This is a genomic window from Myxococcus sp. XM-1-1-1 (assembly GCF_020037095.1).
GTDB classification, from domain to species: Bacteria; Myxococcota; Myxococcia; order Myxococcales; family Myxococcaceae; genus Myxococcus; species Myxococcus fulvus.
On record NZ_JAIQDH010000004.1, the window covers coordinates 57,672 to 115,037 of the forward strand.

The 57,366-nt window shown below is 70.8% G+C and carries 47 protein-coding genes (1 of these 47 cut by a window edge); 17 read left to right on the forward strand and 30 right to left on the reverse strand.

Features of this window, described 5'->3' with window-relative positions:
• Positions 1–32 precede the first annotated feature (32 nt).
• From K8640_RS10730 to K8640_RS10785, 12 genes are all read right to left on the reverse strand, one after another.
• Positions 33–677, reverse strand: a complete 645-nt coding sequence (locus K8640_RS10730; RefSeq protein WP_223746962.1) for a putative glycoside hydrolase — start codon at positions 675–677, stop codon at positions 33–35.
• On the reverse strand, positions 674–1,228 hold the full coding sequence (locus tag K8640_RS10735) for a hypothetical protein (RefSeq protein WP_194869357.1): 555 nt from the start codon (positions 1,226–1,228) through the stop codon (positions 674–676). The genes K8640_RS10730 and K8640_RS10735 overlap by 4 nt, the downstream gene beginning before the upstream one ends.
• Before the next feature lie 10 nt (positions 1,229–1,238).
• Positions 1,239–4,568 carry a hypothetical protein gene (locus K8640_RS10740; RefSeq protein WP_223746963.1) on the reverse strand — a complete coding sequence of 1,110 codons (3,330 nt, stop codon included), beginning with the start codon at positions 4,566–4,568 and terminating at the stop codon, positions 1,239–1,241.
• Complete coding sequence (locus K8640_RS10745) at positions 4,565–5,935, reverse strand: GH1 family beta-glucosidase (protein WP_141328648.1); 1,371 nt, start codon at positions 5,933–5,935, stop codon at positions 4,565–4,567. Before K8640_RS10745 ends, K8640_RS10740 begins: the two co-directional genes overlap by 4 nt.
• A complete protein-coding gene (locus K8640_RS10750; RefSeq protein WP_223746964.1) occupies positions 5,916–6,911 on the reverse strand; it encodes an ABC transporter ATP-binding protein in 996 nt (331 codons plus the stop codon). Before K8640_RS10750 ends, K8640_RS10745 begins: the two co-directional genes overlap by 20 nt.
• Positions 6,908–8,662 (reverse strand): dipeptide/oligopeptide/nickel ABC transporter permease/ATP-binding protein, encoded by a 1,755-nt coding sequence (locus K8640_RS10755; RefSeq protein ID WP_223746965.1) that lies wholly within the window; start codon positions 8,660–8,662, stop codon positions 6,908–6,910. Before K8640_RS10755 ends, K8640_RS10750 begins: the two co-directional genes overlap by 4 nt.
• A complete protein-coding gene (locus K8640_RS10760) occupies positions 8,655–9,635 on the reverse strand; it encodes an ABC transporter permease (protein ID WP_141328654.1) in 981 nt (326 codons plus the stop codon). Before K8640_RS10760 ends, K8640_RS10755 begins: the two co-directional genes overlap by 8 nt.
• Before the next feature lie 2 nt (positions 9,636–9,637).
• Positions 9,638–11,287, reverse strand: coding sequence for an ABC transporter substrate-binding protein (locus tag K8640_RS10765; protein WP_223746966.1), 1,650 nt, complete (start codon positions 11,285–11,287; stop codon positions 9,638–9,640).
• Positions 11,284–12,129 (reverse strand): family 16 glycosylhydrolase, encoded by an 846-nt coding sequence (locus K8640_RS10770; RefSeq protein WP_141328658.1) that lies wholly within the window; start codon positions 12,127–12,129, stop codon positions 11,284–11,286. The genes K8640_RS10765 and K8640_RS10770 overlap by 4 nt, the downstream gene beginning before the upstream one ends.
• Positions 12,126–13,352 (reverse strand): ROK family transcriptional regulator, encoded by a 1,227-nt coding sequence (locus K8640_RS10775; RefSeq protein WP_223746967.1) that lies wholly within the window; start codon positions 13,350–13,352, stop codon positions 12,126–12,128. The genes K8640_RS10770 and K8640_RS10775 overlap by 4 nt, the downstream gene beginning before the upstream one ends.
• A 43-nt stretch (positions 13,353–13,395) precedes the next feature.
• Positions 13,396–14,142, reverse strand: a complete 747-nt coding sequence (locus tag K8640_RS10780; RefSeq protein WP_223747253.1) for a hypothetical protein — start codon at positions 14,140–14,142, stop codon at positions 13,396–13,398.
• A gap of 512 nt (positions 14,143–14,654) precedes the next feature.
• Positions 14,655–16,724 (reverse strand): hypothetical protein, encoded by a 2,070-nt coding sequence (locus K8640_RS10785; protein WP_223746968.1) that lies wholly within the window; start codon positions 16,722–16,724, stop codon positions 14,655–14,657.
• Positions 16,725–16,890: 166 nt separating this feature from the next.
• On the opposite strand from K8640_RS10785, the gene K8640_RS10790 reads away from it, so the two are divergent.
• A complete protein-coding gene (locus K8640_RS10790; protein WP_223746969.1) occupies positions 16,891–17,526 on the forward strand; it encodes a hypothetical protein in 636 nt (211 codons plus the stop codon).
• On the opposite strand, the gene K8640_RS10795 is transcribed toward K8640_RS10790, so the two are convergent.
• The 5 genes from K8640_RS10795 to K8640_RS10815 form a co-directional block, all read right to left on the reverse strand.
• Entirely contained in the window at positions 17,527–19,575 is a 2,049-nt protein-coding gene (locus K8640_RS10795) for a TonB-dependent siderophore receptor (RefSeq protein WP_223746970.1), read from the reverse strand.
• A gap of 86 nt (positions 19,576–19,661) precedes the next feature.
• On the reverse strand, positions 19,662–20,675 hold the full coding sequence (locus K8640_RS10800; RefSeq protein ID WP_223746971.1) for a PEGA domain-containing protein: 1,014 nt from the start codon (positions 20,673–20,675) through the stop codon (positions 19,662–19,664).
• Positions 20,676–20,732: 57 nt separating this feature from the next.
• On the reverse strand, positions 20,733–21,947 hold the full coding sequence (locus K8640_RS10805; RefSeq protein ID WP_223746972.1) for a serine/threonine-protein kinase: 1,215 nt from the start codon (positions 21,945–21,947) through the stop codon (positions 20,733–20,735).
• A 119-nt stretch (positions 21,948–22,066) separates the two neighbouring features.
• Entirely contained in the window at positions 22,067–22,864 is a 798-nt protein-coding gene (locus tag K8640_RS10810) for an imm11 family protein (RefSeq protein ID WP_223746973.1), read from the reverse strand.
• An 83-nt stretch (positions 22,865–22,947) separates the two neighbouring features.
• Positions 22,948–23,655: a metallophosphoesterase family protein gene (locus K8640_RS10815; RefSeq protein ID WP_223746974.1), complete on the reverse strand. Its 708-nt coding sequence runs from the start codon at positions 23,653–23,655 to the stop codon at positions 22,948–22,950.
• 214 nt (positions 23,656–23,869) lie between these two features.
• Between K8640_RS10815 and K8640_RS10820 the strand changes: the two genes are divergently transcribed.
• Complete coding sequence (locus K8640_RS10820) at positions 23,870–24,883, forward strand: SPFH domain-containing protein (protein WP_370640336.1); 1,014 nt, start codon at positions 23,870–23,872, stop codon at positions 24,881–24,883.
• A gap of 24 nt (positions 24,884–24,907) precedes the next feature.
• The gene (locus K8640_RS10825; protein WP_223746976.1) at positions 24,908–25,828 is read left to right on the forward strand and encodes an NAD+ kinase; all 921 of its coding nucleotides are present in this window, start codon (positions 24,908–24,910) and stop codon (positions 25,826–25,828) included.
• 24 nt (positions 25,829–25,852) lie between these two features.
• On the opposite strand, the gene K8640_RS10830 is transcribed toward K8640_RS10825, so the two are convergent.
• From K8640_RS10830 to K8640_RS10840, 3 genes are all read right to left on the reverse strand, one after another.
• Complete coding sequence (locus K8640_RS10830) at positions 25,853–26,422, reverse strand: protease (RefSeq protein ID WP_223746977.1); 570 nt, start codon at positions 26,420–26,422, stop codon at positions 25,853–25,855.
• 120 nt (positions 26,423–26,542) lie between these two features.
• Positions 26,543–27,649, reverse strand: a complete 1,107-nt coding sequence (locus tag K8640_RS10835) for a M35 family metallo-endopeptidase (RefSeq protein WP_223746978.1) — start codon at positions 27,647–27,649, stop codon at positions 26,543–26,545.
• A gap of 489 nt (positions 27,650–28,138) precedes the next feature.
• Positions 28,139–28,630: a peroxiredoxin gene (locus K8640_RS10840; protein ID WP_223746979.1), complete on the reverse strand. Its 492-nt coding sequence runs from the start codon at positions 28,628–28,630 to the stop codon at positions 28,139–28,141.
• Positions 28,631–29,059: 429 nt separating this feature from the next.
• On the opposite strand from K8640_RS10840, the gene K8640_RS10845 reads away from it, so the two are divergent.
• The 7 genes from K8640_RS10845 to K8640_RS10875 all read left to right on the forward strand — a co-directional run bounded on the left by K8640_RS10845 (position 29,060) and on the right by K8640_RS10875 (position 34,102).
• Positions 29,060–29,482 (forward strand): PTS sugar transporter subunit IIA, encoded by a 423-nt coding sequence (locus K8640_RS10845; protein ID WP_223746980.1) that lies wholly within the window; start codon positions 29,060–29,062, stop codon positions 29,480–29,482.
• A gap of 33 nt (positions 29,483–29,515) precedes the next feature.
• Positions 29,516–30,001, forward strand: coding sequence for a PTS sugar transporter subunit IIB (locus K8640_RS10850; protein WP_046716356.1), 486 nt, complete (start codon positions 29,516–29,518; stop codon positions 29,999–30,001).
• 4 nt (positions 30,002–30,005) lie between these two features.
• Positions 30,006–30,725: a PTS sugar transporter subunit IIC gene (locus K8640_RS10855; RefSeq protein WP_223746981.1), complete on the forward strand. Its 720-nt coding sequence runs from the start codon at positions 30,006–30,008 to the stop codon at positions 30,723–30,725.
• Positions 30,722–31,489, forward strand: a complete 768-nt coding sequence (locus K8640_RS10860; RefSeq protein ID WP_141327233.1) for a PTS system mannose/fructose/sorbose family transporter subunit IID — start codon at positions 30,722–30,724, stop codon at positions 31,487–31,489. Before K8640_RS10855 ends, K8640_RS10860 begins: the two co-directional genes overlap by 4 nt.
• A 21-nt stretch (positions 31,490–31,510) precedes the next feature.
• Positions 31,511–31,789 (forward strand): HPr family phosphocarrier protein, encoded by a 279-nt coding sequence (locus tag K8640_RS10865; protein ID WP_141327235.1) that lies wholly within the window; start codon positions 31,511–31,513, stop codon positions 31,787–31,789.
• A 46-nt stretch (positions 31,790–31,835) separates the two neighbouring features.
• Entirely contained in the window at positions 31,836–33,656 is a 1,821-nt protein-coding gene (ptsP, locus tag K8640_RS10870; RefSeq protein WP_074953505.1) for a phosphoenolpyruvate--protein phosphotransferase, read from the forward strand.
• An 86-nt stretch (positions 33,657–33,742) separates the two neighbouring features.
• On the forward strand, positions 33,743–34,102 hold the full coding sequence (locus tag K8640_RS10875) for a hypothetical protein (protein ID WP_223746982.1): 360 nt from the start codon (positions 33,743–33,745) through the stop codon (positions 34,100–34,102).
• Positions 34,103–34,114: 12 nt separating this feature from the next.
• Here K8640_RS10875 and K8640_RS10880 read toward each other — a convergent pair whose 3' ends face one another.
• The 5 genes from K8640_RS10880 to K8640_RS10900 all read right to left on the reverse strand — a co-directional run bounded on the left by K8640_RS10880 (position 34,115) and on the right by K8640_RS10900 (position 40,930).
• Positions 34,115–34,621 carry an MgtC/SapB family protein gene (locus K8640_RS10880; protein WP_223746983.1) on the reverse strand — a complete coding sequence of 169 codons (507 nt, stop codon included), beginning with the start codon at positions 34,619–34,621 and terminating at the stop codon, positions 34,115–34,117.
• Between the two features lie 12 nt (positions 34,622–34,633).
• On the reverse strand, positions 34,634–35,236 hold the full coding sequence (locus K8640_RS10885) for an MXAN_6521/LA_1396 family lipoprotein (RefSeq protein WP_223746984.1): 603 nt from the start codon (positions 35,234–35,236) through the stop codon (positions 34,634–34,636).
• Positions 35,237–35,323: 87 nt separating this feature from the next.
• Positions 35,324–37,999 (reverse strand): RND family transporter, encoded by a 2,676-nt coding sequence (locus K8640_RS10890; protein ID WP_223746985.1) that lies wholly within the window; start codon positions 37,997–37,999, stop codon positions 35,324–35,326.
• Between the two features lie 111 nt (positions 38,000–38,110).
• Positions 38,111–40,246 carry a site-specific recombinase gene (locus K8640_RS10895; protein ID WP_223746986.1) on the reverse strand — a complete coding sequence of 712 codons (2,136 nt, stop codon included), beginning with the start codon at positions 40,244–40,246 and terminating at the stop codon, positions 38,111–38,113.
• Positions 40,247–40,354: 108 nt separating this feature from the next.
• A complete protein-coding gene (locus tag K8640_RS10900) occupies positions 40,355–40,930 on the reverse strand; it encodes an ABC transporter substrate-binding protein (protein ID WP_141327244.1) in 576 nt (191 codons plus the stop codon).
• Between the two features lie 231 nt (positions 40,931–41,161).
• Here K8640_RS10900 and metK point away from each other — a divergent pair, with 231 nt between their 5' ends.
• A complete protein-coding gene (gene metK, locus K8640_RS10905) occupies positions 41,162–42,340 on the forward strand; it encodes a methionine adenosyltransferase (protein WP_223746987.1) in 1,179 nt (392 codons plus the stop codon).
• Between the two features lie 92 nt (positions 42,341–42,432).
• Here the strand turns inward: metK and K8640_RS10910 are convergent, their stop codons facing one another.
• Complete coding sequence (locus K8640_RS10910; protein ID WP_223746988.1) at positions 42,433–43,257, reverse strand: penicillin-binding transpeptidase domain-containing protein; 825 nt, start codon at positions 43,255–43,257, stop codon at positions 42,433–42,435.
• Between the two features lie 320 nt (positions 43,258–43,577).
• On the opposite strand from K8640_RS10910, the gene K8640_RS10915 reads away from it, so the two are divergent.
• Together K8640_RS10915 and K8640_RS10920 are read left to right on the forward strand one after the other, a co-directional pair.
• Positions 43,578–46,238, forward strand: a complete 2,661-nt coding sequence (locus K8640_RS10915) for a CHAT domain-containing protein (protein ID WP_223746989.1) — start codon at positions 43,578–43,580, stop codon at positions 46,236–46,238.
• A gap of 45 nt (positions 46,239–46,283) precedes the next feature.
• The gene (locus tag K8640_RS10920; protein ID WP_223746990.1) at positions 46,284–46,940 is read left to right on the forward strand and encodes a hypothetical protein; all 657 of its coding nucleotides are present in this window, start codon (positions 46,284–46,286) and stop codon (positions 46,938–46,940) included.
• A gap of 76 nt (positions 46,941–47,016) precedes the next feature.
• Here the strand turns inward: K8640_RS10920 and K8640_RS42845 are convergent, their stop codons facing one another.
• Both K8640_RS42845 and K8640_RS10930 read right to left on the reverse strand, forming a co-directional pair.
• Positions 47,017–48,723: a TIGR02996 domain-containing protein gene (locus tag K8640_RS42845; RefSeq protein ID WP_305070651.1), complete on the reverse strand. Its 1,707-nt coding sequence runs from the start codon at positions 48,721–48,723 to the stop codon at positions 47,017–47,019.
• A gap of 12 nt (positions 48,724–48,735) precedes the next feature.
• The gene (locus K8640_RS10930) at positions 48,736–49,206 is read right to left on the reverse strand and encodes a YchJ family protein (protein ID WP_223746991.1); all 471 of its coding nucleotides are present in this window, start codon (positions 49,204–49,206) and stop codon (positions 48,736–48,738) included.
• Between the two features lie 126 nt (positions 49,207–49,332).
• Here K8640_RS10930 and K8640_RS10935 point away from each other — a divergent pair, with 126 nt between their 5' ends.
• Together K8640_RS10935 and K8640_RS10940 are read left to right on the forward strand one after the other, a co-directional pair.
• A complete protein-coding gene (locus tag K8640_RS10935; RefSeq protein WP_223746992.1) occupies positions 49,333–50,226 on the forward strand; it encodes an undecaprenyl-diphosphate phosphatase in 894 nt (297 codons plus the stop codon).
• A gap of 19 nt (positions 50,227–50,245) precedes the next feature.
• Positions 50,246–50,857 carry a CoA pyrophosphatase gene (locus K8640_RS10940; protein WP_223746993.1) on the forward strand — a complete coding sequence of 204 codons (612 nt, stop codon included), beginning with the start codon at positions 50,246–50,248 and terminating at the stop codon, positions 50,855–50,857.
• Here K8640_RS10940 and K8640_RS10945 read toward each other — a convergent pair.
• Together K8640_RS10945 and K8640_RS10950 are read right to left on the reverse strand one after the other, a co-directional pair.
• Positions 50,854–52,272, reverse strand: coding sequence for an MBOAT family O-acyltransferase (locus K8640_RS10945; RefSeq protein WP_223746994.1), 1,419 nt, complete (start codon positions 52,270–52,272; stop codon positions 50,854–50,856). The genes K8640_RS10940 and K8640_RS10945 overlap by 4 nt on opposite strands.
• A gap of 1 nt (position 52,273) precedes the next feature.
• On the reverse strand, positions 52,274–55,210 hold the full coding sequence (locus tag K8640_RS10950) for a GDSL-type esterase/lipase family protein (protein WP_370640337.1): 2,937 nt from the start codon (positions 55,208–55,210) through the stop codon (positions 52,274–52,276).
• Between the two features lie 70 nt (positions 55,211–55,280).
• On the opposite strand from K8640_RS10950, the gene K8640_RS10955 reads away from it, so the two are divergent.
• Complete coding sequence (locus K8640_RS10955; protein WP_223746996.1) at positions 55,281–56,345, forward strand: mannose-1-phosphate guanylyltransferase; 1,065 nt, start codon at positions 55,281–55,283, stop codon at positions 56,343–56,345.
• Positions 56,346–56,546: 201 nt separating this feature from the next.
• Positions 56,547–57,366: the start of a protein kinase domain-containing protein gene (locus K8640_RS10960; RefSeq protein WP_223746997.1), read on the forward strand. 1,124 nt of this gene lie beyond the right edge of the window; the window shows 820 of its 1,944 coding nt (coding positions 1–820); its start codon is at positions 56,547–56,549; the stop codon falls past the right edge of the window.

Below are 57,366 nucleotides of genomic sequence, written 5' to 3' on the forward strand. Positions count from 1 at the left end.
CCATGCCAGGGAAGCGGGCCCAATCCCAATCGCTAGTTCGTGAAGTACAGATTGTCGAGCAAGAGCGTGTTGCCCGAAGGGCCCGCGCCGGACAGCAGCACGAACGGCGCCTGCACCGCCGCCAGGTTCACGCCCCCCGCCGAGAAGTCCGCCAGGGGGATGGCCAGGTGGTGCCACTGTCCATCATTCGCATACCCATACTTCGTCGCGTCGACCTGGAAGCCCTCCGTGTCGTTCATCCCAATCTTCACCGCGGCGAACCCCGGGTCCGACGACTGCAAGCTCACGTGCAGCGTCTTCCATCCATCCAGGCTGTGCGGCGTGTCCCAGTGGATGCCGAAGCCGAGCCACGCCTTGCCCGCGTGGACCACCCGGTCCGACAGCTTCCCCTCCACGCGCGTCGTCGACGAAGCAATCGAGACCGTGCCCTCGTACAGGTAGATGTGCGAGTCCACGTCGTTGATGATGATCTCCTCCGAGCGTCCTCCCTCGTAGAAGCCCACGAACAGCCGCCGCTGGCCCTGCTGGTAGGGGAACGGACCCGGCAGGAACTCCTCCTCCGGATTCGGTCCCGCGTCCCCCTGCACCGACGGCTGATGGTTCTCGTAGTCGGACTCGCCCGGGTCCGGCCGGCAGGCCCCCAGCATCAGCAGCACCACGCCCAAGGTCCGCTTCATGGCCGCACCGCCTTGTCCGCGCCGCTCGAGGTCCGCACCAGCACCCACCCGCCCGTCACCGTCCCACCCATCTCCACGATGGCCTTGTATGCCGGCGTCACCAGCTCGTACTGAATCGTCCCCGTGGCGTCGTACGTCACCGCGTCCGGGAAGTTGTCGAGCACCGACTGGTACGCCTTGATGGCCAGCTCGCGCACCACCGGCAGGTCCTGCTGCGACGCGAGCCCGTTCTGGTACACGCCCAGCAGGTTCAACCCCACGTAGTACTGCGCCTCGCCATACGGTCCGCGCGCCAGCAACGTGGCCCACGCGTAGAACGAGGCCACCGGCCCCGCGTTGGCCTGGATGAGCCACTTCGTCTCCGTCCCCGGCGTCGAGTCCACGAAGGGGTTGTTCGGGTCGTCCAGGACCGTCGTGCTCGGGTGCACGCCCATCGTCGCGTCGTGGACCTGGAGCGTCAGGTCCTCCATCGACTCCCCATAGACATAGCTCGCGCGGTCGTAGCACCCGGAGGCCGCCAGCGCCGCGAGGAGCACAAGACACGTCTTCATCCGTCGTCCCTCAGAGCGAAAGGATTGCATACGCACCCACCTCGTATTCGCGGCCCTCGAGCCCCTCGGCGATGGCCGTCGTGCTCAGGCCCTCCGAGTACTCGTTCAGCATGCGCACCAGCCCTCGCAGACCGAAGCGCGTGGACACCGCCCCCAGCACCGGACGCTTCAAGCCGTAGGACAAGTCGCCTCCGACCTGCAGCGGATAGGTGAGGTTGAAGATGCGGTGATAGTCGTACGGCCCCCAGTCGTTGAAGCGCACCTGCGCCGCCAAGAGCAGCGTGTCGTACAGCGCGTTGGCGTCCAGTCCGAAGCGGCGCACCTGCCGCGCGTCCTCGCCACCCGACTGGTTGCTGCCCACGAACGCCGTGCCGTACAGCTTCAGCCGCTGCGACGGGTTGCCCACCATGCGCAGCGACGCCTCCCACTCGTCCCGGGCGGGCGGAGCGCCGGCGAACGGCACCGCGCTGCCATCCGCGAGGATGGCGATGCTCGCGTCACGCGACGTCGGCTGGTGGCGGTACACCAGGTCCAGGCCCGCGGCGAATGGCGCGTCCTCGCGCATCTCCCGGTCCCACTGCCAGAACCACGTCCCGGGCGTCGGGTCGAAGGTGATGAGCAGCTCCGCGCCCAGCGTCTCGCGGTTGTCGAGCACCGTGAACGCATCCTGCAACACGTTGCGCGCGCGCACCGCCGGGAAGTACGTGCCCGTCTCCCGGTCGAACGTGTCGGGGATGTTCGGGTTCGGTCCGATGAGCGGCTTCTGGTACAACAGATTGGGCGCCACCTCGATGGTGCCCAGCTGGAACGCCGCGCCCGCCTGCGCGCCGAAGTGATTGCCGCGCCCGCTCTCCCGCAGGCTCCAGCCCGTGAGCACGATGCTCGGCTCCGGACCGCCGTCCGCCACGAGTCCCCGGAACGAGCCCTGCGCGAACACGCGCGCCCCGCCGAAGTCATACGTGGCCCGCGCCTTGGCGCCGAGCGTGTCCAGGAACTGCACCTTGTCGCGCAGCACCTCCTGGCCCGTACCCTGGTAGCCGGGGCCGTTCGTCTCGCGCGTCCAGGTGAACTCCTCGCCGATGCGCTGCGGCGCCGCGAGGATACCGCCCACGTCCACGGACAGCGGACCCTGGTTCCACTCGAACGTCAGCGCCGTGCGGCGCGCCACGCGCTCACGGATGACGGAGGCCGTCTGCTGCGTGCCTCCGCGCGCGATGTCCTCCTGGTGCACCAGCGTCAGCGCCGCGTTGCCGAAGCCCTTGCGGTACTTGGCGACGATGGAGGGGTTGGCGCCCCAGTACAGCTCCGGGCCGATGGCGAGCTTGAAGCCCTCGTACGCGCGCTTGCCGCTGAGCACCACGCCGAAGGGCGCGTTGCCGTGGTAGATGTCGATGTTCGGCCCGTAGTTGGCCTCGCGGTACAGGCCGAAGAAGTCGCCCTCCTCGCCCCAGTGGTAGTGGCCGACGCGGTAGAAGCCCTCGAGCGCGAAGTCCGTGCGGTCCAGCTTGAACTCCGCCTGGTACAGCGCGAACCGGTCGAACCCCGACACACCCGGCTGCGCCACGCCCGGCGTCGGAGAGACACCCGGCGTGGGCGTCGTCGGCGCGGGCGTGTTGCCCCGGTTCTCGTAGAACAGGTTGTTGAGGCGGTTGGTGGCCACGTTGCCCACCACGTTGAACGACGCGCGCCCGTACACGCCGGTGGCGGGCTGGAGCGCCAGGTCGAAGAAGATGGACTCCGTGTGGTCGGAGGCCGTCTGGTTCGGCCGCGTCGTCGCGATGCTCCCGCGCGACAGCGAGCTGTCCATCACCAGCCGCAGGTTGGACACGCGCACCGCGCTGAGCTCATCCGCCTTCGCCAGGGCGATGGAGGACTCGTACCCCTTCGACAGCTCCGAGGGCCGCAGCGCCCCGAAGTGCGCGTGGATGCGGTCCAGGTCCGTCTCCTCCGCGTACGGGTCCAGCCGGAAGGCCGCCTGCAAGAGGTAGTAGGCCGTGCGCGGCTGGATGCGGGAGATGCCCGCGTCATCCGGCGTGCCGAGCGCGCAGATGCCGAACCACTCCTCGTTCATGTTGTTCTGGCCCGGCACGAAGTCCGCCGCGTAGCCGCCGTTGGGCCACGACGCCGTGGTGTCGTGCAGGGAGAGGTTGGTCTCCTGGCCCATCTTCCACCAGCCATCCACCCACTGGAACACGAAGCCGCCCAGCGCGTTGCCCACGCGGCCCTGGCCGTACGTCTGGGTGTAGATCTCCTCCCACTGCTGGCGCAGGTACTCGGCCTGCGCCAGGTGGTCCTCGCGGCCCTCCTTCGCGTTGTACGCGTCCGCGCCGAACTCGGAGAAGAGCACCGGCTTGTCCACCTTGCGCAGCACCTCCTCGTACAAGTCACGGACGCTCGGGCCGCGGTAGACGTTGGCGCCGAAGATGTCGATGTCCGCGGCGTGCTGCGCCACCAGGTCGATGTACTGGAGGTCGCCGTTGGCCAGGGCCACCGGGTGGTTCACGTCGCGCGCCTTGATGGTCCGCGCCGCTTCCCCCATCAGCGTGTAGAGGTGCACCGCGCGCGCGGCGTCCTCCTGGCCGGGCAGCGCCTCGATTTCATACGAGGTCCAGTGCAGGCCGTAGTTGTTCTCGTTGCCGAGCAGCCACAGCAGCACGCCGGGGACGCCCCGGTAGACCTCCACCTTCTTCGCCAGCTCCGCGAGCAGCGCCTCGCGGTGCGTCTTGTTGGAGTAGTCGATGTTCGGCACGAAGGCGCCGTTGACGGTGGCGCCGTAGCGGCCCATCAGCGGGTTCACCACGGTGGTGATGCCGTAGTTCTTGTAGATGAACTCCACCCAGCGCGGCGGGATGTCGTCGAACTGGCGGATGGAGTTGACGCCCATGTCGCGCAGCAGCGTCATCTCGCGCGCCAGCACCGCGCGCACGAAGTCATCGGGCTGGTTCCAGAGCGAGTAGCGGTAGTTCTCGCCGATGGGCGTGTAGCCCCAGTTCATGCCGCGCATCAGGAAGTCGCGGCCGTCCACCTTCAGCTTGAAGCCCCGCTCGTCGCGGTACACCTTGACGACGGTGGCCTTCTCCGCGCCCGCCGTGACGTCCACGGTGGGCAGGGCGATGGGCTGCGGTGACGGCGCGGGACTCGGAGGTCCCTCGGGCAGCGTGGACGTGGTGGGCGGAGGCGCGCCGCCGGGCTGCGCGGCGGCGGGCGGCGCGTTCTCCACGGGCGCCGCGGGGGGCTGCGCGGCGCCGGGCTGGACGGGAGGCGCCTGGACGTCCTGGGCGAGGCCCGAGGGCGCGTGCAGGGCGAGGGTCAGCAGGGGGGCGAGGAACAGGGCTCTCATGCGGCCAGCTCCACATCCAGCCCGTTCTGGGCCACCACGGCGCGGTACAGGTGCGCGCTGTCCTTGGGGATGCGCTTCTGGGTGGCGTAGTCGACGTAGACCATGCCGAAGCGCTTCTGGTAGCCGTAGGCCCACTCGAAGTTGTCCAGCAGGGACCAGGCGAAGTAGCCCTGGAGGGGCACGCCCTGGCGGATGGCCTCGAGCGAGGCCTCCAGGTGCAGCCGCAGGTACTGCACGCGCTTGGTGTCGCGCACGCGGCCGTCCGCGTCGGGGCCCGTGCCGTACGCGGCGCCGTTCTCCGTCACGTAGAGGCGGCCCGGGTTGTAGTCCTGGTGCAGCCGCACGAGCAGCTGGGTGAGGCCGTGGGGGCTCACCTCCCAGTCCATCTCCGTCTTCTCGCTGCTGACGTGGACGGTGCGCGGCGCGTTCTGCGACTCGGGGATGCGGTCGCTGCGCAGGACGGCGCGGTTGTAGTAGTTGACCCCGAGGAAATCGATGGGCGTGGAGATGTCCTCCAGGTCTCCGGCGCGCAGGAAGGGCAGGGTGTCCGACTTCAGATGGCCCGCGGCGACATGGTCCTGGATGACGTCACGCGGGTAGCCGCGTCCGTAGAGTGGGTCCAGGTACCAGCGGTTGAAGCCACCGTCGAAGGAGCGGCAGGCCTCCAGGTCCTCGGCGCTGGGCGACGCGGGCTCGGCGGGCACCAGGTTGAGGGTGATGCCCACGTCCGCCTGGGACACGTTGGAGCGCAGCACGGGCACCGCCTGTCCGTGGGACAGGAGCACGTGGTGGGCCGTGGCCAGGGCCTGGCCCCAGTCCTTGATGCCGGGCGCGTGCTCACCGTTGGCGTAGCCCAGCACGCTGATGCACCAGGGCTCGTTGTGCGTAATCCAGCGCTTCGCGCGGTCGCCGAGCTTCTGGCTCACGACGTCCGCGTACTCGACGAAGGCGCTCACCGTGTCGCGCGAGGCCCAGCCGCCCTGGTCCTGGAGCGCCTGGGGGAGGTCCCAGTGGTACAGGGTGACGCAGGGCTCGATGCCGGCCTCCAGCAGCCCGTCGACCAGCCGTGAGTAGAAGTCCAGGCCGGCCTGGCTCACCTTGCCGCGGCCGGTGGGGAGGATGCGGGGCCACGCGATGGAGAAGCGGTAGGACTTCAGTCCCATCCAGCGCATCAGCTCCACGTCCTCGCGCCACCGATGGTAGTGGTCGCAGGCGACGTTGCCGTTGGTGCCGTCCTGAATCTTCCCAGGCGTGGCGGAGAAACGGTCCCAGATGGATTCACCGCGCCCGTCAACATCGGTGGCGCCTTCAATCTGGTACGAGGAGGTGGCGACACCCCACACGAAGTCACGAGGAAACTGCCGCATCGTCAGGGACTCCTTTCGAGGACTCGAGGTGGCAGCGGACGTGGTGCTCCGCCGCGGAATGGTGGAAGGGGGGAATCGATTCGTGACAGCGCACGTCCGCGTGCGGACAGCGCGGGGCGAAGGCGCAGCCCAATGGCGGCGCGGGCCCGGCGGGAGTGCGAGCGGGCAGCGGCGTGCGCAGGAAGTCCACGCCGTCCGGCACCGCGGAGAGCAGCAGGCGCGTGTACGGGTGGCGAGGTGCCTGGAGCACCTCGCGGGTGTGGCCTGTCTCCACGACGCTGCCCGCGTAGAGCACCAGCACGCGGTCCGCGAGGTGTCGCGCGCTCGCCAGGTCGTGGGTGATGAAGAGGATGCCGATGCCGCGCTCGCGCGTCAGGCCCTTGAGGAGCTGGAGCACGCCTCGGCGCGTGGAGACGTCGAGCATCGACGTGGGCTCGTCCGCGATGATGACGTCGGGTTCGACGGCCAGCGCTCGGGCCACCGCGACGCGCTGCCGCTGGCCTCCGGACAGCTCGTGCGGATAGCGCTGGGCGAACTGCTCCACGGGCGTCAGGCCCACGGACTCCAGCAGCGCGTGCACGCGGCGCTTGAGTTCCACGCCCTGGGCCTTGCCGTGGCGCAGGAGCGAGCGCTCCAGGTGATAGGCCACGGTGTGCACGGGGTTGAGCGAGGCGAACGGGTCCTGGAACACCATCTGCACGCGGGCGCGGTAGGACAGCGACGCGGCGCGGCCGTCGTGCGCGAGGACGTTCTCTCCGTGCAGACGCAGCTCGCCGCCGTCCGGGGTGTCCAGCCGCGCGAGCAGGCGCGCCAGGGTGCTCTTGCCGCTGCCGGACTCACCGACGAGCGCGAGGATTTCGCCGCGCTCCAGTGAGAAGGAGACGTCCTGCAACACCTTGCGCCGGGAGCGCGAGAGGAAGCCGCCCAGCGGGAAGCTCTTCGACAAGCGCGTGGCCTCCAGGAGCGGCGGGCTCATCGGCGACCTCCGGGCAGCGCGGCCTGTGCGGTTTTGAGTGAGGCGTGCTCCAGGACATCCGGTGGCGGCGGCGCCACATCGGACGCGCCGAGGTGCGGGAAGGACGAGAGCAAGAGCCGCGTGTACGGATGCTTCGCGTCCGTGCGCAGCCGCTCCGCCGTGTCCACCTCCACCAGCTTGCCGGCCTGGAGGATGCCCACCCGGTCCGCGAGCGCCAGCAACAGCGGCAGGTCATGCGTGATGAACAGGACGGCGAAGCCCAGCCGGTCCTTCAGCTCCACCACCCGCTGGAGCAGCTCCTTCTGCACCACCACATCGAGCGCCGTCGTGGGCTCGTCCATCACCACCAGCTTCGGCTCCAGCGCCAGCGCCAGCGCGATGCCCACCCGCTGCCGCATGCCGCCCGACAGCTGGTGCGGCCACGCGTGCACCAGCTCCGGCTTCAGCCCCACCATCGCGAGCATCTCGCGCGCCCGCGCATGGGACGACGCGCGGGAGCTCCCCCCGTGCGCCGCCAGCGTGTCGTGGAACTGCTCTCCCAGCGAGAGCACCGGATTGAGCGCGCTCATCGCGCTCTGGAACACCATCGACACCCGGCTCCAGCGGAACTCGCGCATCGCCTCGGGCGACAGCGCGGTGACGTCCGTGCCGTCGAACAGGATGCGGCCCTGGGTAATCGCCGCCGACGGAGGCAGCAGTCTCAACAGCGCGTAGCCCAGCGTCGACTTGCCGCTCCCCGACTCACCCGCGAGCCCGAACACCTCGCCCGGCGCGATGTCGAGCGACACCTGGTCCACCACCCGCGAAGGCCCCGAGGCCGTCATGTACTCGATGGACACCCCACGCACGCTCAAGAGCACACCGGGCGTGGGCACCTCGGAGGACGCCTCGACCGCCTTCGCGGGCACCGGCGCCGAAGGGGGCGCCCGCAGCGCGGGGTTCGTCACCTCGTCGATGGCGGAGCTCAGCAGCGTGAGCGAGAAGCCCACCAGCGCGATGCACAGGCCCGTGGGAACGAAGATCCACCACGAGCGCGTCAGGAGCGCCGCGTCGTTGCCGGCCCAGTACAGGTTGGTGCCCCACGTCACCGCGCCCACGTCGCCCAGGCCCAGGAACTCCAGCCCCACCTGCGCGCCCACCGCGTACAGCGTGTTCCCGATGAACGACGACGCCACCAGCGACGCCATGTTGGGCAAGAGCTCCCGGGTGATGATGCGCGCGTGGCTCTCCCCGGCCACCACCGCCGCCGCCACGAAGTCCCGACCGCGCAAGGCCAGCGCCTCCGCCCGGAACACCCGCGCGTTCCACGCCCAGCCGGCGAAGGTGAGCACCACCACCATGCGCATCGGCCCCGAGGGCAGGTACGCCCCCAGCACGATGGCCAACGGCAGCCCGGGGATGACCAGGAACACGTTGGTGGTCAGCGTCAGCGCGTCATCCACACGCCGGCCCAGGTAGCCCGCCGTGATTCCCACCAGCGCGCCCACCAGCGTCACCAGCGCGCCCACCGCGAAGCCGATGGCCAGGGTCTCCCGCGCGCCCACCACCGTCTGCGCGAGCACGTCCTGTCCCTGCCCCGTCGTGCCGAACAGGTGCGCGCGCGAGGGCGGCTGGTGCGGCTGGCCCACCAGCTCCGTGGGGTCCATCACCAGCCACGGGCCCACCAGCGCGAGCAAGAGGAAGCCCAGCAGGATGCTGCCTCCCACCGCCGCCTTGCGCTGGCGGAGCAGGCGTCGAAGGGTCTCACGCATGGGCGCGGGTCCTCGGGTCCAGCCAGAGGCAGAGCAGGTCCACCGCGAAGTTCGCGGCGAGCACCGCCAGCGTGATGACCAGGAAGAGCCCCTGCATCAGCGGGTAGTCCTGGTTGCGCACCGCGAGGATGAGCAGGTAGCCCGTCCCCGGATACGAGAAGACAATCTCCGTCAGCAGCGAGCCGCTGAGCACGAACCCCAGCGCCATCCCGAAGCCCGTCACGTTGGGCAGCAGCGCGTTGCGCGCCGCGTACCGCAGCATCACCTGCCGGGGCGGCAGCCCCTTCGCGTGCGCCAGCCGCAGCGTGTCCGTGCCCAGCACGGCCACCATGGTGTTGCGCATGCTCAGCATCCACCCGCCCAGCGTGGCCACCACGATGGACGTCGCCGGCAGCACCGCGTGCCGCCCCACGTCCGCGATGAACGAGAGCGTCAGCCCCGGCTCCACGTCGTGCGAGTACGCGTGCCGCAGCGGGAACCACCCCAGCCCGAAGCCGAAGAGGTACAGCGCCAGCATGGCCAGCCAGAAGTAGGGGAAGGCCCCCAGGAACGCGAGCGCCGGCGCCAGCGCGGAGTCCATCCATCCGCCCCGGTTCCACGCCGCCAGCACGCCCAGCATCGTCCCCACCGCGAAGCTGATGACCACCGCGCACCCGGCCAGCCCCACCGTCCACAAGAGCCCCGTGCCGATGACCTCCGACACGCGCGACGGGTAGTACGCGTAGGACAGCCCCAGGTCGCCCGAGAGCAGGTGCTTCAGGTACGTGACGTACTGCACGTGCCACGGTGCGTCCGTGAAGCCGAAGGCCGTCTTCAGCGCCACCAGCGCCTCCGGCGAGATGCGCCCCTCGAAGCGCGCGAACATCGCCGTGGCCGGATCTCCAGGCGCGAGCCTCGGGATGACGAAGTTCATCGTCAGCGAGGCCCACGCCGCGAGCAGATAGAAGCCGAGCCTGCGAAGCACGTAGGACATGGTCAGGGCTCCCTCGGCGTGAGGGTCGTCAGCACCAGCAGGCTGTCCGGCTCGGCGTGCGGGGACAGCCGCGCGTACGGGTTCGCCTCGGAGGGAAAGCCCGTGAAGCGCTTGGAGTTGGCCTCACCCCAGGACGGGTTCGGGAACAGCGGAATCGCGGGCGCCGTCTCCGAGAAGCGCCGCTGCACCTGCGCCATCAGCGCCTGCTGCTCGTCGCGCGAGTCGGTGCCCTCGAAGCGCTCCAGCAGCGCGTCCGTCTGCGCGTCGCCGTAGCGCTGCCAGTTCGCCGCGGCCACCTCGCCCACCGGCCGCACCGTCGCCGACGACAGCATCCACTTGTAGAAGGTGTACGGCGTGGGCCCGTCCAGTGACCACGAGATGGCCAGCTGGAACTCGCCCTTCTGCAGCCGCGCCTGCCACGCGCCGAACTCGTACGTGCGCAGCTGCGCCTGCAGCCCCAGCTTGCGCAAGTCGCGCGCGACCACCTGGCCCGCGCGCACCCAGTCGGACCAGCCGCCCACCACCTCGATGTCCAGCGTCAGCGGCAGGCCGTCCTTGCCACGCCGCAGTCCGTCCTCGCCCGCGATGAGGCCCGCCTCGTCCAAGAGCCGCGCGGCCTCCTTCGCGTCGTGGCGCACCCACGCGTCGTCCGCGACGTCCGCGTCCCGCCAGCCCGCGTACGCGTCATTGAGGCCCGTGGCGTCCGCCGGCCGCGTGTAGCCGTACATCGCGATCTCGACCAGCCGCTCGCGGTCCAGCGCCATGCTCAGCGCCTTGCGCACGCGCACGTCGTCCAGCGGCGGCCGCGTGGTGTTCGGGTAGAGGAAGACGGTGCTGCCGTAGAGCGGGAACCAGCGCGCGTGGTGCTTCGGGTCCTTGGACACGAAGGTGCGGTCCACGGCGGGGACGAAGTTGCCCGCCCAGTCCACCTCGCCCTCCACCAGCGCCAGGTTCGCCTGGTCATTGGTGGGGAACGCCAGGAAGCGCAGCGCGCGCACCGCGGGCTTGCCGGGCTGCCAGTAGTACGGGTTGCGGCCCAGCTCGTACACCTGGTTGCGGAACAGGCTCACCTGCGTGAAGGGGCCGGTGGCCACCGGGCTCGGGTTGGTGAACGTCACCGGGTCCGCCACCCGCTCCCAGATGTGCTTGGGGACGATGGGCTGCGCGGCCAGGTCTCCGAAGCCCGGGATGAACAGGCGCGAGAACTGGAACGCCACCGTGTGCGGCCCCTCGGCGCGCACGTCCGACAGGAAGCGCCACACGCCGCCCGCGTCCAGCGCCGCGTGCTTGCGCAACAGCTGGAACGTGTACGCCACGTCCTCCGCGCTGAAGGCCCTGCCGTCGGACCAGCGCACGCCCTCGCGCAACGTGAAGCGCAGCGTGCGGCGGTCCTCGGACCACGCATGCCCGGTGGCGAGCCACGGCGTGAAGCCGCCGGTGGACGGCGTGTAGAGCTCCAGGCACTCGTAGATGCCCGCGCGCGTGGGCCACCTGGAGCCCGCGCCCGGGAACAGCGGGTTGAAGTTGCGCACCCACGCGCTCTGCTGCTCCACGGAGACGAACAACGTCCCGGGCGGACGGGGCCTGGGCTCGTTCGAGCACGCGGCCAACGTCAGCAGGAGGAGGGGGAGCAGTGAGGCCGCGGGCCTCATTCCGCCCTCGCGTAGACGCGCACGTAGTCCACGCGCATCGTCTGGGGGAACTGGGTGGTCCCGTCGATGGGCCCCACGTAGTTGCCGCCCACCGCGATATTCAGGATGAGGAAGTGGGGATGGTCGAACACCCAGCGCCGGTTGGCCGGCAAGTCCTTGGGCGTCACCTCGAGGAACGCGACGTCGTCGACGAACCAGCGGATGCGGTCGGGGTCCCACTCCACCGCGTAGAGGTGGAAGTCCTCGTACAGCTTGCCCCCGCTGACCACGTGCTCGCCGCCGACGTTCTCCCCGCCCGAGTAGCCCGGGCCGTGCAGCGAACCCCGGACGATGGCGGGCAGCTGGCCCCGGTGCTCCATGATGTCGATTTCGCCGCACTCGGGCCAACCGACCTGCGGGAAGTTGGCGCCCAGCATCCAGAACGCCGGCCAGATGCCCTTGCCGGTGGGCAGCTGGATGCGCGCCTCGAAGCGGCCGTACGCGCGCTCGAACTTGCCGCGCGTGTTCAGGCGCGCGGAGGTGTAGTCGTTGCCCTGGTAGCGCTCCTTGCGCGCGGTGATGACCAGGTGGCCCTCGCCATCCAGTGACGCGTTCTCCGTGCGCGCGGTGTTGTGCTCGTACTGGGCGTTGCCCCAGCCGTCTCCTCCGACGTCCGCGTTCCACCGCTCAGGGGAGGGCGGGGTGCCCGGTGCGCCGTCGAACTCGTCCTGCCAGACCAGCCGCCAATCCTGATGCGAGGGCTGGTGGATGGTGGGAGGGGGCTCGATGCTCTTGGAGCGGGCCGGGTCACAGGCCACGCTCCCCAGGAGCAGGCACCACGCGAGGAGTCGGCTGGAGGTCATGCGATTCTTCCGACGTGTTGGAGTGGGAACAGCGTGCGGTCCCGGAGGGCCGCCTGGAGCACGAGCGTCGCCGCGCCCACCGCGATGGACTTGTCGCCCAGCGCGGAGGTGACGATGCGCGTCTCCGCCATGGACGTGGACAGCGCGCGCTTGCGCACCGAGGTCCGCAAGGGGTCCAGCAGCAGGTCCCCCACGGAGGAGATTTCTCCGCCGAGCACGACGATGGCGGGGTTGAGCAGGTTGAGCAGGCCCGCCACCGCGATGCCCAGGTACTGGCCCAGCCCGTCGATGATCTGCCGCGCCGCCGCGTCTCCGGCGCGCGCGCCCTCGACGATTTCGCGGATGGTCGGCGCCTTGCGGCCCTTGGTGCCCATCAGCTCCCGCGCGCGCTCCACCAACGCGCCGGACCCGATGAGGGTGACCAGGCAGCCGCGCAGTCCGCACAGGCACGGCGGCCCCGCGGAGTCCACGGCGATGTGGCCAATCTCTCCGGCCGTCCCTCCGGCGCCGCGGTACACGTCGCCGTGGATGATGTGGCCCGAGCCGATGCCCGTGGCCAGCTTGATGTACGTCAGGTCCTCCCCGTTGATGCCCGCGCCCCAGTAGCACTCCGCCAGCGCGCCCAGGTTCGCGTCGTTGTCCACCAGCACCGGCAGATCGAACGTGTTGCCCAGCGCCTCGCGCACGTCGTAGCCGCGCCAGGCCGGCAGGATGAGCGGCGAGAGCTTCCCCGGCGCGGACGGGTGCACCGGGCTGGGCGCGGCCACGCCCAGGCCCACCACGGACTTGCGGGGCACGCGCTCGGCGTCCAGGCACTCCTGCACCAGCGCCCGGATGGACTTGAGCGTGCCTTCGGGGTCGTTGCGCACCTGCTGCGCGCTGTTGCGGTGCGTGCGCACGCGGCCTCGCAGGTCCGTGAGCACGACGGTGACGTGGGTGGCGCCCATCTCCACGCCGAGGATGCTGAAGGCGTCATCCCGGAAGCCGATGAGCGTGGGCCGGCGGCCACCCCGGGACACGCCGGCGCCGATGCTGCGCACCAGCCCGGAGTGCTCCAGGTCCGCGACGATGGCCGACACGGTGGACGGGCTGAGCTCCGTCCTCCGGGCAATCTCCGCCCGGGAAATCTGGCGCTCGCGCCAGATCATGTTCAGCAGCAGGCTGCTGTTCTGCGCCCGCATGCCCGCCGCGTCGACCGTCCGTGCCGCCGTTCCCACTTTCATCGTCCCCTTACGCTCCGTTCCACCGCGTGGAGGATGGTGGGGGTCACCGCCACTGGATGTCGTCGATGAAGAAGACGACCGGAGAGGGCTTGCCTCCCGCGACCCAGCCAAAACCACCCACCACCTTCCGGTATCGGACGCGGCTGACGTCGATTGTGTACTCAGTTGGCGTCGTCGTGAGCGTCACGTCGCCGGTATCCAGCGTGAATCCGTCCGCCTTGGTGCTCAGGCCGGCCAGGAACTTGACGACCTCGCCGCCCGAGGCTCCCCAGGCGTAGAAGGAGAGCACGGAGGCGCCGTCCGGGATTTCGAAGCCGGGCAGGTCGCCCCAGTTGCTCTCCGGGTACTGCCACCACACGCCGCCCCAGTTGTTGCCGCCCACCGTATATGTGAACTTGTGGCAGGTGCCCTTGCCCGTGCCGGGCCGAGGCGAGGCGCACTCGGACGCATAGGTGATGGTGCCCTGCTCGCCGTCGCCCATGTAGCCGCTGGCCGCCCAGTGGCTGTCCACCGCCAGGGGCAGCGTCACCGTGGGGCCCGCGTCCGGCGTGCCCGCGTCCGGAGGAGGTTCGCCCGCGTCCGGCGTCCCTGAATCAGGAGTCCCCGAGTCGGGCGCACCGGCGTCCGGCGTGCCCGAGTCCTGCGGCGTCCCGGAGTCGGGCTTCGTCCCCGCGTCGGCCTGCGGGTCCGGCGTCTTGTCGTCCTCTTCCGGGTCACACGCGCCGAGCAGACTCATGGCGGCGAGCATCCCCGCCGCGGCACACGTCCAGGCGAAACGCTTGTGCTGCATGGGCTTCCCCTCCCTGCTGGAAAACTTCGTTCTTGCTGCGAAGAAACCAGTCGACGCACACAGGTGGCGCTCGCACGGTGCGATGCGTCATGAAAAGCGCTCTGCTTCAGAGGAGCGTGCGGTGAATCACGCCGTGCCCATCGCCCACACCCCCGGGGCCCACCGTCACTCCGTGACGAACCGGCGCCGCATTCGTTCGAGTGGCGAAGAAAGTACCAGTGACGTCTGGCGGATTGCAAGTTCGCGCACGTCTGCGTTTGCGGCGCGCGCAGGGCACAATGCCTGACGCGACGCGGCGGTGGCGCTGGTGAGAGTCATTGTCCACGCGGGCGCGAAGTCGTGAAGGCTGGCGCGCGGCGGGGGCGGATAACTTCATTCGTCGAGCGAATGAAGTGGGGGCGGGACGGGGTGCTGCTCACGTCCGGTGTCGGGAGGAACGACGAGGCCGGCGGACACGATAGCGGGTGTCCGCCGGCCAGGACAAATCGAGGCGGTGTGCGAATGCAGCGCGGTTACGGGCTGGCGGTGAGCAGGTTCGTCATGGAGACGACGAAGGTGTAGTAGCCGCCGCCGTGGGTGGGCGGGGGCGGGTTCTGGCGCATCCACGCGGCGAGCTGCTCGGGGGTGCCGTTGGGGAGGGCGGTCCGGGCCTCTTCGAAGTAGTTGAGGAAGGTGCGCACGCCGGAGTTCGCGGGGGTCGTCTGTCCCTCGGGCGCGATGAGCCCCATCATCTGGTCGATTTCGGAGGGCGCCAGGTCGAAGGCCTGGGCCACCTCCCGCAGGCCGGCGGTGTCGGTGAGGCGGCGCGTCACCAAATCCCTCATGCGTGGGAAGTCGAGGCCGAGCGCCGCCAGGTCGCGGGCCTGGCTGGGGTAGGTGGACACGAACTCCACGCGGGCCGCGGCGTCGGGGATGCCGAACGCGGTGGCGCGCTCGGTGACGGCGCGGCGCACCTCCTCGTCGCGCAGGTAGCTCTCCCGGGCCTGGCCAATCTGGTTGAGGACGAAGAGGGTGGCGGCCACGGCGAAGCCCGGGGCGCCGGTGAGGATGCCCGCGAAGGACAGGGCGCCCGTGACGACGCTCGCGGCCTGCACGGCCACCTGGATGTGGGTGCCCTGGTTCTGCTCCTGGCGCGAGAGCAGCTCCACCACGTTGAGGCTCGCGGCCACCATGCCCAGGATGTTGCTGGCCTTGCCCACCAGCTTCGCCAGGGCGGGGGCATTCGCCGCCAGGTTCGCCGTGTGCTGGGCCGCTCCCTCGAGGACGGGGAACCTGCCGGCGGCGGAGGAGGTGACGCGGTGGAGCACCGACGCCACGGTGCCCAGGCTGAGGCTGACGGCCGCGGCGCCCATGCCCACCTTGCTCAAGGGGCCGGTGATTCCCAGCAGGACGTTGGGCTCGGAGAACACCTCGGGCCGCGTGAACATGGCCACCGAGAGCGCGGAGGTGACCAGCGACATGGCGCCGGCGCCGCCCTGCGTGGCCGCGTGGGTGGACAGCGCGGTGAGGGCGGCCACGTCGCCAGTGACGGCGCGCGACAGCGTGTCCAGCGTCGCCTGGGGGTTGGGGCCCAGGATGCTGGCCTGGACGCTCGCGGGCATCGCGTCGATGAGCGCGCGGCTGGCGGCCACGGCCTGCTCGGGCGTCTGTCCCTTCGCGAGCGCGTCCGCCATGGTGGCGTTGAGCGCGGGGCCGTAGACCTGGGCCTCCAGGTTGACGCCCGCGCCGCTGGCGAGGGTGGTCATCAGCGGGGCGTTGTTGGCCAGGAAGTCCACCGCGGCGCCCGCCTGGGGCGAGTCGGCGACCAGGGCCAGGCCCTCGAACAGCGCGGCCGCGGCGGTGGGCGTGGTGTAGGGCGAGCCCGCGTGGTGCTCGGCGAGGTAGCTCGTGAGCGCGTCGCCGTTGGCTTCGAGGTGGGCGGCGAAGTCGGCCACGGCCGCGTCGCGCGCCGCGTAGACGCCGGCGTTCTGCTCGCGGTAGCCGGCGATGTACGCGTCGCGCTCCTCGGTGGTCAGCGTGGGGCCGAGCAGCGCCAGGTCGTTGGCGAGCTGCACCTCCGTCGCGTCGACCGCCTGCTGCGCCGCGGTGGCGGAGGCGGACAGCGTCTGCATCCGCGCGTACGCCTCCGCGCCCGTCAGGCCCGGCGCGACCTGGGCGCGAGAGGTCGCCGTCGTGCCCTCGGGCCCACCCCCGCGCGAGACGAGGCCGCCGTTGCCCGTGCCTCCGAGCAGGTTGCCTCGTCCTCCGTTCAGGAGGCTCGCGCTGGCCCCGGAGCCATTGAGCAGGGCCATGCCGCCGTTCATCAACATCCCCGCGGTGACTGTGCCGCCGCTGCCCTGGCCCCCGTGCTGCGTCGGCACATGAGGCCCGGGCTTGCCCGCGCCGGCCGTGTCGCCGTTCTTCGCGGCCCACTTGCGGAGGTCCGACTTGCGCGTGTCCTCGGCCTCGAAGCCGCTGTCCTGCTTCTGGTAGCGCGGCGTGGGCGGAGGAGGCGGCGGTGGCGGAGCCGGCCGGGCGGCCTCGGCCTCGGGCGGCGGCGTGGGAACGAACGACGGGGATGGGCTGGACGGAATCCGGGACATGTCGCGCGACCTCGCGTTGAAAACTTTCAACGGAAGTGTCGCGGCCCGCGCGTCGTCGGATGAATTAAACCGAGTTAAATCCGCGCCGCCTCGAGTGTCTTCGGCACGGGGCCCGGCGGCTGGGAATCGAGGCCCCGCTCCTCCGTTGTGGAGGTCCATGCGAGCGATGAAGCGACGAGAGGTCCTGGTGGGGTTGGGCGCCTGCGCGGCCGGCGTGGTGGTGGGAGCCTGCGCGGAGGCGGGTGGGGCGGTGCCCCGGGCGCGGCCGGACCTCTACGCGTGCGAGGGCTGTGAAGCGGTGGCCGAGCGCGCGCCGGACTCGATGACGTCCCGCGTCCAGCTCGCCTCGTCGACGGAGCCGGGCGAGCGGATGGTGCTGACGGGGCGGGTGCTGAGCCCTGGCACGCGAGCCCCCGTGGCGGGTGTCATCGTCTATGCCCATCACACCAACGCGCAGGGGCTGTATGCGAACGGGGGCAAGGAGACGACGTGGAGCCGGCGTCACGGCCGGCTGCGAGGGTGGGCACGGACAGGGAAGGACGGTGTCTACACGTTCGACACCATCAAGCCCGCGCCCTATCCGGACGGTTCGATGCCCGCCCACGTGCACCTGTTCCTCGGCGAGCCCGGCCGCGCTCCGTACCACGTCGATGACGCCGTGTTCGACGGCGAGTACGGCGTGACGGCGGAGTACCGCGCGAAGCAGGAGCTGCGCGGCGGCAGCGGCATCCTCAAGCTGTCACGCTCGCCCGCAGGCGTGTGGCTGGCGACGCGGGACATCGTGCTGGAGCCGCATCCCTAGTCACGGCTCGCTCAGCGCCGGGTCGAACAGGTAGCTCAAGCGGACGAGGAACTCGCGCGAGAACACGGGCAAGGGCGCATGGCCGCCGTTGTACGGCTGGGCGATGCGGAAGTTCGTCCCGAGGATGTTGTAGACGCCCGCGCCCACCTCCAGCCCTGGCGTGAGCACATCCCGCGCGCGCACGTAGAGGTTGAGCAGCAGCTGCGTCGGCAGCTCCTCCACGGCCGAGCGGCCCTGGTCATCCGGCACGTCCACCGCGAAGCGCCGTCCCACCAGCACCGCCGTCGGGTTCACCGACAGCCACGGCTTGAGCTTCAGGCTGCCGGACAGCGAGGCCTTGTGCGTGGGCATCCCGGTGAACGCGTTGGAGTGTCCGGGCACCTGGTAGTCGGCCACGTCGTTGCGGCCCGAGGGCGCGTAGAACGAGTAGCTCAGCGCCACCCGTCCCCAGCTCCCCTTCAGGTGGTAGTCCAGCTCCACGCCCCGGCTGCCGAGCCGCCCCAGGTTGCGGTAGGCCTCCTCGTTCGTCACCGCGTCGTACGAGTAGATGATGGGGTCGGAGACGCCCACGTCGAAGGCGTTGGCGCTCAGCGCGTGGCCCTCGCCCAGGCGCAGCGTGCCCTCCAGCTCGTACACGGTGGTGCGCTCGGGCTTCACGTCCGCGCCCAGGCTGATGTTCTCGATGCCCGGCGCGCGGAAGGCGCGGCTGAACAGCGCCTTGCCGCTGAACGGACCGAAGGCGCGCAGGAGCACCAGCCGCGGCACGAAGGAGCTGCCGAAGGCGCTGTGGTTCTCGTACCGCGCGCCCGCGACCACGGTGGCGATGGGGTTCTCCGAGAACGCCTCCACGAAGCCCGCGACGTTCAGATAGGAGACGCTCGTCGCGCCGTCCGCGCCGAAGGCCGTCTGCAGTCCCACGTCCGCGGGCCCCTCCAGCCGCCCCTGGTCCGACGCCACGTCCACGCCGCCGGTGAGCTGCAGGTAGTCCAGCGCCGCCCAGCGCGCCATCGTCCGGCCGCGCAGCCGCATCACCCGCTTCTCGTAATAGAACTCCGAGCCCTGGTCCGTGTCGCGGAACGGCTCGGCGAGCGTCAGGTTGAAGCGGGGGATGATTTCAACCCGCTCGCTCGGACGGAAGCGGTTGCTCAGCTCCGCGTGGAAGGACTCGAAGTCGGTGGCCGCGGGCGCGTCCAGCACCTCGTCGAAGGCGACGATGGCCGACGTGGCGAAGCGCTGGTACAGCACGCTCAATTGCAGGTCCCGGTAGCCCACGCCCGCCTGCACCGTCGTCGGGTCCAGCTTCGTGTTGCCGCCCAGCTGCGCGGTGTTGCCGAAGAAGTCCTCGAAGCGCCCGTCGCTGCGCTGCCCTTGCCCCAGCGACGCGGAGGCGAAGACGCTCAGGCCCGGCGCGGACTCGAACACCTTGCGGCCCGACAGCGTGAGGCTGCGCCGCCCGTTGACCGACTCCAGCTGGCCATAGGTGCCCGACACCATCAGGTCCGAGCTGCCCTGCACGCCGCGGGTGATGACGTTGATGACGGCCAGCTCCGCGTTGCCGCCGTAGATGACCGAGCCGGGGCCGCGCACCACCTCGATGCGTTCGATGAGCTCCACCGGCAGCTCGTTGCCCAGCTGCATCGTCGAGTAGAGCTGCTCGTTGAGTTCCTTGCCGTCGACGACGAGCAGCACCTTGCCCTCGTAACCCCACAGGCCGCGGAAGCCCGGCCCCACCGTGCCCTGCGTGTCCACGCCGAAGAAGAAGCCCGGCACCTGGAGCAGCACGTCCATCAGGTCGCGCGCGCCCGAGTCGCGAATCTCCTCCGCCGTCAGCGACGTCACCACCGCGGGCGAGTCACGCAGCCGGGTGATGGCGAACGAGGCCACCTGGCTGTGCACGTCCGACTCCCCATCCAGCGGCAGCTCCTCCTGCGCGCGGGCCTCGGGCGCGGGCTCGGACGGGGGCTCGGGCTCCTCCCACTGGGCGAGGGCGGGAGACGCGCACAAGAGCAGCGAGAGCAGACCGGGGCGGAGCCGATGACGGCGGACCATGGTGACCTCCAGGCAATGACGGGGCGTGGGCGTCCAAGGCCCTCGCGGAGATTCGGAATGGGAGCGGTGCGGGGAACGAGAGGCTTTCAGCGCACCCGGACGGCGACACGACGGCCTGCTTCGACCTCGACGCTCATGCGACGCTTCACCTCGCCGTTGACGCGGACCTCCACGCGGGCGGGGCCGGCGGGGAGGTTCTGGGCGACGAGGGGTGGAAAGCCATAAGGGCGGTTGTTGACCCAGACCTCGCCGTAGAGCGACGGGGAGCTGATGTCGAGCTCCCCTCGCCCCGTCGCCTCGGCCTTCACCGCCACGGGCGCGGCGGCGGCGACGGGGGGCGTGGGCTGCGGCTCGGTGGGCGCCGTGGTGGCCACGGGGCGCGGAGGGGCGGGCGGCGCCAGCTGCTCGCTCACGTCCCGGTTGAGGGAGTGCACGCCGTCCTCCTCCAGCACCACCGTCTCCTCCATCAACCGGCGCTCCCCCTGCGCGAGCGCCACCCGGTAGGTGCCCGGCCGCAGCGGCAGCCGCGCGGGCGTCATGTCCACCGCCTTGCCGTCCACCTGCACCACCAGCCCCGGAGGCGTGGAGGTCACCAGCAACAGCCCGTTGCGCGGCTCCTCGACCACCGGGGGCGGCTCCTCCTTGGTGTGCTGCGGACTCGCTCGGGACGGACTCGAGCGCGAGGGCTTCGCGCGCGGCGGCGTCCGCGTGACGGCGGGCTCCCGCGCCGGCCTGGCGGGCTCCACGCGCGTCCGGTCGCGCTCGCGGGACTGGAGGTCCGTGGCGATGCGCAGGAGCTCGACCAGGTCACCGCCGGGGGTCCTGCGCAGGCTCAGGGCCTCGGTGAACTCGCGGACGGCGATGTCGTAGTCGCGGTCCTCCAAGGCGGCGAGCCCCGCGGCGCGGCGGGCGCGGGACAGCCCCTCGTTCGCGTCCTCCGCCGGCGGCGCGGGGGCGGTGACGGGCGGCGCGGGGGTGGCCGAGACGGGAGGGGGAGGGGGCACGTCCGACGCGCGGCGCTTGCGCACGACCACGTACGCCATGGCGTTGATGGCGAGCGTTCCGACGACGATGACGGCAATCCAGGTCTTCTGTTTCATCCGCTTCTCGGTCTCACCGCGCGCGCCGCGTCCACCCCGGCGCGAAGGCCGTCACCCTCAGGCGACGAAGTACCAGAACAGGGCACTGGCACAGATGGCGGCTCCGGCCGTCAGGACCACGGGCCAGGGAAAGGGCGGCTCGCCCACGGGCAGGGGCCCGGGAGGCGGACTGTGCACCGTGGCCGACGTGCGCTCCTCCACCGGAGGCCCGGGCCGCGCGCCCGGCACGTCGTCCAGGGGGGACATGTGCCCGGAGGACATGCCGCTGCCGGACACCCCGCTGAAGGCGGCCAGCGCCGCGCCCGTGTTCCCGGGGCGGTCCGCGGGGAACAGCGACGTCACCAGCGACGCCAGCTCGCGCCCGCCCGATGTCCAGTGCTGCGACGCGCGGAAGCGCTCCAGGTCCATCGCCAGCTCGCGAGCGCTCTGGTAGCGCGCGTCCGGCTCCTTCTCCAGCAGCCGCAGGATGATGCGCTCCAGCTCCGGCGCGAAGCCCGGTGACACCTGTGACGGAGGCGTCACCTGCACCTGGGTGGCGGCGACGATGGTCTGCTCCACCGTCTCGCGCTTGAACAGGCGTTTGCCGGTGGAGGCCTCGTAGAGGACGATGCCCAGCGAGAACAGGTCCGAGCGGTGGTCCAGCTCCCGGTTCGTTATCTGCTCCGGGGACATGTACGCGTACTTGCCCTTCACCACCCCGACGCTCGTGCGCTCCACGTTGACCGCGCTCTTGACGATGCCGAAGTCGGCCAGCTTGACGATGCCGTCACGCGACACCAGCACGTTGCCCGGCGTCACGTCCCGGTGCACCAGCTTCAGCGGCGTGCCGTCCGGCAGCGTCTTCGAGTGCGCGTACGCCAGCGCGTCCGCCACCGCGATGCCCACGTCCACCGCCACCCGCTGCCCCAGCGGGAAGGCCGACTTCCACGCGTGCCGCAGCACCCGGTCCAACGACTGACCCTGGATCCACTCCATGGCCAGGTAGTACTGGCCATCAATCTTCCCGAAGTCGAAGACCTGCACGATGTTCGGATGCGTCAGCAGCGCGGCCACCTTCGCCTCGTCCGCGAACATCCGGCTGAACGCCTCCAGGTTGGCGTACTCCGGCAGCACCCGCTTGATGACACACGGCTTGGAGAAGCCGTCCGGACCGTCGATGGAGGCCAGGAAGATGTGCGCCATCCCCCCCGCGGCCAGCCGCTGGAGGATTCTGTACTTCCCGAAGAAGACCTCTTCCACGGGGGCCGGCACCGGCACGTCGAGCCTGTCCAACGGTCGCCTCGGGTAAAACCTGTAAGGCGAGAAAGATACATTCCGTCTGACAACCCCTCAAGTTCGTGACTCCTGGGGTATCAGGTGGCCGGCGTATCAAGCGCCCGGGACCGGGTGGGTCATTCGCCGCGCGGTTTGCGCCGGCTCTTGCGGCGGGGTTTGCGTCGGGCGGGGGGCGGCCTGGTCACCTCTGCGAAGCGCACGCCGCTGACGCCCGCGTGCTCCAGGGCCTGCTTGATGCCCTCGGAGACGATGAGGCTGACGGGCCAGCCCCAGGTGCGCAGCACGCGGGCGCCGCCGGTCTTCTCCGGGTCGATGCGCAGGCCCTTCACGGTGCGGTAGTGGCCCACGCGCTCGGGAGGGGCGTCCTGGGCGGTGTAGTGGGCGACCTCCGCGCAGGCGCGCTCGTCGATACAGCGCATCAGCCGGGTGGCGACGAGGATGAAGTACGGCTCGCTCTCGCCCTCCACCTCCACGGGCAGCAGCTGCACGTCATCCGGGGCCAGCTCCCGGAAGACGGAGGCCACGGTGGCGTGGACCACGGGGGTGAGCCCCGCACCGGCCAGCGAGAAGTCCAGGGGGCGGCCCGGGGGCTCGACGGTGAGCTTCAGCCGCCCCCGCTGGAGCACCGGGGCCCCCGAGGTGAAGAACCAGACGGAGTTGAGCTTCCGCCCCTCCACGGACACCGGGTCGCTCAGCTCCCGGCGGGCCGGGTGGCGGAAGTCGTCGTGAAGGTCGAAGTAGCGGGCGGCGCGGGCCGTCCTCGGGGGAGCTCGCCGCGCGGCGGACGCACGGCGGGGCCTGTCCGGAGTCTCCTCGGAAGGTGCCGCGCCCATGCGTGGAGTCCCTTCGGAGGAGGCCGGACCCGGAATGCGCCGCGCGAGCAGCCGGAGCGCCTGGGTGAGCCGCCTGAACATCCGCCGATGTTACTTCGCACCTCCCGGGTGGGGGCGAGCGGAACGTGAGGGCGCCCGCTCGCGCGCCTCCCTGGCCAGGCGGCCTACCAGGAGGTGTGCAGCGCGTAGCGGCCCGCGCGGGTGTCCAGGCTGAGGAAGGAGAACTGCCCCTCCGAGCAGGTGCCGCTGTTGAGGAACAGCCGGCTGCCGTGCTCCACCTTCATGCCCAGGTGGGTGTGGCCGGTGACGACGACGTCCGCCTGCTGCTCGTGGGCCCGCGCCAGGGCCCAGCGCTGGAAGGTGCAGCGCTCCGGGTCCGGCGTCGCGTGCGTCAGCCGGACATCCAGCGCCTGGAACATGCGGAACATCGCGTGCAGCCGCATGCGCCTGAGCCACGCGCCCGTCCACACCGCGGCCTCCGACAGCCAGCGCGCCTTGCGGATGACCCAGTCGTGGTGGTGACCGTGGGTGAAGAGCATCCGCACCCCGTCCGCCTCCAGGACCAGCTGCTCGGGCGCCCCCAGCACCGTGCCCGCCACCAGGTCGTGGTTGCCGTGGATGTAGTGGTACTGGGGCTGGGAGAAGCGCCTGACCAGCTCCGGGTGGGCGGCGCGAGCGGCCGCCAGCTCGGCCGCCTGGCGTCCCGGGGTCCTGGAGGTGAGCGTCTCGAAGATGTCCCCCAGGAGGATGATGCGCTCGAAGTCGTCCTCCAGCCCCCGCAGGAAGCGCAGGAAGGCCGTGTCCTCGTGGCCGAAGTGGTCCGCCACGTCGCGTCTGCCCAGGTGCAGGTCCGAAATCACCGCGATGCGCATGGCGTGCCCTGTTCCTCACCCGGTTTGCCCCGCAAGGCTGCGCACGCCCCCCGCGTCGCGCCACGAAATCCGCGGGCCCTGTCGCCGCGCGGATGTTCCCCACCTCCGGGACTCTTCCACCGGCGGTCACACTTCGGGTTGCCTTCGTGTCGTTTGGACACTAATAATGGTGTCGAAATAACACGAAGTGGCGAAGCATCGAGGGGTGGACCCCATGGTCATCGGCTACATGAAGGCGGCACCGACGTCGTACGTGATGCAGTTCGAGGGGGGACGGATGGTGCGGGAGGGGGCGGGGCTGTCGTTCTTCTACTGGAAGCCGTCCGCGACGCTGGTGAGCGTGCCCCTGTCGAGCGCGGACGTGCCCTTCGTGTTCAACGAGGTGACGCGGGACTTCCAGGCGGTGACGCTGCAGGGGCAGCTGACGTACCGGGTGGCGGACGCGCGCAAGCTTGCGGGGTTGTTGGACTACTCGCTGTCGGCGTCGGGGCGCTACCGCTCGGAGGACCCGGAGAAGCTGCCGGAGCGGCTGGTGCAGGTGGCCCAGGTGCGGGCGCGCACGGTGGTGCAGGGCCTGAGCTTGCGCGAGGTGCTGGTGAGCGCGCAGACGATTGAGGACCAGGTGCTCGCGTCGCTCGCCTCGGCCGAGCCCATCCGCGCGCTGGGGGTGGAGGTGATGGCGTTCTCGCTGCTCTCCGCCAAGCCGACGCCGGAGATGGCGCGGGCCCTGGAGGCGGAGGCGCGCGAGGGGCTGCAGCGCCAGGCGGACGAGGCCATCTACGCGCGCCGCAACGCCGCGGTGGAGCAGGAGCGGCGCATCAAGGAGAGCGAGCTGGCCACGGAGCTGGCCGTGCAGGAGCGCCAGCGGCAGCTGCGTGAGGCGAAGATGGCGGCGGACATCGCGGTGGAGGAGCAGCGCGCGGCCCTGATGGAGCGGTGGACCCAGAACGAGAAGCAGGCCGCGGACGCGCGCGCCTACGCGCTGGAGAAGACGCTGGCGCCCGTGCGCGGCGTGGACTGGAAGACGCTGATGGCCACCTCGGCGAGCGGCGGGGACCCCGCGCTCAACATCGCGCTCGCCTTCCGGGAGATGGCGGAGAACGCGCAGCGCATCGGTGAGCTGAACGTGTCGCCGGACCTGCTCCACTCGCTGATGAGCGCTGGTGCGGGGAGCAAGCCGCCGCAGGTCTCCGCGCCGCGCGCGCCGTCGCCCGGCCGCGAGCGCTGAAGCCACCCGAGGGGAGGGCACGCCATGTTCGAGAAGATTCTCCTGGTCACCCGGCGCACGCGGCTGGCGGGGCTGGTGGAGCGCTTCAACACGAAGAAGCAGGCGAAGTTCTACGTGGAGAACGCGGGGCAGGACTTCGACGAGTTCGAGCGCGAGGACCAGGCCTACGCGCGCGCGGTGGACCGGCTGCGCGACTCGCTGGACCTGGGGCTGCCGGTGCAGCAGGTGGACCGCGGCCTGGTGCCCACCTTCCTCTTCACCGGGAAGGAGGTGGTCGTCGTCGCCGGGCAGGACGGGCTGGTGGCGAACGTGGCCAAGTACGTGGGGGAGCAGCCGCTGGTGGGCGTGAACCCGGACCCGGACCGCTTCGACGGCGTGCTGTTGCCCTATGAAGTCCCGCAGGCCCGGGCCGCGGTGCGCAAGGTGCTGGAGGGCAAGGCGCGCACGCGCGGCGTCACGCTGGCGGAGGCGCGGCTGGAGGACGGGCAGCGGCTGCTCGCGTTCAACGACCTGTTCATCGGCGCCCGCACGCACGTGTCGGCGCGCTACCGGCTGAGCCACGGGGGACAGGAGGAGGCGCAGTCGTCCAGCGGGGTGCTGGTGTCCACCGGCGCGGGCTCCAGCGGGTGGCTGTCCTCCGTCTTCACGCTGGCGCGGGCGCTCACCGCGCGCACGGGCGGGGTGCCGGGCGGGGAGTGGCGGCTGTCGTGGGAGGAGCCCCGGCTGGCCTTCGTGGTGCGCGAGCCCTTCGTCAGCCGCAACTCGAGCGCGGAGCTGGTGGGCGGCTTCGTGACGCCCGAGCAGGAACTGGTGCTGGAGTCGCGGATGCCGTCGGGGGGCGTCATCTTCAGCGACGGGATGGAGGAGGACTTCCTCGCGTTCGGCGCGGGGGCCCGCGCCCACATCCGTCCGGCGAAGCAGCGCGCGCGGCTGGTGATGGCCTGAGGGCCGCGCGCGCCCGGCTCCGGGTCAGGTCACCGTCACTTCGATGTCGGGGCAGTCCACCGCGGTGTCGTGGAACTCGCCGTTGAGGGCGGGCACCTTCGCCGCGTCCGTGGTGACGTCCATCAGCGGGCCCTCGAAGTGGATGCGGTAGGTGCCCGGCGTCTGGACGCCATACACCTGCGCCACGTCGACGCTGCGCTCCTCCGACGCGCCCGGGGCGAGCGTGGCGTAGGAGGACGCGTCCGGCGGCCCGCGCTTGACCATGGGGCCCAGGTAGGGCTGCTCCGTGGCGGAGCCCGCGAGCGTCACCTTGAAGAAGTTGTTGCGGACGCCCTCCAGCGGCGTGTGCCACTTGAGCACGTACACCGGCTGCTCGGAGGTGTTGGTGAGCTTGAAGCGCACCTCCACCGGCTCGCCCGCCTTCACCTGGGCGGGCGCGCTCAGCGAGCACTCCAGCGTCTTCTTCGCCATGGCTGCCGTCTCCTCGGGCCGCGCGTCGACTGGCGGCGGCGCCTCTTCCTTGCGGGCCGCGCAGCCCGCCACGGCGATGGCCGCGGTCAAGAGCGCGATGCGACCTGCGTGTGCGTGCTTCATGTGTTGGACCCTCCGCCCTTCGCTCCGGGAGCGCGAAAGGCGCGCCCCTCGACAAAAAAGAAAGCGGGGACGCCCGGCCGCGCCCCCGCTTCCCCTTCACATCATGTCAACGGCGCGCTGTCACGGCAGCGCGGGCGTGTTCTCCGCGAAGTACTCGTGGCTGTCTGCGTTGTCGCGGGCGCGCGCGGAGTTGGACGTGGCCAGGCTGCGGCAGGCGCTCTGGCCGTAGGCGTGGTCATCCGTGTCCGCCACCACGGTGAAGTGGCTCATCTCGTGGACCAGCGTGCCGCCCTTGGAGTCGGTGCCGGACATGGGCGCGCTCCAGAAGGCGTTGCACACGTAGATGCGGTAGTGCCCGTTCTTGTAGACGTACGCGTAGGCGCTGTCCGTGCAAGCGCAGTCGACGACGACGTTCTTCGTGTCGAACGCGTTCTTGATGGCCGCGAAGTGCGACCGGATGGTGGCCACGTTCGTCGCGGTGTTCGTGCCGAACCATGTGGTGTAGCGCTGGCCGATGGTGCCGTTCAGGTAGTTGACGGCGCCGTTCGTCATCGACTGCGCGGTGGTGAACGCCGTCGACACCGTGGAGGCCGGGCGCGAGCCCGTGCAGCTCGACGTGGACAGCGCCTGCGCGGAGACGGTGTCGTTGCCCCAGGCGACGGGCGGCTGGAACTGACGGCCCTCCACGAACACGCTCAGGCTGTCGGAGGCCAGCTGGGACAGGCCCTGGTGGCCCTCGTCCGAGTGGTGGCCCTCCGAGTCGTAGCGGATGCTGTAGCTGCCCGTCTTCGCGAAGTCGTAGATGGTGGCCAGGTCCACCGTGTAGGAGACGCTCTCTCCGGCCGCCAGGCGCAGGAAGTCCGTCGTCGCCGGCGTGGCCCACTTGTAGTGACGGCCGTTGTACTCCGCCTTCTGCCCGTCCACCGTCACCTGGAACAGGTCCTCCTTGATGCCGTCCGTCGGCGTGTGCCACTTGAGCACCCGCACCGTGTCCCGCGACACGTTGGTGAGCGTCACCTGCACGTTGACGCCCTCGCGCGCCGCGTAGGACTGGCTCGGCACCGACAGCTTCACCGCCACATCGCCCGCGACCGCGTCACGCGCGCTCTCGCCGGCGGTGGGCGTTTCTCCCGCACGCTCGTCCGGCGCACCACACGCCGCCAACAGCGACACGCTGACAACGGCACCCATCCACCCATTGAGGCGACCACCTGAGCTGAAGCTCATGTCGGGGACTTCCTTTCGGGGATTGCTTTGGGGAGTGACTTCGCGGAGCGCGCGGCGGTCCTCATTCGGAGAATGCGGTCCTGTCGCGCTATGCAGCTTATAGCTCCGTTCACTCCACCCCGTCCAGGCCCGACATGTCGGGTGGCTACGGGCGCGCGTAGGCGACGAGCAGCGCCACCATGCCGACGGCGTACCCGAGCACCACGGGGCCGAGCGCGAAGAGGACGGCGTCGTAGAGGCTTTCAGTCTGGGTGTTCATGGCCTGGGTTCCTTGCGTGGCGCCGCGCGTCCATCGCGTGGCACCCGGACCCATGAGCAAGGCGTGGGCCATGACCCGTCCGGGCGGGAAACCCCATGCACTTCGCGCGGTTGAAGCGGGCCCGGGGGGGCGCGCGCCATCAGGGCCCGCGCAAGGTGTTCGCGCCTGGGACGCGCGCGTGCGGCCGCGGTATCGGCCCTCACGCGCGCGTGCAGGGGTTGCGTCGTGGCTCAGGGAGAAGCGGCGCTCTTGGAGGCGAGCGAGCGGACGAGCTCCAGCGCGCGGCGCACATGCTCGCCCACGCGAAGCTGGGATTCGAAGCTGTCCTGGACGATGCCCTGGCGGTCCACCACGAAGGTGACGCGGCCGGGCAGCATGCCGAGGAACGACGCGCCCACGCCGAAGGCCTCGCGCGCCTGACCCTTCTCGTCGCTCAGCAGCACGAAGGGCAGGCGGTGCTTGGCGGCGAAGCCCTGGTGGGACGCCACCGAGTCGCCGCTGATGCCCACCACCTCCGCGCCCGCCGCGACGAAGTCCTCGTACTGATCTCTCAACCCGCAGGCCTGCACGGTACAACCCGGTGAGTCGTCGCGCGGGTAGAAGTAGACGACGAGCACCTTCTGCCCCACCAGGTCCTTGAGGCGCACCGGCTGGTTGCCCGCGCCCGTCAGCGTCACGTCCGGCAGCACATCGCCCTGCTTCAGCAGCTTGTTCTTCGCCACGCTTGGCTCCTCCCGCACGCACCCGGTGCTACAGCCCCGTGCCGTCGACGCGTCAGTCAACCATGCCCCCGAGGGAGGGGCGAGCTTGCGGACGAGCGCCAACACGCACGGGGTGCACAGCCTGTCCCCTCGCTTTCCGAGAGAGCGCGTGGGCGCGGTGTCACGCGCAACCGCGCCGCACGCATCCGCGATACTTCCACCGCATCTGAATCAGCGTGGGGGCGGCGCGTGTTGCTCCCACGTCCGGCAGGCGACAGCCCTGCGCGCGGCCGGACCCGAAATTTCGGGCACGGGAAGCAATGGCGTCTTACCTTTCGAGACAAGACGTGAGAGCTTAGCTACGGGTACAGGGCGGAAACTTTCGCCGAGGTTGCGCAAGATGCCGTTCAGGCGTAGGACGCAGCCTCGGGGGGTTGGTCAGGAGTGAACATGGTCGGCCTCGTCGTCGCATCGCACGGGCGTTTGGCGGAGGAGCTGGTCTCCACCGCGGAACAGATCGTGGGGAAGCTCCCCGCGGTGGCAACCTGCAACATCGAGCCGGGGACTCCCGTCGAGGACCTCCGCGCGAAGATGAAGCAGGCGGTGTCGCGCGTGGACACGGGTGATGGCGTCATCATCCTCGCGGACCTGTTCGGAGGTACGCCCTGCAAGGAGTCGCTGATGATGTGTCAGCGCATGAACCTGGAGGTCCTGGCGGGCGTCAACCTGCCCATGCTCCTCAAGGCCAACTCGCTTCGCTCCGAGCAGATGACCCTCCCGGAGATGGCCAACCAGCTCGCGTCCTATGGTCAGCGCAACATCACCTGTGCATCCGCCCTGCTTCGCGAGGCCCAGCAGCAGCCGCGAACTTGACCAAGTGGCGCGGGTCGGCGATTCGAGACGGCTGTGATCACCCTGGTCCGCGTCGACAACCGCCTCATCCACGGCCAGGTCGTCGAGGCCTGGCTGCCGCACCTCAAGGTCTCCCGCGTCGTCGTCGCGGATGACGAGGCTGCCTCCAGCCCGCTCATCCGCGCCGCCATGGCGCTCGCGGTGCAGAGCGCCATCGAGGTGCAGATCCTCCCCCTGTCCCAGGTGGACTTCGCCGCCCTGTCCAAGGACGGGGTGCGCACGCTGGTGCTCCTGCGCGACGTGGCCTCGGTGCCCTTCGCGTATGCGCACGGGCTCTCCCTGGGCGAGCTCAACCTGGGCAACGTGCACTTCGGCACGGGGCGCCGGCAGGTGTCCCCCTCCGTGTTCCTGGCCGAGGCGGAGCTGCGCACGCTGCAGCAGCTGGCCGAGCAGGGCGTGCGCGTGGAGGCCCGAGCCGTCCCCGCGGAGAAGCCCGTGGAGCTGCCGGACCTCTCCGAGCGGTGGGTGAAGGCCGGGTGAACACGTGAGCGTCCTCTGGACCCAGGTGGCGCTCGCGGGGTTGTGGGGCGGACTGGTGGCCGTGGAGCGCAAGGCGTTCCTGCAGGCCATGCTGTCGCGCCCATTGGTGGCCTCCACCGTGATGGGGCTCTTGCTCAACGACGTGCCCTCGGGCCTGGGCGTGGGGCTGCTCCTGGAGCTGTTCTTCCTGGGCACCGCCAACCTGGGCGCGTCCCTGCCGGAGAACGACACGCTGGCGGCCACCGCCACCAGCGCGGCGGCGTGCACGATTACGCTCGCCTCGGGCGCGGGCTCCACGCCGGCCATCTGGTCGCTCGCGGTGCTGCTGTTCATCGGCATGGGCCGGGTGGGGCGGCGCGCGGACCGGCTGTTGGAGGGCTACTCGGCCCGGCTGGCGCGCGTGGCGCTCGCCTCCGCGGAGGCCGGCAACCTCACGCGCGCCATGCGGCAGAACCTGTGGGGCATGTGGCCGCACTTCGTGGTGTACGGCGTGCTGACGGCCCTGTGCGCGCTCGCGGGCTTCTTCGTGGAGCCGGCGCTGCAGTCGCTGCCGCCCATGCTGGTGCGGGGGCTGGCGTGGGCGTGGCCGGCCATGGCCTCGGTGGCGGCGGCCATCGCGGCGCAGGGCAGCCACGCCCGGAAGGCGCCCCTGTACGCGGCCCTGGGCGCGGCGGCGGTGACGGTGGCGGTGGTGCTGTACGTGCTCCAGGGGCATGACGCGTGAGCGCTCCGGACACCACGCTTCCCTGGGGAGTGCTGCTGCGCGTCTTCATGCGCTCGCTCTTCCTGCAGGCGTCGTGGAACCCCAAGGGCATGCAGAACCTGGGGCTGGCCTACGCGGTGTTCCCCGCGCTCGAGTGGCTGTACGCGGCGGGCGCCGCGCGCGAGGAGGCGGTGCGCCGGCACCTGGTCTTCTTCAACACGCACCCCTACGTCGCCGCGGCGATTGTCGGCGGCGTCGTCTTCCACGAGGAGCGCATCTGTCGGGGGGAGGAGACCCCGGACAAGGTGGTGGCCTTCAAGGCGGCGCTGATGGGGCCGCTGGCGGCGCTGGGGGACGGGTTCTTCTGGCTGTCGCTCAAGCCCGCGGCGGGCGCGGTGGGGGCGGCGCTGGTGCCGCTCCTGGGCCTGTGGGCGGTGCCCGTCTTCCTGGTGCTCTACAACCTGGTGCACCTGCTGCTCCGGGTGAGGCTGTACTGGCTGGGGCTCACCCTGGGGGACCGGCTGGTGGAGGCGGTGGCGAAGGCCAACCTGCCGGCCCGGGGGGCGCGGCTGCGGACGGTGGCGGCGCTGTGCGCCGGCGGGCTGGCGGCGTGGCTGGCGGTGTCCTTCGGGGCGAACGCGGGCGGGGCGCACGCGCCCTTCCTGGCGGCCGGGTGTCTGGCCCTGGGGGTTGCATCCTACGTGCTGGTCAGCCGTCGGGTGCCCAACTACGTGGTGCTCTACCTCGCGGCGACGCTGGCCTGCGCGGCGGGTGCCTTCCTTTAAGACGAGAGGTAGGAGTCGCGAATGGCAACGGTGGCCGAGGGAACATACGAGATCATCAACGAGCTGGGGCTGCACGCCCGGGCCGCGGCGCAGATGGTCAAGGTGGCCAACCGCTTCAAGAGCGACGTGCTCATCGAGGCGCAGGGACAGCGGGCCAACGCCAAGTCCATCATGGGGGTGCTGATGCTGGCGGCCGCCCAGGGGGTGCAGGTGAAGCTGACCTGTAAGGGAGATGACGCCGACGCGTGTCTCCAGGAGCTGGCAAAGCTCATCGCCGACCGTTTTGGCGAGTCCAAGTGACGGATGACAATGCAAATGCGGTAGGACGGGGAGGGAACAAAGACACGTGAGCAGCCAGGCCACTCCCACACTGAGGTTGATGGGCATCGGCGCCTCACCCGGCGTGGCGGTCGGCCACGCCTTCATCCTGGACAGGAAGCGCATCCGCACGCCCAAGCTGCGGCTGGCGGAGGCGGAGGTCGAGCCCGAGCGGATGCGGATGAAGACGGCGGTGGACCTGTCGGACCGCCAGCTCGCCGAGCTCAAGGAACAGATTACGCGCACCGAGGGCAGCGACCACGCGCTCATCCTCGAGGCGCACCGGCTGATGCTCCACGACCCGATGCTGGTGGACGCCGTCAACCAGCTCATCGTCGAGGACCGCATCAACGCCGAGTGGGCCGTCCGGCGGGTGGCCCGCAAGATAAAGCACCTGTTCGACAACATCCCGGACGAGTACTTCCGCGAGCGCCGCTCGGACGTGGACTACGTGGCGGACCGCATCATCCGCAACCTGATGGGCCAGGTGGTGGACGAGGAGGTGGAGGTCCCCGCGGAGGCCATCGTCGTCGCGCATGATTTGCCGCCCGCGGACGCGTCGCTGATGGCGCGCAGCGGCCGCGTGGCGGGCTTCGTGACGGACCTGGGCGGTCAGACGAGCCACACCGCCATCGTCGCCCGCGCGCGGGAGACGCCCGCGGTGGTGGGCGCCGGCCGCGCCAGCGAGCAGATCTCCCCCGGGGACCTGGTGGCCATGGACGGCACCCGGGGCATCATCCTGGTGAACCCCACGGAGGAGCAGCTCCAGAGCTTCCGCGAGGAGCAGCGCCGCCACCAGGAGGCCGAGCAGCTGGCGCTGGCCACCAAGGACCTGGAGGCGGTGAGCACCGACGGCTTCCGCATCCGGCTCAACGGCAACATGGAGTTCCTGGAGGAGATTCCGTCCCTCCTGGCGCACGGCGCGGAGGGCATCGGCCTGTACCGCACCGAGTTCATGTTCCTGGACCGCAAGACGGCGCCCACGGAGGAGGAGCACTACCGCGCCTACCGGCAGGTGCTGGAGGCCATGGGCGGCAAGCCCGTCACCATCCGCACGTTGGATTTGGGCGGCGACAAGGTGCCGGGCAAGACGAAGCACGAGAAGGAGCCCAACCCGGCGATGGGCCTGAGGGCCATCCGCTACTGCCTGTCCAACCGGGAGCTGTTCCGCGTCCAGCTGCGCGCGCTCCTGCGCGCCAGCGTGCACGGCAACCTGCGGCTGATGTTCCCCCTCATCTGCGGGGTGAGCGAGCTGCGCGAGGCCCGCAGCGAGCTGGAGGCGTGCCGCACCGAGCTGGGCCGCGCGGGCGTGCCCGTGGGCAAGCGCTTCCCGGTGGGCATCATGGTGGAGACGCCCAGCGCGGCGATGATTGCCGACCGGCTGGCGCAGGAGGCGGACTTCTTCTCGGTGGGGACCAACGACCTCATCCAGTACTCGCTGGCCATCGACCGCCAGAACCGCGAGGTGGCCTACCTCTACCGTCCGCTGCACCTGTCGGTGCTGCGCATGCTGGAGACCATCGTCCACGCGGCCAAGGCGGCCAACATCCCCGTGTCCATGTGCGGGGAGATGGCGGGAGACCCGCTCTACACGCTGGTGCTGCTGGCGCTCGGGTTCGACGAGCTGTCCATGACGTCCGGGCAGATTCCGGCCGTCAAACGCTTCCTGCGCCGGGTGGGCCGCAAGGACGCGACGGAGCTGTTGCGCGAGGCGATGGAGCTGACCACCGCGGAGGAAATCGAGCGCTTCATGCGCACGGAGATGGACCGGCGCTTCGTCGACACGCCGGAGCCCGCGCCCGCCCACGAGTCCCCCGGCGACACGCCGTCCGGACGCACCACGGGCTGAAGCCCGCCTCGCACTCCCTGGAGCGCGAGGCGAGGGCCCGGCTGCCCGCCCGCCGGGCAGGGGCCCCGTGCCGGAGGAGGGCGGGCATGCCCAACTTCCAGGTCGGCACCGGACTTCGGGAGGCGGGTGTGTTCAATCCAGCGGACATCCAGAAGGGCATGACGGCCAGGGACAGGGACGGGGAGAACCTGGGCCTCATCACCGCCGTGGACGCGGCGGGGTTCCTCATCGAGAAGGGCAGCTACTTCCCGCGCGACTACCGCGTGTCCTTCTCCGACGTGACGGACATCGACCGCGACGACGTGTACCTGCGCGAGGACCTGGCCAGCCTGCCCGGCGTCAGGCCGGACGTGCTGGCGGCGCGCGGCGAGGTGGCCCGGCGTGTGCCGCTCCAGCACGACGCGACGGGCGCGCTCGGCGCGGCCCCCGCGGACTGGGACAGGTAGGGCGCGGCCCGTTCACTCCGGGCTCTCGTCCTCCGGGGGCTCGGGGCGGCGGCCCTCCACCTTCAGGCCCCGGCGGGCGCGGTGCCCGCGGATGGCCTTCTCCAGGGGGCGCAGGCCCGCCAGCGCCACCAGGGCGATGACCACCGTGGTGACGGCCGCCCAGTGGAAGCCCATGCCCACCGCGAGCCCCACGGACGCGGTGAGCCACAGGTTGGCCGCCGTCGTCAGCCCCTTCACGTGGCCCTGGTCGCGGATGATGGCGCCCGCGCCCAGGAAGCCGATGCCCACCACCACCTGGCTGGCGATGCGGCTGATGTCCGCCTGCGAGCCTTTGGGCGAGTCCTGCCCCAGGGACGTCTCGACGAAGATGCCGGCGAGCGTGAAGAGGCACGCCCCCAGCGACACGATGATGTGGGTGCGCAGCCCCGCGGCCTGGCCGTTGAGCTCGCGCTCCAGGCCGAGCACGGCGCCCAAGAGCGCCGCGACCCCCAGCCTCATGACGATGAGCGTCTCCTCCACGATGGGAGGAACCTACTCACCCAGCTCGATTTTCTCGTCCTTGTCCGCTTCGGTGAGTTCGGGATTGGGCAGCGTGTCGAGCGTGGCGGCGAGCAGCTTGGTGGTGGGCACGACGTACGGCGCCACCTCCTCGCCCAGCTCCTGGCTGAACTTCTGCACCCGCGCCGCGTAGTCCTCGTCGCGTGAGCCCCAGCTCCCCGCGGCCTGGGCCGCCCAGACCTCCTCGCCATCACTGCAGCGGAGCAGCTGCGCCTTCACCTCGGCCTCCGCGCCGTCGCCCTTCAACTGGATGGTGGGGTCCAGCCAGAGCACGCCCTCCACGCCCTCGGTGCACAGCTCCTTGAAGGTGGTGTCCGTGGTGGGGCGGCCGGGCAGCGCGACGTTGTCCTTCACGATGAAGTCGCGGTTCTGGTTCACCCACTGGCGGGCGATGAGGCTCCACAGCTCCCCCACCGCGGGCTTCTCGTCCGGCAGGGGCTGCGCCACCACCACCAGCCGCTTGGTCTGCTTGCGGTCCACCTGCGCGTAGTCCGGCCGCACGCGGTGGCTCTTCACCGCCGAACAGCCCGCGAGCAACCCCAGCCCGAGCACGGGCGCCCATCGCATCAGCCTCATGATGTCTCCCTCTCCCGGCCCCCCTTCCTCACGAAGGAGAGGGGGCCTCGTTACCGCGCGGTTGTGTGACGTCGATGAACGCGCCGCTCAGGCCGCCCGCGTCGAGCCATCCTCGCCGGAGGCGCTGCCCGTGCCGTCGCCCGGCGGGGACTCGCGCTGGCGGCGGTCATGCATGAGCTGCATCACCGCGGCCAGCACGGTGAAGGACACCACCAGCGTGGTGATGAGGCCGATGCAGGCCACCATGCCCATGGAGCGCAGTCCGTTGTGCGCCGCGGCCAAGAGCGCCGCGAAGCCCGCCACGGCCGTCAGCGTGGAGGACGCCACCGCCGCGCCCACGCTCCTGAGCGCCACGAGCGGGGAGGTGCCCTCCAGGAAGCGGTGCAGCAGGTACAGGCCGTGGCTCACCCCGAAGCCCAGGAGGATGGGCAGGATGATGATGTTCATGAAGTTCAGCCGCAGGCCGACGAGCGACATGATGCCCAGCATCATCGCCACGCCCACCCCCAGCGGAATCACGGACGCCAGCGCCAGCTTCGCGTTGCGGAAGTCCAGGAAGTGCATCGCCAGAATCCACAGCGCGGTGAGCACCACCGTGACCTTGCCGTCCCAGAGGACGATGCGCGCCAGCTTCGCGTACAGCTGCGTGGCGCCCGCGGCGCGGAACTCCTTCTGCGCCGTCGGCGTCTTCGGGTCGAAGTCATCCTTGTCGAAGCGGCCCGGGTAGTAGGTGGCGGGGATGGCGCGCGTCTCGTCGGCGAACTGCATCATCTTCTGGCCGTCGAACAGGTCCACGCTCGAATAGATGAACGTCAGCCAGCCGCGGTTCTCCGGCTGCGCGCTGGGCAGGTTCTGGAACTGGCTCTTGTAGTTGGCCGGCACGCCGTGCACGTCGAAGGGCTTCGCGTCGAGCACCTTCATGAAGAAGCTGGCGTTCTCCTGCATCTCCGGCGGCAGCGCGGCGATGGAGAAGCCGCGCGCCTCCAGGTTCGCCATGTCCTGCTTCCACTCCTGCAGCACCTTCTCGTTGGCCTTGGCCGTGGCTTCCGGCGGCACGAAGGTGAAGACGCTCACCACCTGGTCGATGGACGGGTACTTCTCCGGGTGGTCGGTCAGCTCGCGGTAGATGCCCTCCGCCTCGTCCAGGTCCTTGGTGTAGATGGCCATGGGGTCGCTGGAGATGTTGAAGCGGGCGTTGATCTCGTCCTGCAGCAACACCGACGACATGCCGTCCGGGATGAGCGCGCGGGTGTTGTAGTTGAAGCCCACGCCGTGCTTCACGCGCTCGAAGAAGCCCAGGTTGCCCTCGGGGGGCTCGCCCGTGCCGGCCCAGGGCACGGCCGCCGCGCAGATGAGCGCGACGAGCGCGGTGCTCACGCCCAGCACCAGCCCGGGGCGGGGGATGCGCAGCTCCTGGCCGCTGGAGGAGTTGGTCGGCGGCGGCTTCATCTCGCCGATGAGCTTCTTGGGCCACGCCGGGTTGATGCGGCCGAACAGCGCCAGCAGCGACGCGCTCCACACGAACAGCGTCAGGCCCAGGATGAGCGTGCCGCAGCCCGCCAGGAAGCCGAACTGGGAGAAGCCGCGGAACTCACTCACCATCAGCACGAAGAACGAGCCACCCGTCACCACCGCGGCCACCGCCGCCGGCCGGCCCGCGTTGACGAAGGCGTCCACGATGGCCTCGTCGTACGGCTTGCCCGCGCCCAGCTCCAGCCGCGTGCGGAAGGTGAAGTGGATGCCGTAGTCGATGCCGAAGCCCATCAGGATGCCGCCCAGGATGGACGTGATCATGTTGAGCTCACCAATCGTCGCGTAGGTGAAGCCCAGCGTGTAGATGGTGCCAATCACCGTGCCGCTCACCACGATGAACGTGGGCGCCAGCTTCCGGAAGAAGACGATGGTGATGAGGAAGATGGTGACCAGCGCGATGATGGTGACGGGCTCGAGCGACTCCTCGATCGCGAACGAGTCATCCACCGTCGTCTTGTACGAGCCGGTGTAGCCGTAGGCGATGGTCTTCGCGTCGCCCATCAGCTTGTAGTCCTCGACGAGCTTCACCTTGCCGGCCTGCGTGGAGTACGCGGCCAGGTCCTTGTTGAGCTTGTCGAGGTAGTCCTTCGTCTTGCCAATCTCCGTGGTGTCCCACATCGGCTTGATGAGGATGAGCACCATCTTCTTGTCGGCGGAGATGTTGTAGTCGTCGCGGATGCTCTTCTTGCCGACGGACGAGTACTTGTCGACCAGGTCCTGGAGGTTCAGCTCCACGGGCTTGGTGGCGCCCATGTCGATGTAGAAGGGGTTGCTGCGGCGCAGCTTGTCCTCGAGGAAGGCCATGATGCGGCGCTTGCCCTCCACCAGGTCCTCCGTCTTCACGAAGAGGACCATGTTCTGCTGGATGAACTCGACCGGCAGCTTGTAGCTGACGGTGCGCACGTGCTCCTTGTCCGCCTGGAGCATGCCGGCGATGTCGTCCGCCGTGCGCTTCATGGCGGCCTCGTCCGTCGAGCGCAGGGCCAGCATCAGGAAGCCGCTGCCGCCCACCATGTCGATGACCTGCTTGACGTCCTTCACCTCCTGGAGGTCCTGGGAGATGAGGTCGAGCTGGTTCGAGTTGATGCGCAGCTGCAGCGTGGCCCAGGTGGACACGGCCAGCAGCGTCAGCAGCACGGCCAGGACGGTGCCGGGCCGGCGGACCAGGAGCCTCGCGAAGCTGTAGGCGAAGCGAGAATGGGAGTTCGGGTTTCGAGGAGCGCCGCTCATTCGCGGCGACCCTAGCGGCAAACGCCCGGCCCCGGAAGCGCGGCATGACCTGCCCGGCCGGCTCCCGGGCCGCGAGGAAGGGCCGCTCGGACCCTGGGAATAAACGCCCCGTCAGGAGCCGCCGTGCTCCAGGGCGGGGGCCGCCGGGGGCTCCCCGGGGGGCAGGAAGAAGGAGCGGGGGGCCGAGAGGAAGCGGGCCACGACCGCCCGCAGGAACGGCAGGGCCTCCGCGGTGGGCACGTCGCGCGCGCGAACGGCCACCCCCAGCGCCAGGCTGAACGACACCGCGAAGTTGATGACCCCGATGAGCCCCACGCCCACGAGCGCCCACAGGAAGTCCGGCTGGAGCACCCCGTGCGGGCCCAGCGCCGCGCCCGCCATGGCCAGGCCGCCGAGCGCGAAGGTGACGTGGCGGATGTCCAGGGGCAGCCCCACGAAGCGCCCCAGTATCGTCATCAGCGCCAGGAGGAAGCCCAGCGTCACGTTGGCGCCCAGACCCGACGCCGCGTGCGCCAGCCCCTCCGCGAGCCGGTGCGCGCCCCGCTCCCCGAGCAGCCTGCGCGTCAGTCGGTGGTGCGCGAGCGCCTCCGGCAGCCGCCGGTACACCACGAAGTTCTCCAGCCACCCGCCCGCCACGCTGGACAGCCACAGCAGCACGCCGGTGAGGGCCGCGTACAACAGCGCGCCGCTCTTCCACGGGTGCATGGAGGCCACCGTGGCCTGGGCCTTGGCGGGGCTCAAGAACGGCTGCCCCGTGGCCACCTGCCACAGCAGGGCCAGCACCACGGCCGCGGGCAGCACGCAGCCCAGGTTTCCCGCGAAGGCGGCCAGCTGGGAGCGGGTGATGCGCGGGATGATGTCCACCAGGCTGGAGAGCCGGTCCCCCCGCGCGCCCTCGCCGATGGCGCCCGCCAGCGTGGCCGCCGTGACGGAGGGCTGCTTGGTGGCCAGCGTGAAGCCCAGCGCCTGGATGAGCAGGAACGCGACCGCGTAGTTGAGGCCCACGCCCAGGAACGCGAAGAGCGGGGCCAGCGGCAGCGTGGCGAGCAGGAACTTGCTGGCCACCGCGACGGCCGTCACCAGTCCGCCGCCCGCCGCCGAGTGCACCATGGCGTGGAACTCCGGGCGCGTGGTGGTGATGTAGTGCTCTCCCGAGTGGCCCGCGCGCTCGATGATCTTGCGCGCCAGCATCCGCACGTTGCGCCGCGCCAGCTCCACCACGGAGCGGTCCGCGTGCGCCCGCCGCAGCAGGTCCGACAGCAGGCCCAGCGCCTCACGCCAGCGCGGCTCGCCCCGGGGCGCGCCCAGCACCCGCGCGATGGCCTCCATGCGCTCCAGGCTCCGGCGGATGCGCTCCAGCCGGTACACCAGGTCCACGCTGACGCCCGCCTCCTCCAGGTGCCGCGACACGCTGCCCACCACCCGTCGGCAGTCGTCCACGCACGTGCTCAGGTCCCGCAGGGTGTCCTGGGCCGCGTCGCGCGCCAGCACCGCGTCGCACACCAGCCGCAGCCGCAGGAAGGGCGAGGCGCGCAGCGAGGTCTCCGGCGTGCGGTCCCTCACGTCCTCGGTGGTGCCCAGCGCCGCCGTCTGCAGGGCCAGGAGCAACAGCGCGTCCATCAGGTCCGCGCGCACGCGGGCGCCCGGCTGGGGCATGGGGGGGCGCGGCTCGCCCACCAGCGCGGACAGCTTCGCGAGCAGGGCGGGCGACAGGTGGGCGAGCCACACCGCGTCCTCGGGCACGGGGAACAGCCGCAGGAGCAGCTCCGACAGCTTGCCGGGCTCGGGCGGCGCGGGCAGCACCGCCCGGGCCAGCCGGTCGGACGCCTCCGCGAAGAAGCCCTGGCCCGCGGGCAGCCCCACCTGGGCGAAGAGCTTCAGGCCCCGGCTGCCGTCGCACACGCCGGACACCAGGAGGGTGAGGCTCGCGCGCATGGCGGGCTCGCCCTCCAGCACGCGCACCATCAGCGCGAGCCTCGCGTCCGCGGGGGGCTGCTGCGGCTCGGTGTCGTCCACCAGGGCGTGCGCGGGGAGGCGCTCGCGCAGCCACGCCATCCACCGCTCCACCCAGGTGAGCCGTGCCTCCAGGCCCTCCTCGGGGACGTCGCGCAAGAGCCGGTACAGGTCGCGCACGGCGGGGTGGCCCGGCGCGCGGGGCGCGTACTGCATGCAGAACGCGTCCACCTCCCGCTCGGAGGGGCCGTGCTGGGAGCGGCTCGGAGGTGCAACGGAGTGGGAGGCGGTCATCAACCAGGCCAGAGGGGGAGGGACAGACTACGCCAGCCCGGCATCCCCTCGGAACCCCTCCGGCGACCAGGAGCCTGGTGGCCTGGTCGCCGGGAGTGGGCGCGGCGGCTACTTCTTCGCCAGCTCCTGCCGCATGCGGCCCAGCAGCAGGTCCCACCCGCCCTGCTTGAGCAGCGGCTGCACCTGCGTGTCGCGGATGTCCTGGAGCATGGAGGAGCCGAGCACCGTCACGTCGACCACCTTCCACGCGGCCGCGTCCTTCACCAGGCGGTACTTCAGCTTCATCTCCTGCGTCTTCAGCGGGTGCTTGATGAAGACGACCGAGTCCACCGTGGCCTCGCCGCCGTTCACCTCGGCGGGCGAGTAGACGATGTCCTCCAGCGACTTGAAGTTCTCGCGCACGCGCGGGAAGGCAATCTTCGCGAACAGGCCGTGGAAGAGGCTGACGAACTCCTTGCGCTGCTCGTCGGTCCCCTTGGACCACTCGTCGCCGAGCAGGTACTTGCCCTGCTCCTCACCGCCGAAGAGCTTGAGCGCGGCGGCGTCCCGCTCGTAGCGCACGGACGACACCACCGTCTTCACGGGCTTGACGACCGGGTCGTCCTTCTTCGGCGCCGCGGCGGCCGCGGGCAGTGCGAAGGCGAAGGCGACCAGGAGGGAGAGGGTACGGAAGCGGGCGTTCATGTCGGGCGAGTCCTCCAACGGGATTGCTCGGCGTTCTGTTAGCCCAGGAGAACGTCGGGCGCCTCGCGAAATTCATCCCCATGCGGGCCGAGGGCTTCTGGCCATGCCCGTTTGCCCAGGGGGCGCCCGCGAATGTGCGGGCATTGATGGCTGTTTGACTCCCCCAGGACCACACTTTAGTGTCCTGCCCTTCGCGCGTCGTCTGCGCCTCCTTCTCTCTACAGAGCCGACATGCCTACCGACTTCCTCTTCACGTCTGAATCCGTCACCGAGGGCCACCCGGACAAGATCGCCGACCAGATCTCCGACGGTGTCCTGGATGCCATCATCGCCAAGGACCCCCAGGCCCGCGTCGCGGTGGAGACGCTGGTCAAGACGGGCCTGGCCATCGTCGCGGGTGAGGTGACGACGAACACCTACGTGGACATCCCGCGCATCGTGCGCAGCACCATCTGCAAGATCGGCTACACCGACAGCTCGATGGGCTACGACGGCAACACCTGCGGCGTGATGGTGGCCATCGAGGGCCAGAGCCAGGACATCGCGCGCGGCGTGGACAACAAGAAGGACCAGGGCGCTGGTGACCAGGGCATGATGTTCGGCTTCGCGTGCGACGAGACGCCGGAGCTGATGCCCGCCCCGCTGCACTACGCGCACGCGCTCACGCGCAAGCTCGCCGACGTGCGCCGCAAGCAGCACGACTGGCTGCGCCCGGACGGCAAGAGCCAGGTGACGGTGGAGTACCGCGAGGGCCGCCCGGTGCGCATCGACGCGGTGGTGGTGTCCACGCAGCACTCGGAGGAGATCTCCAACAAGCGCATCCAGGAGGCCATCCGCGAGGACGTCATCGCGAAGGCGCTCCCCAAGAAGCTCATCGACAACAAGACGAAGTTCTTCATCAACCCCACGGGTCGGTTCGTGGTGGGTGGCCCCATGGGCGACTCGGGCCTGACGGGCCGGAAGATCATCGTCGACACCTACGGCGGCATGGGCCGTCACGGCGGCGGCGCGTTCAGCGGCAAGGACCCGTCCAAGGTGGACCGCTCTGCGGCGTACATGGGCCGCTACATCGCGAAGAACGTCGTGGCCGCGGGCCTGGCGCGTCGTTGCGAGGTGCAGGTGTCCTACGCCATCGGCGTGGCCGAGCCGGTCAGCGTGATGGTGGAGACGTTCGGCACCGCCACCGTCCCGGAGGAGCGCATCGCCAAGGCCATCCGCCAGACGTTCGGCCTGCGTCCGCGCGAAATCACCGAGGGCCTGGACCTGCTGCGGCCCATCTACCAGAAGACCGCCGCGTACGGTCACTTCGGCCGCTCCGAGAAGGAGTTCACCTGGGAGCGCACCGACCGCAAGGACGCCCTGCGCGACGCCGCCAACAGCACCAGCTCCCGCCGCCTGAAGGCGGTCTGAGGTCGCTGACACACCCGGCCGTCACGGTCGGGGCTCGACGCGGGCCGCTTCCCGGATGTGGGGGCGGCCCGTCGTCTTTTCCAGGCGTCGTGTCAGAGCAGCCCTTGCGCCTGGAGCGCCTCGATGGCGGCGGGGAGCGCGAGGTTCTTCGACGGGGACTTGCTGCCCGGCGCCTGCTTCACGGCGCTGACGAAGACGTGGCGTCCCTTGGGGGAGGACACGTGCCCCACCAGCCACATCACGTCCCCGTCCTTGGCGTCCTGGTGCCAGCCCGTCTTCGCGCTGAGGGTGGCGTGGTCCTTCCAGGGGCCTCCCAGGTTGAGGCCGTCACGCACGCTGGCGACGGTGTCGGGGCCGTGGACCAGCGTGGCCTGGACGGCCTCGAGGACGCGGGGGCTGACGAGGAGCTGGCCCCGGTACATGCGCGCGAGGAAGTCGAGCTGCGCGTCGGGGGAGATGCGCAGCGGGCCGCCGAGCCAGAAGCGGGTGATGTCGCCGGAGGCCTTGCGGTTGCCGTAGTCCAGGCGCATGAGCCATTGCTCCAGGCGCTCGCGGCCAATCTGCTTCGCGGTGCCCTGGAAGACCCACAGCGCCGAGCGGCGCATCGCGGTGTCGAGCGTCTGGTCCTGGTTCCACATGGCGATGGCGTGCTGGGTGCCGTCCCACTTGCGCACCTCGTCCGTGCTCGACACGACGCCGGTCTCCAGGGCGATGAGCGCGTGGGGCACCTTGAAGGTGGAGGCCGGGACGAGCGGCGTGGCGCACAGCTTCGCGCCGTTGCGTGTGACTTCGCCGGAGTCCAGGTCCATCACGAGGAAGCAGCCGGGGTGCTTGGGCGTCTTGGGCGGTGCCGCGAGCGCGCTGGTGGTGACGAGGAGGAAGACGAGCACTGCGCGGAGGGAGCGGCGGCGGGACATGGGACTCCTGGGCGATGGGGGCGCTGCTGTGTCGGGCGTGCGCTTGGAGCAAGGTGTGGGCCAGGAGGACCCGCCTGGGACGGAGTCGTGCGCGTGGTTGGAGGACCACACGGGTGCGGTGATTCGTCCGCACCGCCGTGGTTCGAAGCGGCGTAGCGTGTGACGGGAAGATTCTGGCGACCCGTCGTTGAGCGGGCATGGGCTGCCAGGGCACATACGCGGGGAGTTCGCCGGTGGATGCAGGGTCCGGGGCCTGGATTCCGAGGCCGAAGTCGGCCGTTCTCGTGGCGTTGGTGGTGGTGGTGGGAGGCGCGGCACTCATGGCGGGCTTGCGCTCGCGCCGCGTTGCTCCCGTGTCGCCCGAGCTGTTCCTCACCAGCGCCCCCGTGCGCATGCTCGAGGCCCGGGTCAGCTATCCGGGCGCGGACGTGTATCGGCCCTATGGACCGTTGCGCTCGGCGGCGGACGCGGGCCGCGCGGCTCCGGCGCCCCTGAGCGAGCTGGCGCGACTGGAGTCCGAGGGTGACATGCACGGTCTCGCGGCGGCCTATCTGGTGCGCCGCAACGCGGAGATGGCCGCGCCCTATCTCGCGAAGGCAGGCACCTCGCCGGACGTCGCGAGCGACCAGGCCATCATGGCGCTGGACCGCGGTGACTCGGCCTCCGCGCTCGCGCTGCTGGAGGGGGTGCTCGCCTCGCGGCCCACGCATGCACAGGCCCTGTGGAACCGCGCGCTGGTGCTGCGGGACCTGGAACTCTGGGCGCTGGCCGCGCAGTCGTTCGACGCGGTGGCCGCGCTGGGCGAGTCCGGCTGGGCCCAGGAGGCGACCTCTCGCGCCCAGGCCGCGCGCGGTCGGCTGCGAGGCACCGAGGACTGGCGAAAGACGTCGACGTGGGGCCAGTCCCTCATCGTGGACGGAGCGCGCGTGCCCGATGACGTGCTCCGCGCACAGCCCGGCATCTTCCGCATGTACTTCTATGAGGCCCTGCGCGCGGCCCCCACCGTGGAGCGCGTGCGCGCCCTGGAGCCGATGGCCGCGACGCTGGACGCGCACTCGGGCGGCACCGCCCTGCGCGAGGCCCTCCAGTGGACCCTGACGCGGGACTTCCAGCTCCGCGCGCCCCTCGCCCGTCGCTATCTGGAGCTGTACCGCACCCATCAGGTCTCGGGCGGCTTCGCCGCGTTCCTCGAGGACGTGCGTCGCGCCGGAGAGCAGGACCTGTTCCTGGGCGCGCTCGTTCGTGAGAGCAAGGTGGCGGACCACCTGGACGAGGTCTCCCGGCTCGTCGCGAAGCTCCAGGACCCGTGGTTCACGCTGCTCCTGGAGCACGAGCGCGCACTGCAGGCCATCTCCCGAGGCGAGCTGCTCCAGGCCGAGCAGCTCCTGCTGAGCGCGGCGGCGCGGTGCCAGCAACACCCGCTGGGCTATCGCTGCATCCCCATCGAGTCCGACCTGGGCGACCTCTATCGTCAGCTCCACCGGTTGGCCGAGGCCCAGCGTCATCTGCTGGCCGCGCGCGCGCTGTACCGCGTGGACCCGCGCTGGGGAGAGGCGCAGCTCTTGCTCCAGCTCGGACAGCTCGCGCGCTACCAGGGCGATGCGGCGCTGGCCCGCGGCTACCTGGATGAAGCGCTGGCCCAGCGTCCCGACGACTGCACCATCCGTCACTTCGTCCGCGCCAACGATGCGCTCGCCTTGCTGGAAGCGTTCTCCGTGGAGAGCGCGCAGGCCCGCATGCGCGAGGCGCTCGCGTGCAAGACGCCCCTGCTGTTGTCGGGCGCGAAGACGCTGGCGGACCTGGCCCGGCTCCAGCCGGACTCCGCGCTGGACGCGCGCCTCGTGCAGGGCCTGGCGGAGCGACGCCAGAAGGGGAACCTCACGCCGGGCGAGTCCGCGCTGCTGACGCACATCGAGGGCCGCTATGTCGTGGAGCGCGACCGGCCGCGCGGCGAAACCCTGCTGCGCCAGTCCATCGCCGAGGCCGCGAAGCTGCCCGTCACCAGCGTGGATGCCCGCAAGGCCCGCGCGTACAGCTACACGTCGCTGCTCTTCTCCTCCGCCAAGGCGGGCGAGTACGAGCAGGCGTGGCGCCTCTTCGGTGAAGAGGTGGGCGGACAGCTCCCCGGGCGCTGTGTCCTGGCCGTCACCACGGACGTCGAGCGCACCTTCGTGCTGGTGCGAGGCCCGGAAGGTCAGCTCGTCGGTCACCACGACGCGAGCCGCAGGGCCCCGCTGCACGACGAGCTCCAGGGGCTCATCCCCGACGCGATGACGGACCTGCTGCGCGCCTGTCCGGCGGTGGAGGTGGTGGCGCGCCCGCCGCTCCATGGTCGCGCGGGGCTGCTGCCGGAGGACCTCGCCTGGGCGTACCACTCGGTGCGCGCGTCGCCCGTCGCGTCCGGTACGCGGACGCCTCGCCGCCTCGTCGTCGCCGACGTGCAGGCGCCCGAGGCGCTGGGCCTGCCGATGCTCGGAGGCTGGGCGGGGCTGCCCGGAGACGAGGCCACGATGCTGCTCGGACGCCAGGCCACGCCGTCCCGCGTGCTGGAGGCGATGACGGACGCGACGCAGATCGAGGTCCACGCCCATGGGCTGATGAATCCGGACGTGTCCGAGGCCTCGTTGCTGGTCCTGTCGCCGGAGCCGAGCGGCCGCTACGCGCTCACCGCCGGCGAGGTGCGCGGGACGAAGCTGCGCGGCCAGCCGCTGGTCATCCTCGGCGCATGTCGGGCCGCGCATGGCGCCGCGTGGACGTACGAGCGCTTCAGCCTGCCGGTGGCCTTCCTGGACGCGGGCGCGAGCACGGTGCTCGCGGCGACGGTGGATGTGCCGGACGCGGAAGCAGGACCTTTCTTCAATGCCGTGAGGGAGCGGATTCAGCACGGCGAGCGCGCGGCCAACGCGCTGAGGGATGTGCGGATGGCCTGGATGAAGCGAGACCCACGCAGTTGGGTGCGCTCCGTCCTGGTCTTCGATTGACGGCGGGATGGGCCCGCCTGGATGGACTGGAGGGGGAACGACGATATGAAGACCTCGAAGAAGCTGATGATGTGTGTGCTGTTCGTGGGTGCCTTGACGGGATGCCGCACGCTGGGCTCGCGGCCGACGCCGAGTCCCTCGTGCCCGGAGGTGGCGCCGCTGCCGAAGGTGCCGACCATCCAGGCCCTGCCTCCCAACGCGGAGCTGCCCGAGGGCGCCACGCAGGTGGTCGTCGGACTGTGCCGCAGGACGGGCCAGTACCTCGCGCTGGGCGTCGCTCCCGAGAAGGGGCGCTTCGCGTACGCGGTGGCGGGCAGCCGGGGGACCAGCGATGCGTTCTTCGCGCGCGTCCAGCGGCTCGGCCTGCCGATGACGGTGTTCAGCGCGCCGGTGAAGCTGCGCAAGGGCGGCTCGGTGGGCAGCTCGGCGGTGGACACGAGCTCCGACCCGCAGCAGGGCAACCCCCAGGAGGACAAGGACCCGACGGAGGGGCCGACGTACGACCCCTGCATCAATCAGCAGGACGAGATTGGTGACAAGCCGCCGCCGGACCCGACGGACGAGGGCGGCGCCGCGCCCACGGTCCCCAACTCGTTCGCGAGCCTGGCCTGGCAGACGGCCAGTGCCATCGACGCGGCCTCGGACCCCGCGCCGGAGAAGCCGGACACCACGTCGCCCACGGGCTCGACGGTGCCTCGGTAGTCAGGTGAGTCGAGGCGAGGAGCCCGGACCGTGCACCGGGCTCCTCGCGGCGGGGGGACGAGCCGTGTCCCGTCCCTCACTCCGCGAGCACGCCATCGAGCTCGCCGACCCGTCGCAAGACCTCGTGCCTCGCCGCCGTGCGGAGCCGATGGTCCAGGATGAGCTTCGAGCGCTTGAAGGGGTCGAGCCGGTCGATTCGCTCGAGCCCCGCCAGGAGGTCATCGCGCACGAGCTCCTCGTGGGGCTCGTTCATCGCGGTGGTGAAGAGGTGGACCTCGTGCCTCCCCTCGGGTCCACGCACGAAGCGGAAGCCGCAGCTCCAGTCCTTGGAGTCGTTGCGTACCAGCCGGAGCGTGAGGTCCGGGACCTTCAGCCTCGGGACGAGCGGGATGAGGGCCAGCGCCTCCGCGGCGGAGGGGCCACTGACGTAGACGCGGAGCTGGAGACGCTCCAGCCTGTTCACGAGCGGTGACTCCAGGAATCGAGCGGCCCACCAGGGGAAGGCGAAGAGGTCCAGGTGGCGCAGCGAGGGGAACGCGCTGGGGTCCTGGGCCAGCTCCACCCATTGGTCCAGCGCGCCACGCATCGCGAGGGACTCGAGCCCGGGCCGCTTCGCCAGGTCCTGGGTCCTCACATCGCTGTTCACGAGCGAGCGCAGCGATTTCATCACCGGGTCCGTGGTGACGTCGTAGTCCCCGCGACCTTCCAGGTGCTCCACGGTGGCCCAGAGCGGATGACCCGCCGTCTTCTGGATGGCGCTCCGCAGGGCGCTCGAGTTGCCCTGCTTCAGCGCGGCGTGGGACAGGAAGCCCCGCGTGAAGACGCAGTCGGGCTTGAGCACCTCGTCGAGCGGACCGAGCAGCTCCTTGCGCGCGTTCTTGAGAAGCTCCCGCTCGCGTTTGCGCTCGGCGGTGGTGAGCGACCGACGCGTGGCCTCGAGCTGCAGGGCGATGAGCTCGCCGCGCGGATGGCCTTGCTCCAGCAGCACATCCGCCAGCACCGCGCGCGCCTCGTTGTCTCCTGGCTCCTCCAACACCCGCGCGAGCAGCGCCTCCGCGTCCCCGCCCTTCCTTGGCGCGACAGGCTCCGCCCCCCGCTGCTCCGCGTCGACAGGGAGGACGGCCCCGTGGGCTGCATTGGAGTGTTCGCCCACGTCCCAGGCCTTCCGAGGCGCGACGGGCTCGGCCTCCCGCATCTCCGCGTCGACGTGGATGATGGCCTGGTGGTCCGCGGCGGAGAGCTCACCTTCGCGGGCCGCGGCGTCGAGCTGGGCGCGAATCCGGTCGACGTGGCTCGCGAAGAAGGCCTCGGCGTCGTCCTCCACGTCGTAGCCCTTGCGCGCCTTCAGCACCGTGCTCGCGGCACGAGCATCCCGGATGCGGCGCGCCAGGGGCGCAAGCCTCGTCCAGAAGGGACGCGCGCCAGTGCTGGTGAAGGGAGGCTCCGCGAACTGGCTCGCGACCCAGCGGTCGATGCGCGGGTCCTCGGGCCAATCCGCGAGCGCCTCCAACCGGGGCCTCGCCTTCACCGAGCCCTTGTCGAGCAGCGCCGCGAGCAGCGTCGTGAGCGTCGCGGCATCCCGCCTCTCGGCGAGCGCGTCCCAGTCCTTGGGTGCGGGCAGGTCCCTCGCGAGCTTCTTGCCCAGTCCGACGATGCGCTCGGCCAGCACCGTGTGGGGCGCTGCGCGCCAGCGCGTGAGCAGGTTCTCCAGGACACCCGCCCAGTCCCCCTGCTTCGTGGCCTCCTCCAGCGTGGGCGACTTCTTCTTCGGCGCGGAGGGCATCGAAGACCTCCCCTACCGGGGGAACGTCGCGAGGGTGAGGGACTCGGGCGGCACGGTCAGCTCGCGGAGCATGAGCGTGTGCCCGGACAGGTAGCGCCACCCGACCCCGTCATGGCGGAAGTCCGAGCGCTCGACGAAGGAGCGCTCCTTTCCCTTCTCGAACACCTTGGCGAAGAAGAGCACCTGGGCGTTGCCCTGGGCGTCCGGCGCCTGTCGGTCCATCACCACCAGCTTGGGGAACTGGTGCCCCTGGGCGAAGACGCGCAGCTCCCGCACCACGTCGGCCTCGGGCCGGGCGCGGTCCGGGTGCTGGGGGTGGAGTGTCTTCCACAGGTAGGCGGCCTCGCGCTGGGCGAAGGCGCTGTAGCGGCTGCGCATCAGCCGCTCGGCGTCGGGGGCTTCCGCCTCGCCCTTGTGGAAGGGGGCGCAGCACTCGCGGTAGCGCAGGCCGGAGGAGCAGGGGCAGGGTGGGGCAGGGGGCATGTCTCGGGAGGGGAGCCTACCTGGACCGGTGGGGGGGCGGGAGCACCGCATGCTCTGCGAGCCACACACGCACAGGAACGCCCTTGCTGGCGGCGGTGTCCGGGCATACATCCCGGGACCGCGCCTATGAGCCTGATAGAAGCCATTGTCCTGGGACTGGTCCAGGGTCTCACGGAGTTCCTGCCCATCAGCTCCACCGCCCACCTGCGCATCGCGCCGGAGCTGTTCGGCTGGAAGGACCCGGGGGCCGCGTACTCGGCCGTCATCCAACTGGGCACGGTGGCCGCCGTGCTCATCTACTTCCGCAAGGACATCGTCTCCCTCGTCACCGCCTTCTTCAAGGGCCTAGCGAAGCGCGAGCCCTTCGGCACCGTGGAGTCGCGCCTCGCGTGGTTCGTCCTGGTGGGCACGCTGCCCATCGGCCTGTGCGGCCTCGCCTTCAAGAAGGCCATCGAGACGCAGTTCCGCTCGCTCTACGTCATCTCCGGCAGCCTCATCATCCTGGCCATCATCCTCTTCGTGGTGGAGAAGCGCGCCTCCCACAAGCGGACGCTGGCGGACATGACGTGGCGGGACGGCATCCTCATCGGCCTGTGGCAGGCGCTGGCGCTCATCCCGGGCTCGTCGCGCTCGGGCACCACGCTGACGGGCGGCCTGTCGCTGGGCCTCAAGCGCGAGGACGCCGCGCGCTACTCGTTCCTCCTGTCCATCCCCGCCACCACGCTCGCGGGCATCTTCGAGCTCAAGCACCTGCTGGAAGCCACCGAGCGGCCCAGCGCCGTGTCGCTCTGGGTGGGCACGCTGGTGGCGTTCGCCTCGGGCATGGCGGCCATCGCGTGGTTGTTGAACTACCTGCGCTCGCGCACCACGCTGGTGTTCGTGGTCTACCGCGTGGCGCTGGGCGTGCTGCTGCTGGTGCTGCTCCAGATGAACGTGCTCAAGCCGCTGTCGGGCGTGGAGAACGTGGACGTGCCGCCCGAGCCGGGCAAGCAGCAGCTCGAGAAGCAGATCACCGACTGAGTCGCGGAGGCGTGGCGTCGTGAGCGTGGAGTCGTTGTTCCAGGCGGTGGAGGCGCGGTTGTCCACGCGCCCCGCGCGCAGCGTGGACCTGCCAGGGCTGGTGCTGCGCGAGGCCTCCGTGCTGGTGCCGCTGTTCGAGCGCGACGGCGTGCCCCACATGGTGTTCACCCGCCGCCCGGCCACGCTGCGCACCCACGCCAACCAGTACAGCTACCCCGGCGGAGGCCGCGACGCGGAGGACCTGACGCCGCTGCACACCGCGCTGCGCGAGACGGAAGAGGAGCTGGGCATCGACCGGCGCGGCGTGCGCGTGCTGGGCATGCTGGACGAGGTGCCCACCATCTCGCAGTACCGCGTGCGGCCCTTCGTGGGCGTGATTCCGGGGGACGGCCGCTACACGCCGAGCCCGGAGGAGGTCGCCTTCATCCTGGAGGTGCCGCTGGCGCGCCTGCTGGACCCGGCCATCCTGCGCGTGGAGCGCAAGGAGGTCTTCGGCGCGGAGCGGGACCTGTACTTCTACACGTACGAGTCCCACGTCATCTGGGGCGCCACCGCGCGCATCCTCCGCGACTTCCTCACGCAGCTGTCGCACGTGCCGGACTTCGAGTCGTTCCTCGGCGCGCGCGGCTAGAACTGCAGGTAGACGTACGGCCGCGCCTCCACGGACGCCAGGTGGCGGATGCCCAGGCCGAGCACCACGAGCGCCATCGCGCGCACGGGCACCGGCATCCGGACGAACGCCTCCGAGGCCACCGTGTACAGCTTCATCGGCACCACGTGGAAGAACACCGCCGCGGCCAGCATGCCCCACACCAGCGGGCTGACGTTGGCGATGCCCGGCACGCCCGCCATCATCCGCGCGTAGAACTCCCCCGCGTCCGTCATGGAGTGCGCGCGGAACACCACGCGCGTGAGCACCACCAGCGTGAAGGTGGCCAGCATGCCCGCCGCGACGCGGGGGATGCCCGGGTTCTCCGGCTTGCCCACCGACCACTCCCAGCAGCGCGTCAGCCCCAGCGCCACGCCGTGCACCGCGCCCCACACGGCGAAGCGCCAGTCCGCCCCGTGCCACAGGCCGCCCAGCACCATCACCGTCATCAGGTTGAAGAGCACGCGCGGCTTGGACACGCGGTTGCCGCCCAAGGGCCGGTACAGGTAGTCCCGGAGCCACGTGGACAGGCTCATGTGCCACCGGTTCCAGAACTCGCCCACGTTCTTCGCCAGGTACGGCCGGTTGAAGTTCTCCGGGAACTTGAAGCCGAACAGCGCCGCCACGCCCAGCGCGATGTCCGAGTAGCCCGAGAAGTCGTAGTAGAGCTCGAAGGTGTAGGCCACCGCGGCGACGATGCACTCGGCGGAGGCGTACTTCTCCGGCGCGGCGAACACCGGGTCCACGATTCCGCTGCCCAGCACGTCCGCGATGACCAGCTTCTTCACCAGGCCCACGGCAATCCGGAACATCGCCCGGCCGCCGTCCTCGGGCGTCAGCGTGGGCACGTCGCGGAAGCGCTCGAGCAGCTCCGACGCGCGGATGATGGGACCGCTCACCACGCGCGGGAAGAACAGCATGTAGAGCAGGTGCTCGAGGAACGAGTGCTCGGAGCTGGCCTTCCCCCGGTACACGTCCACCGTGTAGCTGATGGCCTGGAAGACGTAGAACGACAGGCCCAGCGGCAGAATCAAATCGAACGGCGTCTCGCGGACGTGGATGCCCCACGAGGCGGGAATCAGCGAGAGCGCCGTCTGGCGCAAGAGCTCCAGGTACTTGAAGCCCGCGAGCAGCCCCAGGTTCGACACCACCGACAGCGTGACGAGCAGCTTGCGCACGCCGGGCGACCGCGCGCGGCCCATGCCCTTGACGAGCACATGGTCCACGGTGACGCCCGCCAGGAAGATGAGCAGCGGGAAGGGCGTGAAGGCCGTGTAGAAGAAGACGCTGGCGCCCAGCAGCACCAGCATGCGCGGCCAGTAGTGACGGTGCACCGCCCAGTAGAGCGCGAACACCGCGATGACGAACACGAGGTACTGGAGGCTGTGCGACAGCACGTCAGTTCCCCTCCATGCGCGCGGTGGGCTCGCCCTTCTTGCGCGCCTCGTAGGCCGACAGGAAGTCCCGGGCGAAGCTCGCCGCCAGCCGCTCGTAGCCCTCGGGCGTCAGGTGCACGCCGTCCGCGTGCCCGTACACCGGCCGCGAGCGCTGCCAGCGCAGCATGGCCCGCTCACCGCCCATGGCCGCGCGAGCAGACCAGTACGCGCACCCCGCGTCCCGCGCGACGCGAGGCAGCGTGTCCAGCACCGTCGCCAGCGAGGGCGCCTCCGTCCAGTGCCCGCTCGCGTCCTTCGCCAGCCGGTCCGTGGGCCCCAGCACCAGGCACTCCGCGTTGCCCGTGGCCTTGCGCAGCCGCGAGATGAGCGCCGTGTAGTCGCCCGACAGGCCTTGCGCGTCCAGGCCGACGAGGTTCGCCTCGTTGGTGCCGTACCAGAACACGAGCAGGTCCGGCCGCCGCGACGCGAGCTGCGCGTCCACCGCCGCCGCGTCCATGTCCCGCAGGGTGAAGGACGTGGAGCCGGGGAGCCCCAGCGCGTCCAGCACCACGCCCGGCGTGTCGTACTCCAGCGCCGCGCCCAGCACGGTGACCTGGCTGTTGGGCGCCGCCGCGACCTCCACCTCGTGCGAGGTGCCGGTGACGGGGAACGAGCGGATGCGCACGGTGGGCGCGGTGAGCGGCTCGGGCGGAGGTGCGTCCGGGGGGATGTCCTCGCCGTCCACGCGGATGTCCGGCGACGCCACGTCCGGCACGTCGAGCGCGTACAGGTCCAACCGGCCCGTGCGCGACTTCTCCTCCGGGCAGCCCTTGCAGAACTGGATGCGCAGCTTCGAGCCCGGCGCGCCCACGGCGCGGATGCCCGTCAGGCCCCACAGGCCGCCCGGCGTCGAGTCCAGCGCGTCCTCCACCTTCCACTCCCCCGTCAGCTCGCGCGCCACGCGCGCCTTGTCCAGGCGAGGCGAGGACTTGCCCGCGGCGATGAAGCCCCGGCCCGCGTCGCCGAAGCGCTTGGAGAGCACGTCGCGCACCGCGTCCGTGAAGTAGTGCGACGCGGTATGCGACGCGCCCAGCTGGGCGATGCCCACGCGCAGCGCTTCACCGGACTCGCGGCGGCGCAGCTTGTCGAAGGTCCGCGTCAGCGCCACGTCCGCGTCCTGCAGCCCCGGCGTGTCCGCCACCGGCACCAGCGCGGTGTGCGCCTTGGCGAAGCTGCGCTGGAGCGCCAGGTCGAAGAGGTGGCCCAACAGGTCGGAGCCCTTGGCGCGCGGGTGCACCAGGTCCTCCAGCATCAGCCCCGCCTCCAGCCACCGCAGCGCCGCGCCCTCGCCGCCCATGGCGTTGTACGCGTCCCAGAACGCGCAGCCGCCCAGGCGCGCCTCCTCGCGGAAGATGTCGGAGACCTCCTTGGACCCTCGGCGCGGCACCGGCTCGCCGCCCATGGTCCGCACGCCCGCGTCGATGGGGGACATCACCAGGCACGCCGCGTCCGGCACGTTGGTGCGCACGCGGGAGACCAGCTCCTTCATCTGCGCGCGCACTTCCTCCAAGGTGGTGCGCTCGCGCGAGTAGAAGAACGCCTCGTTGCCGCCCACCATCAGCACCACCATGGACGGCTTGCGCTGACGCAGCTGCGCGCGGAAGGCCGCGGGCTGGGCGCGCAGGTACACCTCCGCCATGCCGCCCAGCAGGCCCACCGTGTCGTAGATGACGCCCGGCGTGCCCGTCTCCAGCGTCACGCCGTGCAGCTCCACCCGGCCGGACGTGGTGAGCGTCAGCGTCCTGGCGTTCTCGGGCAGGTTCACCCGCGCGAAGGCCGCCTCCGACTTCGTCTTGGAGAAGCCGCGCGTCTGGATGCGCTGCAGCGGACGGCCGTCCACCGACAGCTGCACGGAGCCGCTGGAGGGCTGGGCCAGGAAGAACAGCTCCGCGACCCGGGCTCCTTCCGCGTCGTATTTCGTGTTCTGCGAGCCGCCCGCCGCGGTGAAGGCCACGCCCGTCCAGCCCACCCTGTCGCGCGGCCACTTGGTGTCCACCAGCCGCTCGATGGTCCACCCGTCCGAGCCCCGTCCGGAGCGCGTCCACCGGCCCGCGCTCGCGGGGCGGGTGATGAAGAGGAATCCCTTGCCGCCCGAGCCGAAGCGCTCCTGGAGCCTGTCGCGCACCACGTCGGTGATGTAGTCGGACGCCACCAGCGAGTCGCCCAGGTGCACCACGCGCACGGGCGTGCGTCGGGTGTCCGCGCGCAGCTCGCCCAGCGCCTTGTGGAACGGGGCGAGCCCGTCCTCCTCGCACGTGCCATCCGAGCGCGCCTTGCGGCAGTTGAGCTCGATGTCCACGTGCTGGGCGCTCATCTTCTCGCGCAGCGCCTCCAGCTCCACGGCGCGGGCCAGGGAAGGCGCGCTCAGCTCCTCCAGGCCGATGCCCGGCACGGTGGGCACCACGGGCTGGTCCGGGGGGAGCGCGGCGACGTCGGTGCCCGCGTCCTCGCCCGCCTCGTCCTCGGGGGGCGCGGTAGGCTTCGTCGGCTGGCCGGCGGCCACCTCCGTCTCCGGCGTGGGCACGGGCTGGCCCCCCAGGAACCTCGCCGGGACGGTCAGCGCGACCAGCTTCTCCTGCAAGGGACCGCGCTGGAGGGAGGGCAGGGGGCGCCACGCCTCCGGAATCGGGGCGAGCGAAAGCCCCAACGTCAGCGCGATGGTGAGGAGGAGCGTCAGCCCGGTGGATCTGGCCTTGAGGAAGTCCAACAGCGCGGCATGAGACTGGCTTTTCGGGGGCGGGTCAAAACTCCCGCCACTTCCGGCCGCTTCACCGTCCGGAGGGCGTCCGGCCGGGCGGGGTGGGCGGGAAGGTGGGAGTCGCAACGGCTCTGGAGGGGCTGGCTTCGTCACGGCTGCCCTCTTTCCCGGAAAGGCCGAAACGGTATGGTGCGCCGCCAGTCACGCCGGGGGGAAGACCCTGGCGCTTCTCGCTGGCTCCGAGCCGGCACTCGCAGGAGTCGTACCCCGCATGGCCCTCTACCCCGTCATCATGGCCGGTGGCTCCGGCACGCGTTTCTGGCCGCTGTCCCGGCAGGCGCGCCCCAAGCAGTTCCTGCCGCTCGCCTCGAAGCTGCCGCTCATCACCGACACCGCCCAGCGCCTCAAGGGCCTGGCCACGGTGAAGAACACCTTCATCGTGTGCGGCCCGCTGCACGCGAAGGCCGCCGCGAAGCTGGTGAAGGGCCTTCCCAAGCCCAACCTCCTGGTGGAGCCCGTGGCCCGCAACACCGCGCCCGCCATCGCGCTCGCCGCGGTGCAGGTGGCCGCCCGCGACCCGAAGGGCGTCATGGTGGTGCTGCCCTCCGACCACCACGTGGCCGACGTGCCGGGTTTCAAGCGCGTGCTGGAGCAGGCCGCGCGCATCGCCGAGGGGGGCCACATCGTCACCCTGGGCATCCAGCCCCACCGCCCGGAGACGGGCTACGGCTACATCCAGGTGGGCGACGCGCTGGAGGGCGGCGGCCGCGCGGTGAAGGCCTTCAAGGAGAAGCCCGACCCCCAGACGGCGCAGGCCTACGTGTCCTCCGGTGAGTACCTGTGGAACGGCGGCATCTTCGTCTTCCGCGCGGACGTCATCCTGGCCGCCTTCGAGCAGCACATGCCGGAGATGAAGAAGGGCCTGAAGGCGCTGCGTGAGGCCGCCGGCAAGCGCACCTTCGGCGCGGTGCTCAAGAAGGTGTTCCCCAAGCTGCCGTCCATCTCCATCGACTACGGCGTGATGGAGAAGGCCAGCAACATCGCGGTGCTGCCGGGTGACTTCGGCTGGTCGGACGTGGGCTCCTTCGCGGCCATCCCCGAGGTGCGCCCCGCGGACGCGCACGGCAACGTCATCTCCGGCGACCTGGCCGTCGTGGTGGACTGCAAGGGCTGCATCGTGCTCGCCGACAAGCGCCCGCTGTCCGTCGTGGGCCTCACCGACGTGGTGGTGGTGGACTCCGGCGACGCGGTGCTGGTGGTGCCCCGCGAGAAGAGCCAGGACGTGCGCAAGGTGGTCGAGGCCCTCAAGGCCCGCAAGCTGCAGAAGTACCTGTAGGTGCAGGCGCCCAGTGTGCGCTGGAGAAACTTCCGACCCCGGGGCTGAAAGAACTTCCGCTCCGTGGGTAACGGGGTTCTCCGCTTTCTCGTCCCGGCGGGAGGTTGTCGTGTCCAGTCGCTGACGAAGTGGGGGGTGCACGCCGGTTGCAGGGCCGTCGCCGCCCGCCCCATCCCGGGGCGGACGGGGCGGAGCTCGAACATGGCTTGCAATCACTGCGCGGTGGAGCATCCGGTGGGGTCGGTGTGTCCTCGGGCGCCGTCCCTGGAGGGGCAGCGGCATGGCCCGCTGGTGCTGGGCGCGGCGTTGGGCTCGGGGGCGTTGGGCACGGTGTACCTGGCGGAGCACACGCCCACGGGGCACCGCTTCGCGGTGAAGGTGATGCACCCGCACCTGGCGGCCCAGCCGGTGGTGCGCTCGCGCTTCCTCATGGAGGGCCGCGCGCTGCGCTCGCTCAAGCACCGCCATGTCGCGCGGGTGCTGGACGCGCGCATCGGCCCCGCGGGGCTGCCGTGCCTGCTGATGGAGCACGCGGAGGGTGAGCCCTTCTCGAAGCTGCCCATGCCGCTGGCTCCGGCGGAGGTCGTCCTGGTGCTGGCCCAGGCGCTGTGCGCGCTGGAGGTCGCCCACGCGCAGGGCCGCGTGCACGGCGGCTTGAGCGCGGACAGCCTGGTGCTGACGTGGGATTCGCGGGGCGAGCGGCGGGTGAAGGTGCTGGGCTTCGGCTCTCGCGAGGTGCTCACCGCCAGCCTGTCCCGCGAGGAGCGCGCGTGCGGCATGGTGGTGGGCTCGCCCGCGTTCCTCGCGCCGGAGCAGTGGGCGCAGGACTCGGTGGACGGGCGCACGGACATCTACGCGCTGGGCGTGGTGGGCTACCTGCTGGCCACGGGCCGGCTGCCTTTCGGCTTCGGGCGCGTGGGGGCGCTGTCGCCCGCGGCGCCGCACGAGCTCAACCCTCGCGTGCCGCGCGCGCTCTCGGACGTGCTGCTGCGCGCGCTGTCCCAGAGCCCCGGGGAGCGGT

What these genes read in the sequence shown, in the direction of transcription:
- K8640_RS10735 (WP_194869357.1), bottom strand. Translation starts at nt 1,228, where the DNA reads ATGAAGACGTGTCTTGTGCTCCTCGCGGCGCTGGCGGCCTCCGGGTGC.
- K8640_RS10785 (WP_223746968.1), bottom strand. Translation starts at nt 16,724, where the DNA reads ATGTCCCGGATTCCGTCCAGCCCATCCCCGTCGTTCGTTCCCACGCCG.
- K8640_RS10910 (WP_223746988.1), bottom strand. Translation starts at nt 43,257, where the DNA reads ATGTCCCGCCGCCGCTCCCTCCGCGCAGTGCTCGTCTTCCTCCTCGTC.
- K8640_RS10885 (WP_223746984.1), bottom strand. Translation starts at nt 35,236, where the DNA reads ATGAGGCTGATGCGATGGGCGCCCGTGCTCGGGCTGGGGTTGCTCGCG.
- K8640_RS10780 (WP_223747253.1), bottom strand. Translation starts at nt 14,142, where the DNA reads ATGCAGCACAAGCGTTTCGCCTGGACGTGTGCCGCGGCGGGGATGCTC.
- K8640_RS10890 (WP_223746985.1), bottom strand. Translation starts at nt 37,999, where the DNA reads ATGAGCGGCGCTCCTCGAAACCCGAACTCCCATTCTCGCTTCGCCTAC.
- K8640_RS10750 (WP_223746964.1), bottom strand. Translation starts at nt 6,911, where the DNA reads ATGAGCCCGCCGCTCCTGGAGGCCACGCGCTTGTCGAAGAGCTTCCCG.
- K8640_RS10830 (WP_223746977.1), bottom strand. Translation starts at nt 26,422, where the DNA reads ATGAAGCACGCACACGCAGGTCGCATCGCGCTCTTGACCGCGGCCATC.
- K8640_RS10800 (WP_223746971.1), bottom strand. Translation starts at nt 20,675, where the DNA reads ATGAAACAGAAGACCTGGATTGCCGTCATCGTCGTCGGAACGCTCGCC.
- K8640_RS10935 (WP_223746992.1), top strand. Translation starts at nt 49,333, where the DNA reads ATGAGCCTGATAGAAGCCATTGTCCTGGGACTGGTCCAGGGTCTCACG.
- K8640_RS10900 (WP_141327244.1), bottom strand. Translation starts at nt 40,930, where the DNA reads ATGAACGCCCGCTTCCGTACCCTCTCCCTCCTGGTCGCCTTCGCCTTC.
- K8640_RS10920 (WP_223746990.1), top strand. Translation starts at nt 46,284, where the DNA reads ATGAAGACCTCGAAGAAGCTGATGATGTGTGTGCTGTTCGTGGGTGCC.
- K8640_RS10730 (WP_223746962.1), bottom strand. Translation starts at nt 677, where the DNA reads ATGAAGCGGACCTTGGGCGTGGTGCTGCTGATGCTGGGGGCCTGCCGG.
- K8640_RS10895 (WP_223746986.1), bottom strand. Translation starts at nt 40,246, where the DNA reads ATGACCGCCTCCCACTCCGTTGCACCTCCGAGCCGCTCCCAGCACGGC.
- K8640_RS10810 (WP_223746973.1), bottom strand. Translation starts at nt 22,864, where the DNA reads ATGTTCAGGCGGCTCACCCAGGCGCTCCGGCTGCTCGCGCGGCGCATT.
- K8640_RS10820 (WP_370640336.1), top strand. Translation starts at nt 23,870, where the DNA reads ATGGTCATCGGCTACATGAAGGCGGCACCGACGTCGTACGTGATGCAG.
- K8640_RS10755 (WP_223746965.1), bottom strand. Translation starts at nt 8,662, where the DNA reads ATGCGTGAGACCCTTCGACGCCTGCTCCGCCAGCGCAAGGCGGCGGTG.
- K8640_RS10845 (WP_223746980.1), top strand. Translation starts at nt 29,060, where the DNA reads ATGGTCGGCCTCGTCGTCGCATCGCACGGGCGTTTGGCGGAGGAGCTG.
- K8640_RS10745 (WP_141328648.1), bottom strand. Translation starts at nt 5,935, where the DNA reads ATGCGGCAGTTTCCTCGTGACTTCGTGTGGGGTGTCGCCACCTCCTCG.
- K8640_RS10865 (WP_141327235.1), top strand. Translation starts at nt 31,511, where the DNA reads ATGGCAACGGTGGCCGAGGGAACATACGAGATCATCAACGAGCTGGGG.
- K8640_RS10815 (WP_223746974.1), bottom strand. Translation starts at nt 23,655, where the DNA reads ATGCGCATCGCGGTGATTTCGGACCTGCACCTGGGCAGACGCGACGTG.
- K8640_RS10775 (WP_223746967.1), bottom strand. Translation starts at nt 13,352, where the DNA reads ATGAAAGTGGGAACGGCGGCACGGACGGTCGACGCGGCGGGCATGCGG.
- K8640_RS10835 (WP_223746978.1), bottom strand. Translation starts at nt 27,649, where the DNA reads ATGAGCTTCAGCTCAGGTGGTCGCCTCAATGGGTGGATGGGTGCCGTT.
- K8640_RS10825 (WP_223746976.1), top strand. Translation starts at nt 24,908, where the DNA reads ATGTTCGAGAAGATTCTCCTGGTCACCCGGCGCACGCGGCTGGCGGGG.
- K8640_RS10955 (WP_223746996.1), top strand. Translation starts at nt 55,281, where the DNA reads ATGGCCCTCTACCCCGTCATCATGGCCGGTGGCTCCGGCACGCGTTTC.
- K8640_RS10740 (WP_223746963.1), bottom strand. Translation starts at nt 4,568, where the DNA reads ATGAGAGCCCTGTTCCTCGCCCCCCTGCTGACCCTCGCCCTGCACGCG.
- K8640_RS10875 (WP_223746982.1), top strand. Translation starts at nt 33,743, where the DNA reads ATGCCCAACTTCCAGGTCGGCACCGGACTTCGGGAGGCGGGTGTGTTC.
- K8640_RS10795 (WP_223746970.1), bottom strand. Translation starts at nt 19,575, where the DNA reads ATGGTCCGCCGTCATCGGCTCCGCCCCGGTCTGCTCTCGCTGCTCTTG.
- metK (WP_223746987.1), top strand. Translation starts at nt 41,162, where the DNA reads ATGCCTACCGACTTCCTCTTCACGTCTGAATCCGTCACCGAGGGCCAC.
- K8640_RS10930 (WP_223746991.1), bottom strand. Translation starts at nt 49,206, where the DNA reads ATGCCCCCTGCCCCACCCTGCCCCTGCTCCTCCGGCCTGCGCTACCGC.
- K8640_RS10760 (WP_141328654.1), bottom strand. Translation starts at nt 9,635, where the DNA reads ATGTCCTACGTGCTTCGCAGGCTCGGCTTCTATCTGCTCGCGGCGTGG.
- K8640_RS10790 (WP_223746969.1), top strand. Translation starts at nt 16,891, where the DNA reads ATGAAGCGACGAGAGGTCCTGGTGGGGTTGGGCGCCTGCGCGGCCGGC.
- K8640_RS10915 (WP_223746989.1), top strand. Translation starts at nt 43,578, where the DNA reads ATGGCGGGCTTGCGCTCGCGCCGCGTTGCTCCCGTGTCGCCCGAGCTG.
- K8640_RS42845 (WP_305070651.1), bottom strand. Translation starts at nt 48,723, where the DNA reads ATGCCCTCCGCGCCGAAGAAGAAGTCGCCCACGCTGGAGGAGGCCACG.
- K8640_RS10770 (WP_141328658.1), bottom strand. Translation starts at nt 12,129, where the DNA reads ATGACCTCCAGCCGACTCCTCGCGTGGTGCCTGCTCCTGGGGAGCGTG.
- K8640_RS10765 (WP_223746966.1), bottom strand. Translation starts at nt 11,287, where the DNA reads ATGAGGCCCGCGGCCTCACTGCTCCCCCTCCTCCTGCTGACGTTGGCC.